The following is a 57,671-nucleotide window of genomic DNA, read 5'->3' as shown; positions in this document are numbered from 1 at the left end:
GGTTCGGCAGGACCAGGCCGCCGAGCTCGAAGGGATCGAACAGGCTCGGGCTCATCGTGCGTTCTCCTTGATCGTGGCCGCAACGTCGATGGCAGCGGCCATCGCGCGGTAGCCGGCGTCGCCGGGATGCAGGTGGTCGCCCGAATCGACATCGGCGCGCAGGCGCTGCGGCCTGGCCGGATCGCGCAGGACTTCGTCGAAGTCGGCAACGGCGTCGAACAGGCCGGCCGTGCGTATCCACTGGTTCAGCTGCCTGCGCATGCGGTCCTTCTCGAGGCTGTAGTGGCCGGCGTAGGGCGTGCCTTCGAGCGCCCCTTCAAAGGGCGGCAGCGTGCCGACCGTGATGCGGATGCCGCGTGCGTGCGCGGCGGCGGCCAGCTGGCGGTATCCGGCGGTGAGCTCGTCGAAGGCGGCCGGGCGCTCGGCGGGGGCGAAGGGACTGCCGGGCCAGCCGATATCGTTGGTGCCAAGCAGGACGATGACATCCGAGACATTCGGTTGGCTCAGCACATCCTGCTCGAAACGTGCGAGCGCCGATTGCCCCATGCCGTCCTTCAGCAGGCGTGCACCGCAAATACCGGCGTTGGCGACGGCGATGCCCTCGCGGGCCAGGCGCTGCGCCAGGAAGTCTGGCCAGCGGCGATCCGCATCCGGCGTCGAGCCATTGCCATCGGTGATCGAATCCCCCAGAGCGACCACGGTGCGGGCACTCTGCGGGGCTTCGACCAGCACTGCGGACAGGAACAGGCGGCCTTCGATACGCGCGCCCTGCGCATAGCCTGCCGCCTCCACGGTATTACCGGCGACGAGCCGCGCCGTCTGCTGGGCGCCCCAGTGGAAACTCTGCACCGCGGTGCGCGAGGGCAGCCAGGTCGTCACCGCCAGTTGCGCCAGGGGTGGAAGCGCAAGCGCGACCGGGTCGCTGGTGACGACGGCGCCCGGCGCAATCGACGCCTCCTGCCTGCCCGAAAAACTCAGGGGACGCGCCGGCGCGCTGCCATCCGCGGGTCCGACCCGGACTTCACCGAGCCGGACAGGTTCCCGCCCATAGCGGTTCGAAAACACCAGGCGGATGCGCTGCCCGCCCGCGCTCAGACGCAGGGTCTCGCGCACAGACTGCTTGTCGAGGCAGGCAGGGACGTTCATCGGCAGCAGGAAGCGCTTGTCCCAGGCCGCCTGCGGCGCCGCGTACCAGGACGTGATCCAGTGTTCGCGCGAGGCCGGCGGCGCATCCGCCAGCGCCGTTCCATGGATTGCCGCTGCAAGGCCGAGCGCGGCGATCGTGCGCAGTGTCGTATTCATCGTGTACTCCTTTACTTGATGGAAGCACCACGATAGGTTATGCGAAATCCTGAGGGAAGATGGTAAGATCGAAGATCACTTATGCCATTTTGGAATGAGCAGAATATGGATACGCTGCGTGCGATGCGTGTATTTATCCGCACCCTGGAACTGGGCAGTCTGTCGTCTGCGGCGCGCGAGCTGCAGACCACCCAGCCCAGCGTGAGCAAGCTGCTGGCGCAGCTGGAACAGCACCTGGGGGCGCGCCTGCTCGAGCGCAGTACCCGGGGTTTGACGCCGACGGAACAGGGCCAGCGCTTCTACCGCGATGCCAGAGCCGTGCTCGAACAATTCGATGCCGCAGTGGGTGGCCTGCAGGGCATGACGGGGCAGGCTTCGGGCTTTTTGCGGATCAATGCGCCGGTCGCGCTCGGCCAATACCGCATCAACGCCATGGTGCAGCGCTTCCTGTCGGCGCACCCCGGCATCGAGATCGAACTGATTTTGAGCGACCGTTTCGCCGACCTGGTCGAAGAAGGCATCGATGTCGCCTTCCGCCTTGGCGGCACGCTGCCGCCGGATGCCATCGGACGGCATCTGGCGACGGTGCCGCGCTTCCTGGTCGCCTCGCCGGACTATCTGGCGCGGCGTGGCACGCCGGCGCACCCTGCGGACCTGGCCGCGCATGATGTGGTCCGCTTTGCGTGGACCCCGGGCACGACGCTCGATCTGTTCCGGCAGGACCAGCAGGCGAGGGTGGATGCCGGCGGCCGGTTCAGGGTCAATAACGCGCTGGCGATCCGCGAGGCGCTTGCGCTCGGAAGCGGCATCGGCGTCTGTCCGGAATGGCTGGTACACGACCTGCTGGACAGCGGCGAACTGGTACGCGTACTGGAAGGCTGGAGCGCGGGCCAGCAGGATCTCTACCTGCTCTGTCCTTCACGCCAGTACCAGCCTTTGCGCACGCGGCTGTTCATCGATTTCGTTGCGGGGCAGTTCAGCGGCCTGCGGGGTTTCGAGCCGCCGCGGCGGCAGGAGAGCAGGGCAGCTTGATCTGTCTCTACCTCTTCATATGACTAGGTCGACCTGGATTGGCGATTGCGGCATGCTTCTGAACAAGTCTCTTGAGTGCAGGTAGTAAAACACCCAACGAAGAGAGGTTATTCATGACGATCAGTAGATTGCTTGAAGAGCTGCCCGGTGAGCCGGCACGGTTTGGTCTTTTCGGCGATGTCCATCGCCTGAGCCACGGCCGGACAAAGCTCCTCCTGGAAGGATACAAGTTCGATCCCGAACGCAAGCTTCCGCTGTACCTGTTCAATCTTCAGGCGTCCGACGGCAGCTATGTCGGGCAATACCATTTCACGCCGGGACCCTTGGACGTCGTGGGCGATATCGGAAACTCCGGCGGCCATGTCGATCCGCCTTATCGAAACCGTGGACACAGCAAGGCGGCGATCAAGGCGCTCAGTGCGCTGGCCAGGCGGCATGGCATGGAACACTTCATCATCACTTGCGACAGGGAGAACGGCGCAGCCGCGCATGTCCTTGCCCAGCTTGGCAAGGAGTTGGCGGGGCAGCACGCCAGCCTTCGCTTCTTCGAAATTCCGGCCGAATAAGCTGCCGCGGGCTGCCTGCAAGCCTTGACCGGGCCTCGCTCAGGAGAAGAGGCTCGTTAGCCAACTGGGATGAATCGGCCATCCGCACAAACCGGCCAGCCCCATCACCACGCCAAACAAGGTCGGCACCATCGCCAGGGCATACAGCCACCGCTGCCTGGTCAGCGAGGTCACGGCCAGCAACGCCACGGAGATCGCCAGGAAGGCATCGGACAGGTCGAACTGATCGTCGCGGAAGTTGGCGGCATCGTAGTCCTTCTGGTCCTGGTCGGCCTGCGCCTTCAGTTCCAGCTTTTTCTTCTCCTGCTCGGCGACCAGATGCTCGTAATTCGCGATCGCGGCCCGATAGCGTTCGGGCGAGCGCGCGTCCGTAGCCTGGAGCTGCAGCTGCACCAGGGCGGCACGCGCGACTTCTTCGCGGATGTTACGGGCCTGATAGAAGGCCCAGTGATCCAGCTTGTTGGCCTGGGACTGCTGCATCGCCTGGACGATGTTGTCATCCTTGACCTTGCAGATGCCGATGAAAGTCGCGAGCAATGCGACCGTCACCGCAACCGTCATGTTCAGGCGCGAGGCCGCATCGTTGGCGGCCTCGTTTGCTTTCTCGATGGTGTCGATGGGATCGAGTTCCATTCAGGCGCCGGTGAAGTCACCCATCATTTCACCGAGACGCACGGATCGCTCCGGCGCCCACTCCGGGTTGAAGCTGATGGTATTCGCCTTGAACAGCATCACGATGGTCGACCCCAGCAGGAAGCGGCCCATCTCTTCGCCCTTCTTCAGCACGATGTTCTGGTCGTCATAGCGCCACTCGCTGATCTTCTGCGGCCGCTTCGGATTGACCACGCCGTGCCATACGGTGGCCATGCTGCCGACGATGGTCGCGCCGACCAGCACCATCACGAACGGGCCGTACTGCGCCGACTCGAACACGCAGACCACGCGCTCGTTGCGGGCGAACAGGTTAGGCACGCCGCGCGCCGTGGTCGGGTTCACCGAGAACAGGGCGCCCGGCACGTAGATCATGCGGGTCAGGCGGCCGTCGCAGGGCATGTGCAGGCGGTGGTAGTCCTTCGGCGACAGGTACAGGTTGGCGAAGCCGCCGTGCTGGAACTGCTTCGCCAGCTCGGCATCGCCGCCCACCAGCTCGGTGGTGGTGAAGCGGTGGCCCTTGGCCTGCAGGATGTGATGGTCGTCGATCGAACCGAACTGGCTGATCGCACCGTCGACCGGGCACACGAAAGCCGCATCCGCCAGCGGCCGGACGCCGGGTTTCAGCGGACGGGTGAAGAAGTCGTTGAAGCTGGTGTAGCTGGCGATGTCCGAATTCTCGGCTTCTTCCATGTTGACGCCGTACTTGCCGACGAACCAGCGGATCAGCCTGGTCGTCATCGAGCCGCCCTTGGCGCCGGCGACGCGGCCGGCGAAGGTCGTCAGGCGCTGCTTGGGCAGCAGATATTGCGGCAGGACTTTGATGCGATCGGACACGGCGTAACCTCAAATAAAAGATGTCTGATTATAACGGGCAGCCTGAAGGAGTGGCAGCGTTGCATTTTGACATCGTTTTTAGTATGCATGCATACAAATTTGATGCATGCATATCAAAAATATTTACGCATCGGCAACGGAAGGCATGCGATCTGTCGGACAATGGCGGTCCATTTCAACTTTGAACAGATTGACATGCCAGCCGCTTTTCCATTCCGTTTGAGCCCGCCTTTAAAGCTTAGCCTTGCTGCCGCCGTTGCGGCCGTCATGGCGCCCGTCCACGCCCAGCAAGCTCCCGTTTCGAAAGAGCAGAAGCCTGCCGAGGCCTCCGAAAAAATCCAGCAGGTCGAAGTCAAGGGCGCCACCGCTGCCTACGATCCGCGCCGCGACGACACCGCCAGCAAGATCGTCGTCAATAACGAGGAGATCGTCAAATACGGCGACACCAACGTGCTCGACGTGCTCAAGCGCGTGCCCGGCGTGACCGTCAGCAGCAGCGGCCGCGGCGGCGAGATCCGCATGCGCGGCCTCGGCAACGGCTACACCCAGGTCCTGATCAACGGCGAACGCGCGCCGCAGGGCTTCGATATCAGCTCGCTGTCGCCGGAGGTGATCGAACGCATCGAGGTGTTGCGCGCCGCCAGCGCCGAGTTCTCGACCCAGTCGATCGCCGGCACCGTCAACATCGTGCTGAAAAAGGCAGTGAAGGCCGCGCAGCGCGAGCTGAAGCTCGGCTACGGCCATGGCGCCGCCCAGAACAGCCCGACCGTCAACCTGCAGCTGTCCGACAAGCTCGGCAAGCTGTCCTACTCGTTTGCGGCGAACGGTTTCCAGAACCGCTTCACCAACGAGCCGGAGACCATCGAAACCTTCTACAACCCCGCCGGCGTCATGACCGTCCTGCGCCGGAACGAAACGCCGCAGGACGCACGCATCAGCGTGATCAACCTGACGCCGCGCCTGAATTACAACTTCGAGAACGGCGACACGCTGACCTCGCAAACTTTTGCCAACTGGGCAAACTTCATGCAGGCCGAAATGGGCAGCGTGGACACGCTGGTGGGGCCGCTGCCGGCCTACCCGCGCCTCGAGCAGCGCATGACCAACCACAATCACGTGTTCCGCGAAGAGCTGAACTGGGTGCACAAATTCGAATCCGGCGCCAAGCTTGATGCCAAGCTGAGCGGGCAGTACGTCGGCGCCGACAATGCGATGTACCGCTTCGGCAGCGGCAATGCGGCCGCCAGCCCGCTGCGTGCCTTCATCAAGTCGGACGTCGTGGTGCGCGGACTGAGCTCGACCGGCAAGTACACCAGCGGCCGCTTTGAGGGCCATGCGCTGGCTTTCGGCTGGGACGGCGGCTACCAGACCAGCGACGACTCCCGCCGCGAGCGCGACGCCGCGGCACCCGATGTGGCGCTGCCGGGCGGCGACGAATTCTACGATGCCAAGATCTCGCGTCTGGCCGTGTATGGCCAGGACGAGTGGAACGTGACGCCGGCCTGGTCGGTGTACCTGGGTGCGCGCTGGGAAGGCATCCGCACCTCGACCGCCGGCAATACCTATAGCGAGATCAAGAACAGCACCTCGGTCCTGAGCCCGGTGGCGCAGACCTTGTACAAGCTGCCGGGCACCAAGGGCGACCAGGTGCGCCTGGCCGTGACCCGCACCTACAAGGCGCCGGGCCAGCAGCAGATCATTCCGCACCGGTTTACCTCGGTGAACAACAGCCAGACCGAACCCGATCAGATCGGCAACCCGAATCTGAAGCCGGAACTGGCGCTGGGCATCGACGCCTCCTACGAGCATTACTGGGCTGAAGGCGCGCTGCTGTCGGCCAGTGTGTCGAGCCGCAGGATTACCGACTACACCCGCAACCTGGTCAGCTTCGACGGCGCGCGCTGGATTTCGGCGCCGACGAACAGCGGCGATGCCAAGACCTATGGCCTGGAACTGGAAGCCAAGTTCCCGCTGAAAGCCGTGATGGAGACCAGCACCAATCTGGACCTGCGCGCCAGCGTGTCGCGCAACTGGTCGACGGTCAGCTCGGTGCCGGGCCCGGACAACCGCCTGGACGGCCAGACCCCGCTGTCCGCCACCCTTGGCGCCGACTACAAGAACGGCCCGCTGACCCTGGGCGGCAGCTACGTCTTCAAGAACGGCGGCTTCGTGCGCGTCTCGGGCAACCAGATCAGCTACCAGTCGGTGCGCCGCGATCTCGACCTGTACGCGGTGTGGAAGTTCAACCCGAAACTGCAGCTGCGCGTGGCGACGGCGAACCTGCTGGCCCAGGATACGATCAGCCAGAGCAGCTACACGAGCGCCGCGGGTACGCAGACCAGCCGTACGCTGAACCCGGTGCATCGCAGCGTGCGGGCGACGATGGAGATGAAGTTTTAATTAAGTCAGCTCGAGAATGAGCTTGTCTTGAATTTGCTTTAGGCTTAAAGTATCTGCCGGTACTCACCGACCGATCCTTTCTCCGGAGCGCTTCAATGACAAGCTCAGCGATCAGCACGTCCGCAGCAGAAACAAGCTATTCCGCCCACGTCGACACCTTCGCGCGGGACCATCTTCCGCCACGCGAGCAGTGGCCGGACCTCGTCTTCGACCTTCCCGAGCTCCAGTACCCGGCGCGCCTGAATTGCGTGGCCGAGCTGCTGGACGCGCACGTGGCCGCGGGCCGCGGCGAACGCATCGCCGTGCTGGGCGAGCACCGGGGCGGGCAACTGAGCTGGACCTACGCCGAGCTGCAGCGCCAGGTGGACCGTATCGCCCACGTGCTGCGCACCGACATGGGCCTGGTGCCCGGCAATCGCGTGCTTCTGCGCGGCGCCAACTGCCCGACGATGGCGGCGGCGATTCTTGCGGTGTTCAAGGCCGGCCTGGTGGCGGTGCCGACCATGCCGCTGCTGCGCACGCGCGAGCTGGGCGTCATCATCGACAAGGCGCAGGTCAATGCGGTGCTGTGCGCACGTTCGCTGGCTGGCGAGCTGGAAGGGGTAGCGGGGCATCCGCCGGTGGTCTACTTCGACGATCCCGGTCACGCGGACGGACTCGAGGTGCTAATGGCCCGGCATGCGGATCCTTTTGCACCTGGCGACACCGCGGCCGACGACGTCTGCCTGATCAGCTTCACCTCCGGCACCACCGGCGTCCCGAAGGGCACGATGCACTTCCACCGCGATGTGCTGGCGATCTGCGACTGCTTCCCGCGCTACACGCTCAAGGCGCAGGAGGACGACATCTTCATCGGCACGCCGCCGCTGGCCTTCACCTTCGGCCTGGGCGGGCTGCTGCTGTTCCCGCTGCGCATCGGCGCCGCCGGGGTGCTGCTCGAAAAGCTGACGCCCGAGAGCCTGCTGGCGGCGATCGAGCGCTACAAGGCCACCGTCTGCTTCACGGCGCCCACCTTTTACCGCCAGATGACGCCCCAGGTCCCTCGCTTCGATCTGAGCTCCCTGAAGAAGTGCGTCTCGGCCGGCGAGGCCTTGCCGCTGCCGACCCGCGATGCCTGGAAGGCCGCCACCGGCATCGCCATGATCGACGGCATCGGCGCCACCGAGATCCTGCACATTTTCATTTCCGCCAGCGGCGACGAGATCCGCCCCGGCGCGACCGGTAAGCCGGTGCCGGGCTACCGCGCCTGCATCCTCGACAAGGACGGCCAGCCGGTGGGGCCGGGCGTGATCGGCCGCCTGGCCGTGAAAGGGCCGACCGGCTGCCGCTACCTGGCGGACGAACGCCAGCGCAACTATGTGCTGAACGGCTGGAACCTGACCGGCGACGCCTACGAGATGGACGGCGACGGCTATTTCTACTACCGCTCGCGCACCGACGACATGATCATCTCGGCCGGCTACAACATCGCCGGCGCCGAGGTCGAGGACGTGCTGCTGCGCCATCCGGCGGTGGCGGAATGCGGTGTGGTCGGCCGCGCGGACGAGGAGCGCGGGCAGATCGTCGAAGCCCATGTCGTGCTCAAGCCTGGGTTTGACGGCACGCCGGAGATGGTGCGCGCACTGCAGGACTACGCGAAGGAGCACATCGCGCCCTACAAATACCCGCGCGCCGTGCGCTTCACCGACAAGCTGCCGCGCACGGAAACGGGCAAGCTGCAGCGCTTCAAATTGCGAGCTCAGTGAAAATCTTATGAATATCGTTTGCATAGGCGGCGGACCGGCCGGCCTGTATTTCGCGCTGCTGATGAAGAAGCAGCAGCCTTCGCACCGCATTGTGGTCGTCGAGCGCAACCGGCCCTACGACACCTTCGGCTGGGGCGTGGTGTTCTCCGACCAGACCCTGGGCAACCTGGTCGCCAGCGACGAGACTACCGCGCGTTCCATCCTGCAAGCCTTCAACCACTGGGACGACATCGACGTCTTCTACAAGGGCGCGCGGGTGACCTCGGGCGGGCATGGCTTCTGCGGCATCGGCCGCAAGCGCCTGCTGAACATCCTGCAGCAGCGCTGCGAGGAACTGGGCGTGGAGCTGGTGTTCGAAACCGACGTGCAGGACGACCAGGCGATCGCCGCTCGCTACGATGCGGACCTCGTCATTGCCGCGGATGGCCTGAACAGCCGCATCCGCACGCGCTACGCGGACGATTACCGGCCCTTCGTCGAAACCCGGCGCTGCCGCTTCGTGTGGCTGGGGACGAAGAAGAAATTCGACGCCTTCACCTTCGTGTTCAAGGAGACGGAATTCGGCTGGTTCCAGGCCCACATCTACCAGTTCGACGGCGACACCTCGACCTTCATCGTCGAGACCCCGGAAGACGTGTGGCGCAAGGCCGGCCTCGCCGACATGGCGCAGGAAGAGGGGATCGCCTTCTGCGAGCGCCTGTTCGCCGAGCACCTGGACGGACACGCGCTGATGTCGAACGCAGGCCACCAGCGCGGCTCGGCGATCTGGATCGCCTTCCCGCGCATCGTCTGCGAGCAGTGGGTGCACTGGAACGGCGACGTTCCTGTCGTGCTGATGGGCGATGCGGCGCATACGGCCCACTTTTCGATCGGCTCCGGCACCAAGCTGGCGCTGGAGGATGCGATCGAACTGGCGCGCTGCTTCGCTTCGCATGAGGGTGACCTGCAGGGAGCGCTGGGCGCCTACCAGGCCAGCCGCTCGGTGGAGGTGCTGAAGATCCAGTCGGCGGCGCGCAATTCGATGGAGTGGTTCGAGAACGTCGAACGCTACAGCGCGCTGGAAGCCGAGCAGTTCGCCTATTCGATGCTCACCCGCAGCCAGCGCATCTCGCACGAGAACCTGCGCCTGCGCGACCCAGGCTACGTGGCGCGCTTCGAAGACTGGTTCGCGCGGCGCGCCTGCGCGCAGGCGGGTGTGCCTCTGCCCGAGGGCGCGCAGGTGCCGCCGATGCTCACGCCCTACCGGGTGCGCGACGTGGTGCTGAAGAACCGCATCGTGGTCTCGCCGATGGCCCAGTATTCGGCCGTCGACGGCGTGCCAGGGGATTATCACCTGGTGCACCTGGGCGCGCGTGCCATGGGCGGCGCGGCCATGGTGTTCGCCGAGATGACCTGCGTATCGGCCGATGCGCGCATCACCCCGGATTGCCCGGGCATGTACGCGCCGGCGCACACTGCGGCCTGGAAGCGCATCGTCGGCTTCGTGCATGGGCATACCGATGCGAAGATCGCCATCCAGCTCGGCCACGCCGGCGCGAAAGGCTCGACGCGGGCGATGTGGGACGGGATCGACCAGCCGCTCCCTGCGGAGAACTGGCCGCTGATCTCGGCATCCGAGCAACAGTACCTGCCCGGGATTTCGCAAATCTCCCGCGCGGCGACCGAGGAAGACCTGGACCGCGTGGAAGCCGACTTCGTGCGCGCTACGCTGGCATCCGACGAGGCGGGCTTCGACTGGCTGGAACTGCACTGCGCGCATGGCTATCTGCTGTCCTCCTTCATTTCGCCGCTGACCAACCGCCGCACCGACGAGTACGGCGGCAGTCTGGAAAACCGCTGCCGCTATCCGCTGCGCGTGTTCCGCGCGATGCGTGCCGTGTGGCCGGCGCACAAACCGATGAGCGTGCGCATTTCGGCCCACGACTGGGTCGAAGGCGGCATCACGCCGGAAGACGCGGTCGAGATCGCGCGCCTATTCAAGGACGCCGGCGCCGACATGATCGACTGCTCGTCCGGTCAGGTGAGCAAGCAGGAAAAGCCGGTGTTCGGCCGCATGTACCAGACCCCGTTCGCGGACCGCATCCGCAACGAGGCCGGCATCCCGGCCATCGCCGTCGGCGCCATCTTCGAGGCCGATCACGCCAACAGCATCATCGCCGCCGGGCGCGCCGACCTGTGCGCAGTGGGACGGCCGCACCTGGCCGATCCGGCCTGGACCCTGCACGAAGCCGCGAAGATCGGCTTCACGGCCATCGCCTGGCCGAAGCAGTACCTGGCCGGCAAGGCGCAACTGGAGCGCAACCTGGAGCGCGAACGCCAGCTGGCTGCGGCGAACACGGGCCTGTCGCCGCAGCAGGTCGCGGCAAAGCTGCTGGAGGGCTGATGGAGACGCTGAACGGAAAACATGCGGTGGTGACGGGCGCCAGCCGTGGGATCGGGTTGGCCATCGCGCGCAGCCTGCTGGATCGGGGCGCGCGCGTGACGCTGATGGCCCGCTCCGGTGAAGCATTGGATGCCGCGGCGCGCGGCCTTGGCGGCGGCGTGGCGTGGCAGGCGGTGGACGTGACCGATCCTGCCAGCGTGGACCAGGCCTTCGCTCGCGCGGGCCCGGTCGACATCCTGGTCAACAATGCCGGCCAGGCGGCCTCCAGCCCCTTCCTGCGGACCGACGCGGAAACCTGGCAGCGCATGCTGGACGTGAACCTGACCGGCGCCTACCACTGTATCCAGGCGGCGCTGCCGTCCATGCTGGACGCGGGCTGGGGACGCGTCGTCAACGTCGCCTCGACGGCGGGGCTGACCGGCTACCGCTACGTCGCCGCCTATTGCGCGGCCAAGCATGGCCTGGTCGGCCTGACGCGCGCGCTGGCGCTGGAGCTGGCGACCAAGGGCATCACCGTGAACGCGGTCTGCCCCGGCTATACCGACACCGACATCGTGCAGGATGCCGTTGCCAACATCGTGCGCAAGACCGGCCGCTCCGAAGAACAGGCGCGCGCCGAGCTGGCGGCCGCCAATCCGCAGGGACGGCTGGTGCAGCCCGACGAGGTGGCGCACGCGGTGGCGATGCTGTGCATGCCGGCGGCGTCCGCCATGAACGGCCAGTCCATCGCGGTGGCCGGCGGGGAGCTCATGTGAAACCACAGGACGACGGCTCGCTGGACATGACCACGCGCCTCACCGGCGAGCACCACCAGGCGCTCAAGCTGTGGCTGCGCATGCTGTCCTGCACGGTGCGGGTCGAGGATGCCATCCGCAGCCGCCTGCGCACCAGCTTCGGCATCACGCTGCCGCGTTTCGACCTGATGGCGCAGCTGGAGCGCGAGCCGGACGGCCTGCGCATGGGCGAGCTCTCGAAGCGGATGATGGTCACCGGCGGCAACGTCACCGGCATCGTCGACCAGCTCGAACGCGAACAGCTGGTGGCGCGCGTGCCGGACCCGATCGACAAGCGCGCGTCCATGGTCAGGCTCACGCCGGCCGGCCGCAGCGCCTTTGCCGAGATGGCCGCCGTGCACGAAGGCTGGGTCGCCGAGCTGTTCGCCGACATTCCCGCCGCCGACAAGACCAAGATGATTACGCTGCTCGACACCATGAAGCAGCACCTGAACGACAACAAGGAGTAGACCATGCGACACCTAGCCGGCGAAGCGCATTCGCTGCCGCGCAACCGCGACATGCTGGCCAGCTACCGCGCCGAGCATTTCCTGTACGAGGCCGTCGACGGAGTCGCCACCATCACCCTCGACCGCCCGGAGCGCAAGAACCCGCTGACCTTCGAGTCCTATGCGGAACTGCGCGACTTGTTCCGCGCGCTGGCCTACGCGGACGATGTGAAAGCGGTCGTCATCGCCGGCGCCGGCGGCAATTTCTGCTCGGGCGGCGACGTCCACGAGATCATCGGCCCGCTGACCAAGCTGGACATGCCCGGCCTGCTGGCCTTCACCCGCATGACCGGCGACACCGTCAAGGCGATGCGCGCCTGCCCGCAGCCCATCGTGGCTGCGGTCGACGGCGTCTGCGCCGGCGCCGGCGCCATCCTGGCCATGGCCTCCGACCTGCGCCTGGGCAGCACGCGCGCCAGGACCGCCTTCCTGTTCGCCCGCGTCGGCCTGGCAGGCTGCGACATGGGCGCCTGCTCGATCCTGCCGCGCCTGATCGGCCAGGGACGGGCGGCGGAGCTGCTGTACACGGGCCGCTCGATGTCGGCCGAGGAGGGCGAGCGCTGGGGCTTCTTCAACCGCCTGTGCGCGCCGGAAGCGGTGCTGGCGGAAGCCCAGGCGCTGGCACGCAGCCTGGCCGAGGGCCCGACCTTCGCCCACGGCATGACCAAGAAGATGCTGCAGCAGGAGTGGAACATGAGTGTCGACGAAGCCATCGAAGCCGAGGCCCAGGCCCAGGCGATCTGCATGGCGACCAACGATTTTCATCGCGCCTACCACGCCTTCGTGGCGAAACAGACGCCGCAATTCGAAGGAGATTGAGATGCCGGATAAACGCTACCTGGAGTGGCCCTTCTTCGACGGCCGCCACGCCGACCTCGAAGCGACGCTCGACACCTGGGCCGCCGAACACGTGCGCGGCCTGCACGGGCATGACGTCGATGCCGATTGCCGCCAGCTGGTGCGCCTGCTGGGTGAGGGCGGCTGGCTGCGCCATGCGATCGCCGGCAAGGACGAGGCGATCGATACGCGCGCCATCTGCCTGATCCGCGAGACCCTGGCGCGGCATAACGGGCTGGCGGATTTCGCGTTCGCCATGCAGGGCCTGGGCTCGGGCGCGATCAGCCTGTTCGGCACTCCCGGGCAGCGTGAACATTATTTGCCGCGTGTGGCGCGCGGCGAGGCCATCGCGGCCTTCGCGCTGTCCGAGCCTGGCGCCGGGTCCGACGTCGCGGCCATGCAGTGCGCAGCGCGGCTGGACGGCGATGCCTACGTGCTCGACGGCGAGAAGACCTGGATCTCGAACGGCGGCATCGCCGACTTTTATGTGCTGTTCGCCCGCACCGGTGAGGCGCCGGGCGCGCGCGGCATCAGCGCCTTCATCGTCGATGCCGGCGCGCCTGGCTTCGAGATCGCCGAGCGCATCGAGGTCATCGCGCCGCATCCGCTGGCGCGTCTTCGCTTCGACGGCTGCCGCATTCCGGCCTCGCAGCGCATCGGCGAAGCCGGTCAGGGCTTCAAGGTGGCGATGGCGACCCTGGACGTGTTCCGCACATCGGTGGCCGCCGCCGCGCTGGGTTTCGCCCGGCGTGCATTGGACGAGGCTTTGGCGCATGCGAGCTCGCGCCAGATGTTCGGCGGGGTGCTGTCGGACTTCCAGCTGACGCAGGCGAAGCTGGCGCAGATGGCCACGCAGATCGACGCCAGCGCGCTGCTGACCTACCGCGCCGCCTGGCAGCGCGACCGCGGCGGCAAGGTGACCAAGGAAGCGGCCATGGCCAAGATGACGGCCACGGAGTCGGCCCAGCAGGTCATCGACGCCGCGGTGCAGATGTTCGGCGGCCTGGGCGTCACCAGCGGGCACCCGGCCGAGCAGCTCTACCGCGAAATCCGGGCGCTGCGCATCTACGAGGGTGCGACCGAAGTGCAGCAACTGATCATTGCGCGCGAACTGCTGCGCGAAGCGAAGGAGTCGACCTGATGGATATTCTTCAACCTCCGGGCTGGCCGCGGCCGCGCGGTTACTCCAATGGGGTCGCCGCAAGCGGCCGCCAGGTGTTCGTGAGCGGGATGATAGGCTGGAATGCCGACGGCCGCTTCGAGAGCGACGATTTTGCCCTGCAGGCGCGCCAGGCCTTGTTGAACGTGGTTGCGGTGCTGGGCGAGGCGGGGGCAGGGCCGGAGCATATCGTGCGCATGACCTGGTATGTGGTGGACAAGCGCGAGTACCTCGCAGCGTCGGCGGAGCTGGGCGCGGCGTATCGGGAGATCATCGGCAAGCATTATCCGGCGATGACGGCGGTGGAAGTCCGGGCCCTGATCGAGGATAGGGCCCGCGTGGAGATCGAGGTGACGGCGGTGCTGCCGGAGGGATGAGGGAGAACGCGTGTCGACTCGCTGGCGAGCTGTCAATGTGATTCAAGTATATTTACACTGACCTATTGCTGAGTATCAAACGTCGTGCCAAAATGCCTTTTAGTCATCATTTCGATGAAACTAGGAGGCGTGGATGAAAAGAATTGCTGTAGCAATCTTTACTTGCCTGATGTCTGCCGCAGCCCTTGCGGCTCCCCATCGCCAGCTCGACCTTCGCAACCAGACCGATGCCAATGGCGAATACACGATTTCGCTGTGCGCGCGGCCTTCACCCGGGCCGGCTTCGCTCCCCGGCCACGCCTTCGTCGCTTACAGCGTGAAGCCGACCGGCGGCGAGCGGAAGTTTCTGGCGCTGGGTTTTACGACCGGTGATCCGGCGATCAAAGGCGTTCTTTCCTTCAGTTCGATATTGGCAACGCCTGCCGGTTATCTCGGCGAAGAAAAATTCACCTCGGTGAATGAACAATGCCTCGTCTTGCTCGTCAATGAGGGCGACTTTAACAAAGCATATGCGCAGGCTATGCCATTTTATAAAGTCCCGGCCCTGAGCGCGCTCAGGTATACCGGCGTCTACTCCCTGACGAACAACGATTGCATGACCTTCATGATCAATACCGCGAATCAGTTCGCGCCACGCGTGAAGGTCCCGCCACGTCAAGCGACAGATCTGCCGCTTCCTTATCTGCGCAAGCTGATCGACGCAAACTAAGCCCGGAAGGAAGAATCATGTCGACGCAAGCCTTGCGCCAGTGTTTCGTCATGCTTTTTGTGGCCTCCTTGTCGCTGCTCGGCGGCTGTGTTTCGGTGCTTACCGATCCCTTGCCGTTCAACGCCCAACTGGCGCCCCGGCCAGCAGGCGCCGAGCCGCGGCTGTCATGCCTGTCGGAAGAAGATTTGTCGACTTGCGTGCTGCCTGGGATGAAACTCGTCGTGTTCGAGAGCGATGCCAGGGACCATACGCTGCAGGATCGCACCCTGGTCGAATCCCGGACCGAATGGCTGATACCGCGTCCGGAAAAATTCGGACAACAGGATCTGTTCCAGCTCGCCCGCCTGCTGGCGATTGCGATGCCGACCAATGCGGCGGCCGGAAGCCCGGTCGATGCCTCCAGATGCTACGAATCCTGGATCGACAAGCATTATCCGGAAGACTTCCGCACCCGGTTCATTCCCCGTTTTCTTGAAAGCCTGACGCTCCGGTACAAGATGCGTGCGGGGGAGTCGGCCGGCACTGCGGAAAGCGTACAACAATGGATGCAGGCGATGCCCGCGCCGGGGAAATACGCCGGGCCGCAGCTCTATTTTTCCATTCCACGCGGCGGCCCGGACACCATGGCGGCTTGCGGCGGCGACGACGCCGGTCCCGATCTCAACTTGAGCGCGTTCGGCGGCGGCAGCCCGTTCCAGCGGCAGACGAACGACGATCCGTTCACATTGGTCAAGGACGCGCTCAAGCCAGGCTGGTACAGGCCGGACGCGCCGCTCCTGAAGTCGAGGTCCTTCCTGGCGCTCATGGTGCCGGTCACGGTAGCGGGGGCGCCGGGCCTGCATTATGTGCCGATCCATGCGTCTCTCGACGAGCTTCCGGACTACCTCGGCATCCCGCGCGAGCGCTTCAAAGGGGTAAGGCGCGACATCCGCCTGATCCCGCCGCCGCAATTGCAACAGCAGCCCTACGCGAAGCGGATCATGATTCGCGCAGCCGAGGGCAGGCATGCGCTCGCGGATCCGACCACCTTGCCCGTCAAGGCGGATCTCATGCGATTGCTGCTGGTTGCGCCCGGCGATGAAGTCGTGATGTCGTCCTACTAGTCTGCTACGGGCGGGGGTTCCATGCGGAGAAGGAAGTTCCTCAAGGTTGCTGGAGCAGGGGTCGCGCCGGCTGCCGGACTTGCGCAGGCGGCGCCGGCGCCACGGCTGCAGTTTCTGGGGCTCGACCTGCAGGTCGACGATCCCGATGCAGGCGGCAAGATGACAGTGCGGCCGCCTGCGCCGGCCATGTTGCCGTCGCGGTGCAAGCTGCTTGCCTGGAATGTCGAGCTGGTGCGCGACACGCTGTATGTGCGAAAGGCAGGCCTTCGTTATGGGGGCGCATCCGTCTTCCTGAAGATGCAGATCCCGGTGGTGCGCAGCGGCGGCGTATTCCGCCTGAGTCCAGGAAAGTACACCGGTGTCGGCAACGATGGCGGCACAGGCATGTGTTTCATCCTCCCGCCCACCGACAGCTATCCGTCAGGCAGCGGATTGCGCTTGAACGTCGGCGCCCTGCCCGTGGAAGGCGAGTTCGAAGCCGGGACCGTGGTGGTCGATGCGCAGGGCGGCGTGTCCCTGCGCATGGCCAGCTTCACAGGGCACACGATGGGCCGCATTGCCCCGATCGAGCTGATTGCCGGTAATGGCATGCTCATGCTCGACCTGGCGCGCGGCCTTGCGGCTTACGCCGACGGATCGGTCAAGCTGAAGACCAGCACCCTGATGGCGCCGCGGCCGGGACAGGAATGGACGCCGTGTAGCCAGGATAATGCGCTGCGGGCTTACCAGTTCAGCCTCGACGCCGTACCCAATCCGATGCCGCTGCGGTTTGCCGGGACATCCGAGCCGCTGCCCTTGAACGTCGAACGCCTGGGGCGGACGGTGCCGCTGGACGACGCCGGCCTGTATGTCGGGATCCACGCCAGCGCCTACGATCTGGTGCTGAGCATGACGGTGGGGCCGAAGGACGCCGTCATGGCAAGCGCGCTGGCGCTGGCCGCGCGCAGCGGCAAAGGCGGGCCGCTGCGCCTGACGACCTTCGCCATCGCGGATGCGCATAACGTCCCGGTGGACTGGCGCATGCCGCCGGACACCGCGATTCCCTTGCGCGTGCGCTGGGCCAACGCCACCCGTCCCGGCACGCTCCTGCTGGATCCGCCCGCGCGGGCCGGCGATCGGCAGGAAGCCGGCATCCGGGCCGAGCCTGACTCCCTTGCCGACCGGCGTGTCCATGGCGATATCGCCGACGCCATCGTCCATGTCGGGGCAGCCGTGTTTCTGAAGGCGGCAGTGCCGTGCCTCGAGCAGCAAGGGTTCACCCCGGCGAACACGCCGGCCAACCTGGGCGAACAGTTCGCGCCGGCGCTGCTGGCCGAGGCCACGGCGCCCATGTTCGAATGGACCACGGAGGGTACCGCCTTCGAACGCGCCCGGCCGGGGAATGCCTACCGGGGCATCAATTCGACGCCGACCGTACGCAATTACGAGTTCTCCGGCGCGCCGGTCGCACTTCCCATGGTGGCGCTGGCGCACCTGGACCAGGCTTCGATGCGCGATTTCTCCGCGCGCTTCAGAGCGGCGCTCGACAGCGTGGTGATCCCGCGGATGAGCGCGCCGGCGCAAGCGCTGGTGCACGAGAGCGCGCGCCAGGAAGCGCCTGTCGACGCTGCGCAGTTGCTGCGCTTGAGCCATCTGTTCCAGCACAGCGCCCCCGCGCGGTCCGTGGCGCTGCCCGCGCCCTCGAGCCGGTCCGCGCCTCCCGACGATCCGCTGGAATTGGCAGGGTTCACGGTCCAGCACCTGTTCAACATTCCGAACGGGCCGCTGGGAGAGCCGGGTACGTTGCCGCTGAACATCGTGGTGAAGCGACTGAGCGGGGCCGAGCCCGACTACATCATCGTCGAGACCGACGGGTCGCTGGATCAGGCCTCGATCCCGAAGCTCGATTTCACGATTGCGATCAACAATACCCTGATCGTGCTCGATCCCTTGCGTGAGGTAGCGGGCATCGCCGCGCCTGGCGGCGGCAAGGGTCTGCCCAGGGCGGTACTGAAGCTGTCGCGGAATCAGACCCTGGCGCAGATCCTGAAGGACCGGCCCGGCTACGACGACGTCGCCCGGCGCCTCCCGGGCAGCTTGCAGGCGCGGGAATGGGTGGGGCTGATCCTGTTCGGCGTGCCCGCGATGCTCGGTCAGGCCGAGATCCTGGCCAGCCTGTTGCCGGTCAAGGAGCTGGCCGACCTGCGCTTCCAGTATGTGGCCGTCACACCGCGCAAGCAGGATGAAGCGGACGCGCTCGGCTACAGCGTCGCCGCCTATCTGAGAAAAGACTTTGCGCCCTTCGTCGGCACGAAGCCGGCCGAGACGCCGGAGGGCGAACTCGAAGCGGCGTTCGGCGTCAAGTCCATCGAAGGCAGCTGGGACGGGTCCATGCTGCAGAGCCTGCGCGTCGACTGCATGCTGCGCTTTTACGGTTTTCTCGGGCTGCAGAACAAGACACCGCGCGACGTCGCCATCCTCGGCCTGTTCGACCGCGCTGCGAACGCCTTGAAGTTCTCGGCCCAGCTCGATGTGCCCGTGGGCTTGCTGCCCGACTCCAACGCGTCGGACGGCGAGGGGCCAATCAAGCAAGTGTGGTTCAAGGGCGCGACCGTGACGATGAACGGCAAGACGCCGCATATCGCGATCGATGGATCGATCGAACTGCGCCCGTTCAAGGTCGGGAGCCTCCCGCAATTCGCGATCGACGCCAATTTCAACTGGGTCGACTTCGATGGCTTGGGCATCGACCTGCCGGATCCCTCGTCGGGTTGGCGGCTATGCTCGATCAGTTATCCGAGCATCAGGGTGAATTTCGATGGGCCGCGTTTCACGATCGGTCCTCTGGTCCTGAAGCTGTTTTCCCTCGGTCTCGACGTCGACCAGAAGTTCGATTGGGGCCGCCTGGTCATGCTGAAGGATCTTCCTTCGCTTCCAGCCATAAAGCCGCCTTGCCTGTTGTTCGGGGTACGTATCGAGCTGATGAAGCTTCCGTCGATCCTGTCGGCCTCGGTCGAGGCACTGACCTTCGACCTGCAGATCGGCGCCTGGCCCGACCTGGGGCGCAGCCATTGGCCGGCGGTGAACCTGGCGGCGGGACTGTCCGCGCTGGGCTTCGAGAAGCTGAACCTGAACCTGTTCCGCTTTCTGGAGGTGTCGGCGGAAAAGGCCGCGATTACCGAGCAGCCGGAACTGCATACCACGTGGATCAAGCTCGAAGAGGTGCGCGTCAAGGTCTGCGGCACGAGTATCTTCGACAAGCTGCATGCCGCTTTCTTCGTGTCCGGAGGGCAGAGCGGTTTCGTCCTGATGGTTTACTGGAAGAAGGACGTCGGCGCCGCGTTCGCGGTCGAATGGCTGCTGCTTGGGCACAATGTGGTCTTGCCGCCCAACTTCATCATCGAACAGATGGCCTTGACGCCGCCCGGCCGCGATGTGGATTTCGGGTCGGCGCAGGGGGCGCTGCAACGCTGGTCCGACGTCCAGTGCCTGCCGGCCAACGCCGAGGCGTCGAGCCGCGACTGGCTGATCGGTGCGGGGATCAGCGCCCTGGAAGGCTTCTTCCAGGGCCGCTTCGTCTACCAGGAGGGCCAGGTCTGCGCGCTGTCCCTGCAAGGCGAATTCCTGCGCTGGATAGGACTGGAGACGGGAATCGCCGGCGTCTATTTCAAGGGGCGGCGGCCGGAGGACGACCATTTCTACTTGTCCCTGACGGTTCCGGCCATCGCAGTCGGCCCGATCAGCTTTACCGGCGGCGTCGTCGCGGTGGACTTCGGGGTGAACGGCAACGTGCAGCTGGACCTCGGCTATCCCTGGCAGAATCCCGACGGCTCGCGGCAGTGGCATCGTGCGCTGGGGGCCATCGTCACCCCCTTCCAGGGCAGCGGCGGGTTCTACATCGAACATCGCCGCCAGCTCGTCGGCAATACCGGCAACACGACCGCGGTCAAACTGGCGGCCGGCTATGCGATCCAGGCCGGCCTTGGCGCCGTGTTCGGTGGCGGCATCTTCACGGCCTGGGTCACCATCGGCATCTATGCCACCGTCGAAGGCGATCTGTATATCGCCGAGCGCGAGATGGTTGGACTGCGCCTGGCGGGCGCGATCGGCGTACTGTTCCGAGGACACGCAGGGCTCAACTGGTGGGTGATTTCGATCGATATCGATATCGTGATCGGCGCGGAGGCGGGGGTGGCCATCACCTGGGCCAAGGATGAGGACTGGCGCCGGAAACTGCTCCCGGGCCCGGGGAGCGACAGCGGCAGCAAGATCGTCCTTCACTTCAATTTTACGGTGTATGCCTCGGCCAGCGCGTCCGCATGCATCCGGCTCGGCTTCGTCAAGATCTGCAAGCGGATTTCCGTTTCCATCCCGATGCGGGTCCAGTACGCGTTGACAATGTAGGGATTCCGCCCCATGGCCATCGATTGCTATCTCCTCGTATCGCATTTCTGCCGCACGCAGACGAATCTTCCGGTGCCCGCGGCGCCGGGAGAGGAGCCCGCACTGTGGATGATCGTGCAGCCTTACGTGGCGGTGAAGGACCTGTCTGCCTGGATCGCGCAGGTGGCAAACAAGGCCGGGGACACGTCCGGCGTGCTGAACTACAGCGTGCTGAATGAAGGGAACGCGCATAAACTGCAGGACACCGAGCTCGTGCCGGTCATTCTTCCACCGGATGTCTCGCTGGTCCTGGAGCGCCTCGACGCCGCCCGGACGCGCCTGGGCGAGCTGCTGGTCAACGACCGCAGCGGCGTCTCGGTGGCCGACGCCGACGGCTTCCAGCGCGACAACGTCACGCCCGAAAAAGTCGACAGGCTCACGAAGCCGCTTCGGGGACCGTACAGCGCGGGCTTTGTCGCGCAGCTGGCCGAGGCGCTGGCCGCCGAGAAGGATGCGGACGGACTGGTCGACTGGCTGAAGATCTCCTTCCAGATCAGCAGCACGCGGCGCCTGCGGCCATCGACCGTGCTGCGGCAGGAAGCGGTGCACCTGTTCGACGCGGCGCCCAGGCTCCAGCCCGAGGTGTTGAAGCGGGCCAGCGGCGAAGCGATTCGTACGGTGAGCATGTTGTCCTTGTGCGGCCACATGCTGAGGCTGGACACCGGCATCGGCTTCGAAGGCATGCGCGCGATCGACAGCCTTGCCCTCAGCCTGCGCCGCAGGCCCGGCGCCGGACGCGAAACCGAGGACCTGCCGCTCGGTGACGAAGCCGCTTACCTGCAGGCGCTGTTCCTCAGCATGGGGGCGGGCGAGCCCCTGCCGGATCCGCCGCAGCGTTGGACCGTCAGCGTCGATCCCCAGGTCGCGCAGCGTGTTTATGTGCTGCCGCATCGCACCGGCCTGGTACAACGAAAACTGCGGTTCGACCCGGCAAGCGATGGGGAGCGCAGCCTGTTCTTCCGTAGCGACGGCAAGCAAGGCAGCGGCATGAAGTCCATGCCGCTCTCCGATGTCGAGGACCTCGGCGTCTTCCTGAGCGATAAGGACATGCAGAAGGACCCGCCCGGCAGCATCGACGCCTGGTTTTACGAAACACTGCGCGGCCGCTTGATGCCCTACAGGGCCGCCACCACGGCGGGCGCCGAGCGCCCGCGCGGTTTGTGGCAGCTCACGCCGGAACCGGCGGACCGTGAACGCTTCGTGACGGTATTTACCGATCGCGCCAAGGCGGGGCCCGCGACCTGGCCGGCCGACTGGACGCTGCACGGCCCCGATGGCGGACGGATCGCGCGCGGCAACCAGACGCTCGAGTCGCAGTTCGTCGGCGCGCACCTGTTGCCGTGGGATGAAGTCGGGGCTATGGATCCGGCCACCATGCAGCCCCGGCCCTACGTCTCCTTGCCGACGGTGCTGTTCTGGTTCGAGGATCCGAGCCCGGGCCAGGTACCGGTTGCACCGGGACAGTCGACCGCACTCGAGGTCACGCTGGTGATGCCTTTGAAGTTCAGCATTCCCCTGGTCTACCAGCCTTTTGGCGTACCCGGCGGCACGACCGGCGGCGCGCCATGGCGCTGGACGCCTTCTCCCTTGCCGAACTCGATGTGGAACGCGATCGAGCTGAAAGCGGATGCGGCGCTGCTTCGTGTCCTCGTTCCGGCCGTGAGCCGCCGGGGCGATTACATCGTCCAGCCGGCCCAGAGCGGCCAGCTCCTGGAAGGCGTGGTGAAAGTGACTTACCCGGACTTGCCGGAGAAGCCGATTGCGAGCCTGGCCTACCTGGTGGATCACGAACTGAGCGCCTACCGGAAGCTCAACGAATATTATCGGGACCGTACGCCCGGCGGGAAGCTGGGTGCGCTGACGCCGCTGAATCCCTGGAGCAACCGGCCTCCGGTGTTCACGCCGGATTCCGAGAGCCACTTCAACACCTTCCAGTACCGGCACCAGTTGTTCTTGTACGCCCCGCCCGCCGGGGCGGAGGCGAGCAATTTCTATCGCAACAGCTACGCCTATTTCGGAGGAACGCGCGAGACCATCCTCGACCTCGAGCATACGACGGGCCATGCCTTCGAACTGGCGCGTTCTTCGAGCCGCATCACGCACGACCGTCCTCCCTTGCTGCCGAACGGGCTGCGTCCCCAGACGGATGCGAAGACGCCGGGGATGACGGCATTCTTCACGGTTCAGTTCCTTCCGGCGGACCACGACAAGGGAACACCCGACCGTGTCAGCCTGAGTGTCGATAAGCGCTACCTGTCCGGCGGCGTCAATGCCCGAGCTCTCGACGACAAGGAGGGCGATCTCGGGACCAACGCCTGGCGCGCCGTCGCGGAGATCGCCTATGCGGACCAAGTGCGCTTGCGGGGAAGCTTCCGCCGCTTCGATTTTGCCGGCGCGATCCGCCAGGCCCAGGCCGGGTCCGGGCAAGTCGACCTGAGCGCGGCGCTGCTGCCGGTACCCGAATGGGACACGGACAAAACGTTTTGGGACATACCGGGCCTGCGCGAAGCGGCGCGCGGCTGGCTTGCCGCCGGTGCCGTGACGCCCGAGCCGGCGCGCTTCGAGATCGCGCTTGTGCGCCCGGGGGCGGCGCCGATCGCGACGAGCTGCCATGTGGTCGAATTCTGGATCGAGGTGAGCCGCGACGGCGCGACGCTACCGGCACTGGCGGCGCCGATCTTCGTCCGCCCGGCCACCGGCAGCATCGACGTCGGCGAGGCCTATGACGAGCATGGCGAAAAACTCGAGCAGATCGCGGATGCCGACACGCTGACCCAGGTGCAGAATCTCTATCGCGAATATGTCCGCCAGCTCTCCGGCGTCTTCGACCCCGGGGCGCCGGGTGGAAACAGCTGGCGCTCGCTATGTCCCGTTACCGACCCTGCCAGCCCGGTCGAGGAATTGCGCGCACTGATCGGGAGCGGTCTCAGGCCGGAGCAGGCGAATCCGGACGCCAGGAAAGCCGATGGCAGCGATTGGATCGTTCCCGGCAAGTTAGGAGATGCCGGCAATCCCATTCTTCCCGCTTTCGCGCCCTTGAGCTTCAGGCCTCTCGGTGCGCAGTATAAAGGCGTGGCGAGCTATCGGACGCTGACGCGTTACGCGAAGGTCCTGAAGATGCTGATGGACGCCGAACCCGGCGCATGGAATAAAGACTTCCAGCTCAGCGCCTGGCGCGACTGGTATCTCAAGCTGGCGGCGCAAACAGGCAAGATCGCTGCCTTCGTGCAGAAAGTTCAGGGCCTGATCGTTCCCGCGTACGTGTTCGAGGAAAAGGAGGGTTTGCTCGACACGGAAGTGAATGCCTTGCTGGGACATTGGAAGAATCGAAGCGGCGGCTTCAAAGGAAGCCAGCGCGCCCTCGGGCAGCTGCTGCTCGGGAACCCGGCCTTGTTCGCGGATGCCAGGGCGCTGCTTCTCACCAGATTGTCCGCGAGCGGGCGGCTGCCGCGAAATCTCGTGCGCGTGCAGGCCGATCGCGATATTGGCGTCGTTCAGAACACGAGTAGGATGGAGCGCGCGGTGCTGCAGCTATCCGACGCCATTCTCGGCGACGCCGGCGAACAGGCGCTTGGATTCCTTGAGGTGCTCGGCAGCGAAAAGTACGACGCAGATTTCACGATCAAGAACCTGCGGGCCGACGGCATCGAAGGCCTGCTGCAGGGCGAGAAAGGCGCGGCGCCTGCAAAGCCGCTAGCCATGACAGCCCCGCACACGCCCGTGCCGAATGCCGACGTGGTCCAGCTGCCCTCGCGCGAGCCCCTGGTCGAGGCCGTGCATGTGTTCACGGCCCAGGTCGGCGGCACCGAGCGGGCGGAGTGGTGGGCGCCGTTTTCCTCCCGCGCGGGGACGGGACTCGACGTCGCCTATCTTCTCGAGATGCGCAAGGTCCGTCCGGCCTCGGGCGGCACCGGGTATTACCTCAGCTACGCAAGCAGGCGTGATTTTGCCCGCGCGCCCCAACGCGACCGGGTCGTGGTGTCGACGCTGTTTTACGTCAGCAGCGACGAGGCCAACGATTTCAAGAACGACGCGTTCCGGTTTTCGCCCAAGCCCTTGTCGCGCGCGGCGATTCGCACGCAAGCGGTGGCCGACGACCCTGCGCTGAAGTTCTTCAAGATGCTGGCGGGAGACGCCGACCTCTCCAGGATCGCTGACCTGCCTGACGCATTGGACACGTCGACCGCGAGCCTCGCGGTCGACGCCATGGCGCCGGCCACCCCGCCGATTGCAGTCGAAGGGGAGCAGGAAATCGGTGTCGCCGATCTGGACAAGAAGGAACTGTATGCGCCGGCAGGCACCGCGGCCTTCCTGTTCGCGCCGCAGGCAGCGCTCGATCAGGCGAGGCCCACCCCGGCGCGGCACCTGCTGCTCGTCACACAGGAGCTACCCTTGTGGGAGGGCGTCGCCTACAGTCTCTACCAGACCAGGAATGTCGCTATCCCCGGCGCCAAACCGGGCCAGCGCATCCCGTTCAATCGCGAAGTGTGGCAATTCGGGGTGCCGGCCGGCGATACGGAAGCGCTCAGTCTGCGCACTGATGTCGTCACCGGACTTGGACCGTACGAACTCAAGTCACGCACCTGGGACCCGTATGCCCTGGTCGAGGAGCTGCTGGTATCGAAGAAGATCCTGAGTTCGGCCGCCAACGGGGAGGGATGGAAGTCTTGCGACCTGAGTATCGTCGTCTACGGCTTGCACCTCACTACCTTCCCTGTATTCATCCCAGGCGAGAACGTCGTGCAGACCAGGCGGATATCGCATGGACGGATTCCTTTATGGAACGTGATCGTCAGGCAGGACGGTACGGACGCCGCGTCCGAGGTCATCTTCGACCAGACGCGGCTCGAATTCTCGGTGGACTTCACCTGGACCAACGCGAACAACGTCGAGGTGCTGCGGATCCAGGAGGTCGTGGTGAACTTCAAGGCGCGGAAGTGACAGCGCCGCCGCCGCAGGCTTGAGCTGCGGCGGGAACAGGCAGATCCCCTGCAGATCCATGCGGCGATACGCTGCAGCCGGCGGTATGGCGTCCGGCCGGCGCGCCATGCCGACTCAGCGCACTCCGTTCCCGACCACTGCGCCGGCCGCCGCGCCGTAGTAATACGGACCGTTCAGCGACGACCCGTCCGCATAAGTCTGCACCACCTGCGACGTCCAGTTCGACGTATTGAACGAGGCACTCACCTTGAAGCTGTACTGCGGCGCCGCCGGATAAGGCGAAGGCTTGCTCGGCTGCCCGCTCAGGCGATACACCTGGACACCGCTATTCGAAACCAGCGGCTTCCCGGCCACGCATTGCGAAGGCGCGGCGGTGTATTTGACGAAGTAGGCGGAATTCTGCGCCGTGTACAGCGAGCTCGTGTTCTCGGCGTTGTACGGATTCACGGCCAGCTCCGCCTTGGCCGCCCCCGGCGCCCCGGAAATGAGCACCGCGGTCTCTTCGTCGATGCCGATGCCGGCCACGTTGCCATAATTCGTCACACCCCCGGTACAGCCATTGCCGATACGCGCCATGAAGGAAAACAGCCGCCCCAGCCGGTCGCGCGTATTGAAATGCGAGTCGGTGATCATGTTGCCCAGCGTCGGCACGCTCACGAAAGGTCCGGTCTGGACGAACTTCTTGGACGAGGTATTCAGCGGGTCGATCGTGACGGCCCGGTCGAAGGGATTGCCCAGGGCGCCCGGGGTTTCGATCGAACCGTTCAGCGCGGCGAAGGCATACTGACCCAGCATGGCCGTGCCGGCGCTGGTGCCGCCGACCGGAATCCCCGCGTTCACGGCTTTCTGGATCAGGTTGGCGAGCGAGGTGCTCTGCCAGTAATTGTAGTAATCCGCCTGGTCGCCACCCGCAATGAAGATGGCATTCGCCCGGCCGACCACTTTCAGTACTTGCGGATCTTCGGCCATGGCGCGGCTGGAGATGATCAGGGTTTCGACGGAAGTGAGGCCGAGATCGATGCCGCCCACCATTTCGTAGCCCTTCGGCGAGGTCGTGTCGACTTGTCCGAGACGGCTGTAGATGTATGGGTTGTAGGCATCGGTGCCGGTGGCGCGGATGATCACGAAACGCCCGCCGGTGGCTTTGGTGATGCCGGCGCGCGCGATCATCCAGCGGAAGGCTTCGCCGACGTCGTAGCCGCCGCCCACCAGCGCGATCGACGGACTGCAGGCGCCCTGGGCGCAGGAGACCGGGGTGGCGCTCACGTTGGTGGCTTCCGGGTTACCGAGATAGGAATAAGTGACGGCCTTGGCGGCCGTCGCGGCGTTGGACGCCAGCAGGAACATCGCGACACACAGGGATGGCTTACGGAACTTCATGGAACCTCCGTCAAAGGGATTTCGTACCGGGGAACATGCGTGAGCTGGCTATACCGAGCAGGCTACATGAGCGTGGCAATTTCGGCATCAAAAAAATGCGCACCTGTCCGTTGGCGGACGAATTTCATGCCAGGCGCATGGCAACCGCACCACAGGCAATGAGCAGCACCGCCAGCAGGCGGCTGCGGCTAACGTGCTCGCGCAGCAGCAGCGCCGCGATCGCGGTGGCGAACAGGATCGAGGTTTCGCGGAGCGCGGCGATGGCCGCCACCGGCGCCAGCGTCATCGCCCACAGCGCGATGCCGTAGGAAGCGACGGTACTGATGCCGCCCACGGGAACCAGCAGCGGCCGTGCACGCGCGGCGGCAAGCAGTTCGCGGGACCGCTCGCGCGCGCTCCACGCGGTGACCGCGAAGCCAGTCAGCAGGAAGATCCACATGGTGTAGGCGGCGGGCGCATTCGAGCGGCGCACGCCGGCGCCGTCGATGAGCGTATACAGCGCAATCACGCAGGCGGTCAGCAGGGCGAATATGGTCGAACGGCGCTGTGCGGGGCCGCCATGCGGTGTGCGCGCCAGTCCCATGGCCAGCACACCGCCGCAGATCAGGAACATCGCGAGCCACTGGCCAGGCCGCAGGCTTTCGCCCGGCAGCGGGCCGTTGACCAGGGCCACCAGCAGGGGCGCGCTGCCGCGCATCAGCGGATAGGCGTGGCTCATGTCGCCGCTGCGGTAAGCTTCGATCAGCAGCAGGTAGTAGGCGCACTGCGTGAGGCTGGAGGCTGCGATGAAGGGCCAGCTGGCCGGCGCCGGCGCGGACATGAAAGGCAGCAGGACGGCGCTGGCCAGCGCCCCTCCCAGCACCACCAGCACGGTGGCCGGCAGCGGGTCCTCCGCTGCGCCGCCGCTGCCGCGCGCTTTCACCAGTGCATTCCAGGTCGCGTGCAACAGCGCGGCGCCCAGCACCGCGGCGATGACGTCGGCCGGTATGCTCCCGTTCACGCCTGAGCGTGCGCACGGAAGTAGCGCGTTGCTACGAAAATCGCCACCGCCTGCATGGCCGCGCACAGGAAGAAGGGCCCGCCGAGGCGCCAGTCCTGCGGCGGCAGGTGGCTGGCCGCGCCCAGCAGCCAGGTGCCGAGCAGCGGCATCAGGATCACGCCCAGGCTGCCGACCGATTGCAGGGAGCCCATCAGCTCACCCTGTTCGCCGGTGCCGCTGGTCTTCGAGATGATGCCCTGCAGTGCCGGCCCGGCGGCGAAGGCGAGGAGGTTACACAGGATGAAGACGTACATCATCCAGCCTTCGGTGGCGAGCGCGTACAGCATGTAGGTGATGGCGCCCGAGGCAAGGCCGAGCAGCGAGAGCCGCACTTCGCCGAAGCGCCGGATCAGGATGGACAGCAGGCCGGCCTGCACCACGATGCTGGCAATACCGACGCAGAACATGGCGATGCCGTTGTCGCGCGGCGTCCAGCCAAAGCGGAAGGTGGTGTACAGCACCCAGATCGACTGCAGCATCATCTGGGCGAAGGTGACCAGCGTGTAGACCACCACCAGGCCGCGGATCTCGCGCCGCTGCAGCAGCCGCGTGAGTCCGCCGAAAGGGTGAATGTCCGCAAAGCGGAACGGCTTGCGCTGGCCGGGCGCCAGCGATTCCGGTACCGCGATCCAGCCGTAGACGAAGTTGGCGGCCGACAGCCCGGCCGCCACGTAGAAGGGCAGGTGCAGCGAGACGTTGCCGAGCAGGCCGCCCAGCACCGGGCCGCACACGAAGCCCATGCCGAAGGCGGCGCCGATCTTGCCGAAGCTTTTCGCGCGGTCTTCGGGGCGGGTGACGTCGGAGGCATAGGCCGAGGCCACCGACATGCTGGCCGATGAGGCGCCGCCGATCACGCGGCCGATGAAGAGGCAGGCCAGGTTCGGGGCCCAGGCCGTGCTCAGGAAGTTGATGCACATGCCGCCCATCGAATACAGCAGGATGGGACGGCGCCCGAGGCGGTCGCTGGCCGCGCCGACCATGGGCATGAAGAGGAACTGCATCAGGCCGAACACCGCCGCCATCAGCCCGTACCACAGCGACTGCTGCTCGGGGCCGTGGACGAATTCACCGACCAGCGCCGGCAGCACCGGCACGATCAGGCCGATGCCCAGCATGTCGATGAACACGCAGATCAGGACGAAATTCAGGTTGCCGGCCGAGGGCCTGGCGAGGGTCGCGGTGCTGGTCATTCGCTAATGGTAGCACCCTTGACTGTCAGTTAATGTCAGCAATGAGGACAGGAGTCAGCCGCCACTCCATTCTGTTGCGAAGTCGCTGCGGAAGTCCATCAGCGCGGCCAGGCGCCGTTCGCCCAGGCGGCGTCCGGCCTCGGTCTGCATCATGCCGGGCAGGCGCGCCAGCTTGACCGCGATGTGGTCGAGCGAATACGCCTGGTCGTCGAGCGCGCGGCCGCGGGCCAGCGGGTCGCTGCCGTGGGCGAGGCTGCTGCCCATCTTGCCGGCGATGTAGAACATGCGCGCCAGCCCGACCAGGCCCAGGCCGTCGAGGCGGTCGGCGTCCTGCACGATTTGCGCTTCCAGCGTACGCGGTACGATCGCGGCCGAAAAACTGTGGGCTTCGATCGCGTGCGCAAGGGCGTCCAGCTTCTCGAGCGGGAAGCCGAGCGCCGGCATGCGTTCGCGCGCCAGCTCGGCCGAGCGGCGCGAAGCGGTGGCGCGGGCCGGGTCGTTCTTCGGCAGGTTGACCAGGTCGTGCAGATAGCAGGCGGCCAGCACCACCAGCACGTCGGCCTCGGGGTGATCGTTCAACAGGGATTGCGCATTGCGCCAGACCCGGTCCAGGTGGCTGGCATCGTGGGCGCCGTCCGTTTCGCCGGCGGCACATTCGAGGGCGAGGGCGGCGAAGCGGGTGCGCCAGGCTTCGAGTTCAGGGGTGTTCAGCTGCATCGGTATCCGAAGTGGTGACATTGTCGAAGGCGCGCTGCGAGAGCGCGTCCGCTTGCGTGTTCTTGTGGCGCGGCACCCAGCGCAGCGCCAGCCCGTCGATGCGGGCCATCAGGGCGCGCGCCGCGGCGCGGTAGGCCTGCAGGGCAGGGGCGGCGTCGCAGTCCGTGCCGCTGACGTCGCCGATCACGACCTGGCTGTCGCCATACACGGTAAGGCTCGAGACGCCGCGCGCGACCGCCGCTTCCAGCAGGGCGATCAGGGCGCAGTACTCGGCTTCGCTGCTGTTGCCGTAACCGGCCGGCTGGGAGATCTCGACGGCGCCGTCCGGCCCTTCGAGGCGGGCGCCGATGCCGCAGCGGCCGGGGTTCGGGCGCGCCGAGCCGTCGAACCAGCCGCGCCAGGTGCTGGCCGCGCCGACGTGCCGGTTGGCCTGGCGCAGGCGGGCCTGCTCGCGCAGGGCGTCGCGGGCGGCGCTGCGGCTGGCCTGCGCCTGCTGGTCCGCGGCGCGGGCGGCGACCAGGGCGGCGAGTCCGGCCTGGCCGGCCTTGAGTTCAAGCGTGCGGCGCAGCGCCTGCTCGTCGCTGAGGCCCTGGGCGGCGGCGAGGCGCCGGCTGGCCGCGCGTTCGCCCTTGTAGGCGATTTGTTGAAGATGGTGAAGCTCAATCATGCCGGCAGGATACCTTAGAAGCTATCCCGGTAGGAATGAAAAAAGCGCCGGCGAAGGCGCTTTTTAAAGGAGGGGCTGGCTAAAACCGCATCAGCGGCGCCAGCCGTTATCCGGGCGGCGGTCGTAGCGGTTGGGCACGCCGTCACCGTCGCGGTCGCGGTCGTAGCGGTTCGGGATGCCATCGCGGTCCTCGTCGCCGCGTCCGCCGCGGCGGCCGTGCTCGTAGCGGTCGGGGATGCCGTCGCGGTCGCGGTCCCAGCCGCGGCGCGCTTCGTAGCGGTCCGGCACGCCGTCGCGGTCACGGTCGCGGTAGCCGCGGTCGTAGCCGCCGCCGTAGGCGCTCCAGGCCGCCGGCCGCATCACCCAGCCGCCGCCGTCCTGGTACCAGGTCGGCGCGTTGTAGACATAGCCCGGGCGTTCGGCGATCCAGTAGCCCGGCGCCCACACATGGCGGTGGCCGTTCCAGTTCCAGTAACCCGGTGCCCACACATAACCGTGGCGCGGCGCCGGGATGCGTTCGTACAAGGGTGCGGGCGGTGCGCTGCCGATGTAGAGGCTGACGTTGCTCGCGGCAAGCGAGGGCAACGGAGCGGCGGCTGCGCCGGCAAGAATCAGTGCTGCAAGGGTAAGGGTGCGTTTCATGTTCGGTCTCCAGTCCAGTGCGGATCAAGATGCGTTTGCGACGATTCCACTATAGCTCGCTGCACGGCGGCTGTGCGTGCTTGAAAGAATCGCTTACATCTGATACAGGATCCGGCCGTTCTGTGCTGCCTGGCAGCCACATTGCGCGTAGGAATGGACAGGAGGAGGAAGAGCGAGGGGTGCTGCGGGGAAGGTGACGCGGGGATTCAAACGGCCGCGGGCGAGGTCCGGCAGGGGTGCCGGTGCCGCCCGCGGACGCCGGCGTTCAAATGCGGCTCCCGGCGCGTTCAGCTTGCAGCGAAGCGCGTTTTTCGGCTTCGGTCATGCGCTTGGCGGACACGTGCACGATCGGCATGTTCGGCTGGACGGCGACTTCGACGCGGGCCGGTACGCTGGCCTGGGCGGGCGGGATCGCATCGACAGCCACGCTGGCCACGCCGGCCACGCTGAGCGAAAACAGGAATGCGGCTTCCATGTGTTTGAGGACGTTCATGATGTTTCTCCTTTCGGTTGGGGTGGTAAATCGTGTTTCGATGTGAGCACTGTATCCATGCGGACCTGTGGTCACCAGCGGCTTGCGACAGGCCGTAAAAAACGCGGGATGAAATGCGAAATTCCGCAGCCGAAGCTGCGCGCTTTCAGACGCCCTCAGCTAGGTCCGCTCGACAATGACGAGGGGGAGAGCAGGCATGATGGGGACGGTGTTCGACGCCCTGGCGGCGGGGCAGGCACGCTGGCGCCGCGCGCGCAACCTGCGGGCGGGACAGGCACGGCCGCGCGCGCAGGCGCAAGCGCAGGCTCAAGCGCGCGCGACGCCGGTTCGTCCGGCTGCGCTGCGCTGGCTGAGCGCCGCCTGCTGCCTGCTGGCCCTGCTTGGGGCCGCCGCGATCGCCGTGCATGCGCGCTGGATCGCGGCCTCGGGCGAAGCGGCGAAGCCTGGCCCGGCCGGGCTGGCGTCGCTGCAGCCGGTGCTGGCGGGCGCCGCGTTCACGGTGCCGGCCGGCCCGGCGGCCGTGCTCGAACCGCACGGCGATGCGGCCCTGCTGATCCTGTCGGGCCTGCGTCCCGAGCCGGCCCAGCGCATCGACCTGTGCAGCCAGATGCTCGATCCGGCCCGCGGACGTTTGCTGCCGCTGCGGATCGGCTACCGCTTCAACGAGGTCGCCGCGCTGGCAGCCCGCAACGCCGGCGCCGCCAGCCCGGTCGCGCTGCGCAACGTGATGCTCGCGGATGAGGCCATGCCGCGCGTGCAGGTCAGCGGCAGCGCGGCCGCGCCAACACTGCGCTGGGAAGGCTATCCGGCGCGCTGGGCCGGCGATGCAGGCGCCGCTTCGTTTGCGGCTGCGGCCTCCGGCCAGGCCCGGTTTGAGCGCCAGGGCTGGCTGCTGTGGGACCGCAAGGCGCTGCGCATCCTGCGCCGCTCGAGCAGCGCCTGCACGGCGGGCGAACTGGTGCTGCAGCTGTTCCGTCCCGCTTCCGAGTCAATGCCACGTGCGCTGGCACTGGCCTTCCCGGCCCAGGGCGCGCCGGCGGAAGCCTGGCTGGCGCCCGGCGACTACCGCGTGCCTGTGCAAGCCGCGCCGGCCATGGAAGACCAGCGCCTGTTCGACGCCCTGCTCGAGCACGGCATGGTGCGCGTGAACGCGGACGGCCTGGCCGAGCTGGCGCCGCCCGACCTGGCCCCCTGGCGCGCGCAGGGCCGCACCGGCTGGGACCGGGTGAGCATCGACGCCGATGCCCGGCGCCTGCTCGAGCGCCTGTACCGCCACGCCGACGGCGATTTCGTGCGCGAGCAGGTCCGCATCTTCAACAGCGAGCGCCGCCTGCTGGCCTGGCGCCTGCGTCCGTCGGCGCAGGTCGATGCGGCGCGCTGGCGGATCGAGGCCGGCAATGCACCGGCGCCGCTGGCCCGCGACCTGCCGGCTGCCGCGACCCGCCTGTTCGCACGCCTGCCGCAGGGCTGGGGCGGCTGGCAGCGGGTGGGCGCCTGGCCGCTCGGCGGCGAGCGGGCCCGCCTGCGCCTGTCCCTGCCTGCCCCGGCGCGCGGCGGCGAGACCCTGCAGCTGATGCTGGTCGGGCGCCTGACCGGCGTGACCGGTGCGCGCCTGCGCTCTGCCACCCCGGCCTGCGGCGGGCGCGCCTGCACCGGCGCGGATGAGGTGCAAGTGCTCGACCTGGCGCTGGATGTCGGTGCGCGTGAGCTGGTCCTGGACGCGGCGCCGCTGGCCATGGATGCGCTGGCGGCGGCCGGCGATGCGCGTTACCGTCACCTGGCGCTGAAGGATGGCGCGCTCGTGTGGCAACAGCTTCCCGCAGGGCAGGGAAGGCAAAGTGGGGTGCAGGCCGCGGTAGCGCTGGCGGACCGCCGCGGCCGCAATCTCTGGATCGATGGCGCGCCCACGGAAGCTGCGCGCCTGGCGGGACTGGCGCCGCTGCTGGGCGTGCGGGCCGGGCACGCCAATAGCGTCGCCGGGATGCTGGCGCGCCTGCCGGGTGCAGGCAGCCACCAGGCCGCGCTCACGCTCGACATCGATCTGCAGGCGCAGGCGCAGGGGGCGCTCGACTGCATCGCCATGCGCCGCGGCGCCTGGGATGGCCGGCGCTGCAGCGGCGGCAGTGCCGTGCCGGAGGGCCGTCAGGCCGGCATGGTGGTGCTGGACGCGTCCAGCGGCGAGATCCTGGCCGCGGCCGGCGCCGGAGCGGGGCAGGTCGACGCCGCCGACTGGGCGGAAGCGCGCGACTTCGACCGCATCGACCCGGCCGCCAGCCCGCTGCGCCTGCCCGCCTTCCAGCACGACGGCGGCGCCGAACGCAGCCCCGGCTCGACCTTCAAGATCGTCAGCGCCCTCGGGCTGGAACTGGCGGCGCGCCAGGATCCACGGCTTGAAAGCCTGCTGGCGGGCGAGCCGCTGGCCGCCATCAACGCCGCCGCGGCCGCGCGCGGCTACGACTTCCGCACCGATGCGCCCACCTATCCGGTCGACGGCCGCGCGCGCATCACGAACTTCCGCGACCAGGGCCTGGACCGGCGCGCCCAGGACGGCCGCCTCGGCCTGCAGCAGGCCCTGACCTACAGTCTGAATACCTGGTTCGCCTGGACCGGGGAGCTGTCGGACCGCAGCCTGCTGGGCCGGCCCGACGGCGGCGCGCCTGACCTGCAGCCCCTGAGCCCGGGGGCGCTGGACGATGTGCGGCCGATCGTCGCGATGGCCCGCCGCCTGGGCTTCGGCCAGGCGCTGCGGCTGGACGGCGGCCTGCTGCCGGCCGACTACGCGTGGTCGGCCTGGGACGCGCTGCAGGCCAGCCCCAGCGGCATCGACCCGGTCCACACCCGCCACGAGCTGCGCCAGATGGCGATCGGGCTACGCATGCAGGCCACGCCGCTGCAGATGGCGCTGGTGGCGGCTTCCGTCGGAGAAGGGAGGGTGGTCACGCCGCGCCTGCTGGCCAGCCTCGATGGGCGCGCGGCGCAGGCCGCGAGCGGGCCGGCGCTCGGTGTGCGCCTGGACCGCATCCGCGCCGGCATGAAGGGCGTGATCGATAGCGGTACCGCTGCCGGCGCCTTCCGCAGCGGCGAATTCGCGGCGCTGCGCCCTGGCCTGTACGGCAAGACCGGCACCGCCCCGGTCGGCGATGGCGAGCTGGCGACGGTCTGGTTCAGCGGCTGGCTGGAACCCGGCAGCCTGCCTGGCCAGACCCGGCGCCTGGCCTTCGCCGTGTTCGTCAGCAGGTCGGGTGAGACGGGCGGCGCCCATGCGGCGCCGGTGGCGGCGGCGGTGCTGCGCGCCATGCGGGAAAGACAATGGACGCCGTAGCAGGAATAGAAGGGTAAATCCGGTCCATCAGCGCGCCTCGCTTATGTGTTTGTATGGCATCATTTGCTGAACACACGAAAGAGGAAGGTATGCGTCTGCCGGGAACCCGGTACCAGGAGCCAGGTTGGGAAGAAGTGCGCAAGCTGTTGGGGCAATGCTCGCTGGCAGCCTTGCGCACCTGCGATCCCGTGCGCCTGCTCGATCCGGACGCGTGGGAAGACAGCCTGGCCGCTTACGTCGAGCTGACCGGACAGCGTCTGCGCCAGGCGCGCCACAGCGGCCGCGCCCAGGCCTCCGGCAACAGCTATGGCGACACCGTACTGGAACTGGCGCTCGGCCTGCTCTACGAACTGCAGGCGCGCCCCGCCGACTGGCAGGCTTTCTGTAGCGCCGTCGCGGCCGAACATGCGCGCATCGACAGCTTCTGGCGTGACGCCGGCGGCGAAGCCCTGCTGCGCAAGAAGCTGAACGACATGTACGCGGTCCTGCGCGACAAGGTCGACGCCGACAACTACCAGGCTGCCTGCGGCCGCCCCTGCAGCCCGAACCGCATGTACGCTTACCGCATGCTGGACACGGCCTACGGCGAGATTTCGCGCCTGTTCGCGGACTGGGAGCAGCACCAGGCCCGGGTCGGCGCCATCCTCGGGCGCGAGCTGCACGGCACGCCCATCGAAGTGCGCCAGCTGCGCTCGATCGGCGACTGCCGCGCCGAATGGGTGATGCGCTGGAGCGAGACGCTCGAAGCCTTTACGGGCAGCGCCGGTCCGCTGCACACCCGTTCGAAGCGCTTCGCCAGCCTGAAGACCTCGCCCGAGAAGATCGCGGAGATGCTGCGAGAGATCGGCGACTACGAAGCACTGTCGGCCAACCGGGACCGCGACTGGCTGCAGGACCGCGACGATGCCGCGTTGTGGATGGACGACTACTGGCGCGTGCTGCAGGAATCCGAGGAGGCATCCACGCCCGGCCCGGACCGGATACTGGAGGCGCGCGAGGAGGCGCTGGACGCCGAGCTGGCCGAGCCTGAGCCGGAAGCGGACCTGCCGCTGGTCCACGACCCGCAACTGGAAGCCCTGGCGTCGGCAGTTTCACTCCCCCCCGGCTACATGCAGGCAGCGGGCGAGGCCGAGCAGCGCGCCGGCTGGGTGGCGCGCGAACTGGCCGGGGATGGCCTGGCCGTGCGCCTGGCCGTGTATGCGAAGCTGCTGGGCCCGGGCGACGAAACCTATCCGGAGGCCTGGCGCGACCCGGCCACCGGCGAACTGCCGACCATGCAGCAGCTGGCCGGCCTGGCCCAGGTATCGCTGCCGACCTTGCGCAAGCGGCGCGACGCGGCAATCGCCCGCCTGGAAGCGGCAACCACGAGGAGAACGGGATGAACACGAAAAGCGCAGCGCAATCCGAGCTCGAACGGCGCCTGCAGGAGCGCCTGCTGCTGCACCGGCGCGTCGCCGGCGACCGTCTGGTGCTGCTTGATGCAACCCTGCTTGCGGCGCTGGACGGCAGCCGGCCGCTGACGGCCGGCGAGCGTGCGGCCTTGCAGGCTTCGCCGCTGACCGCGCGGCGCCTGCGCCAGCTGGCGATAGAGCGCCGCGCGGCGCAGGCCGGCGAACTCGCAGCGCCGGCCTGGCGCGCCAGCCAGGGCCGCCTGCGCGCGGCCAGCAGCGGCGAGATCGACCTGCTTCGCACCGACGACGGCTGGTTCACCCTGCACCTGCTCGCGGAAGGCAACGGCTGGCGCACCATCCTGCAGCTGGCGGCGGAGGCGCCGTTCGCCCCGGCGCTGCTGGCCGCGCGGGCGCTGCTGCGCGTGCGCGACGGCGCCGGCCGCACCATCATGGAAGGCAGGCTGGATGCGGATGGCGAATGCGAGGCCGCCTGGCCCTTTGCACAGTCGCCGGCCGCCCACCTGCAGGCGGCGGATGCGGCCTTCACCGTCGAAGCGCTGCCGGAATGAGGACATGATGCTGGGTTTCTTCAAGCGCGCCGCACCTGCTGGCCATGCCTGTGAACTGGGCAGGACCGTGGTCGCGCTGGCGCTGCAGGCGGGGAGCGCGCCGCCGGCCGGCTGCCAGGCCGTGGTCGTCGGCGTCGATGGGCGCACCCGGCGCCTGCAGGCCGCGCGCCGCATCGAGGCGCGTGAGGGCGAGACGGCCTACGCCTTCCATCCCGGCCCGTACACGGCCGACCTGCTGCCTTTCGTATCCGCGCCGGAAATCGGCCTGCGCACCAGCTTCGCCGTCGACGCGCCCGATCCCCAGGCGTCCCAGCAGCGCTTCGATCTCTACCTGGCGTCCGAGGTGTCGGGGCGCCTGGAACTGGCGGCGCTAGTGGCGGCGATCGAGGCCGCGCTGCGCCATGAACTGGCTACCGGCGGCCTGGAACTGCCGCCCTGCACGACCCTGGATGAGTGGAATGCCTTCCGCCAGGGGCTGAACCAGCTGCTCTACATGCGCTTCGGCGTCACCGTCGACGATTGCGTGCCGGTCGACTTGAGCGACACGCGCGACTATGCGCGCGAGCTGGCGGCGCGTGCGCAGGCCGTGGCCGAGCCGGCGCCCGCGCCTGCGGAAAAGGCCGAACCGGCGGCCGAGCGTTTCGATCCGGCGGCCGAAGATGCGAAAGCGCTGCGCCGCCTGTTCCTGGAGCTGCCTTGCCTGATGTGTGGGCTGCGCCTGGCGGCGATGCCGGCCGCCGCCGAGCAGTTCCAGCGCCAGCAGGCCTTGCTGCAGCGCCTGGACCTGGTGTCGGTGGGCGTGAATGCCATGCCGGCGCTGACCCTGGCGGTGCCTGGACAAGCTTTGGCCGCGGAGGAGCAGCTGCGCCGTGCACGCCACAGCCGCCGCGCCTGCGTGTCGCTGGACGAAGCCTGGGCCCTGCTGGCGCGCCTGCGCCAGGCCGGCGAGGCGGCGCTGCCGCAGCTCTACGACGAGGCCGAGCGCATCGTCGCCAATCTGGAGGCGGATTGCGCCGGACGTCGCAGCGTTTCCGCCGATGAGGAGGCGCCATGAGCACGATGCCGGATACCGTGCAATGCCGCTGCCCGCTTGCCGACGGTTCCAGCCTGGTGCTGACAGCCACCCGCCGTCCGCGCATGAACCGCGCCGAGGTCAAATGCAGCGTGCCCGGCGACACGCGCCTGGCCGAGCGCATGCAGGAAGTGCTGCGGCTGGCGCGCCTGACCGAAGCCAGCTTCGACAGCCGCGACCAGGTCGTGCTCAGCCTGGACCGCCGTCCGCCGGAGGGCGACCGCGGCTGGGAACTGGCGGCAGTGCTGGCCGACCGCACGGTGCGCGGCCTGCTGCGCCCGGACGCGGCGCCGGCGGCCAACGGCTGGTCGGATGCCTGGGAACGCGGCCGCGTGGACGGGCATACGCTGGGCGCTGCGCCAGCGGGTGAGATCCTGCGCGGCGGCCCGGGCGGCGTGCCGCATCTGGGCCTGCTGAGCGGCCATGCCGATCCGTCGGCAGCCGTGTCGGCGGCGCGCGCCTGGTTCCCGCTGCACAGCGGCGCGGAAGGCGGCTTGGGCTGGGTCGAGGTCAGCGTGCATCCGCTGATGCGCGCAGTTGGCCAGGAGGCCGTCGAGGAAGAACAGTCCATCGCAGCGCCGGACCAGGACGCGGCGCGCCAGCTGGCCGTGCGCCAGGTCCTGTGCGGCGCCCGCCACTTCGACGGCCGCGCGCTGGGCCGCTGGCGCACTGTGGTCCGTTTCGGCGCCGGGGAATTCGCCGGCCGCTCGTGGGAGCTGGCGCTGGTGATGGCGGACCGGCTGGCGCGCGGGCGCGAGTTCGTGCCGCGCGGGCGCCTGATCGCCAGCGGCGCATCGAACGCCTGGCATGCGGGACGGGTCGACGAGGTCGAGGGCATCGCGCCCAAGTGCGCGCTGCTGCTGCGCGAGGCTGGGCCAGGGGACCGGATCCTGCTGCCGCGCGCCTCGCAGGAACAGCTGCCGGACGGTTTTGCGGAACAGCTGCGCATGCAGGGGGCGAGCGTCGCCTGCGTGGAGCGGATCGGGATCATTTGAAGAACGCGCACGATAGGCGTGCGCAAAACGGGCTCGCCTGACGGCTGCTAGAATCGTCAGGCTGCTGAGGTATGTAGAGGAGTAGGTCATGTTCAAGATGTTCGGAATCGGCGGAAGCGCCTGCCCCCGTTGCGAGCGCGGGAATCAGGGCGAGGCGGCTTACTGCGCCGGCTGCGGCCTGCTGCTGGGCGCGCCGCGCCATAAGCCTGTGCTGGTGGATAACCGCTGGGCGCCCGGTCCGGACGAACTGGCCGTGTTCTTCGGCGTCCGTGAACTGTCCGGCATCTTCGCCAAGACCCTGCACGTGCCGGCCACCGCCCGCGCCTACATCCTGCAGGGCGAGCAGGCTACCGAGGTGCCGCAGGGCGAGTACGAGATCGAAGGCTTCTTCACGCGCCTGAACAACCTGCTGCGCGACCAGCATGCCGAGATCCTCGTTACCCGCAGCGGCGCGCTGCCGGTCGAGTTCTCGCTGGAAGGCCTGGCCACCTGCGAACACCTGCAGGTGGATGCCACGCTCACCCTGTCGCTGAAGATCGAGAACGTGCCGGCCTTCGCGCGCCACTTCATGACCATGCCCGGCACGATCAAGGACGTGCAGCTGCGCGAGCTGATCGCGCCGCAGGTCACCCAATTGGCCCGCGAATTCATCGCCGCGCGCTCGCTGCGCGACATGGCCGGGCGGCGCGAACTGCGCCTGGAGCTCGACCAGCATCTGCAGGGCGGGCTGGCGCTGCTGCTGTCCCAGTACGGGCTGGCGGTGACGCGGGTCGACACCATCGCGCTGCGCCACGATAAGTTCGACGCCAACCGCGCCCGCATTGGCACCTTATGGCTGGCCGCCGACGAGCAGCGCGTACGTATCGAACACGCGAAGCAGCTGGACGAGCTGTACAACGAACAGGAATGGAACCGCGTCCGCCGCGAAGAGCAGGAGAGCCGCCTGCGCCACCGCCGCGCCGAGCTGGCGCAGGACGCCAGCCTGGAACGCGCCGGGCTGTCGCTGAAGAACGCCGAGCGCGCCCAGGCCATCCGCGGCCGCCAGATCGAGCTGTATGGCCGCATCGTCGAGTCGCGCACGCGCAAGCAGGCGATCGAGCGCGGCGCCGTCGATGCGGTGAAGGCCCTGGAACACGAACTGGCCGGAAAACGCAATGCGCGCCTGGACGAGGCCGCGCAATGGCAGCAGCTGCGCGAACTGGCCGGCATCCGCATGCGCACCGAGCTCGAAGTGGCGCAGCAGGACGCGGCGCAGTCTCGCGCCATCGCCCAGCAGCGCTTCGCCCACCAGCTGCTGCAACAGCAGATCCGCAACAAGATCGAGCAGGCACGCGGCATCGAGGATGCCAGCCGCCAGCGCGCCGAGCTGGCCCGCCTGCACGAAGCCGAGCAGGCCGCGGCGCGGCGCACGAAAGAGATCGAGGACGAGGAACACGCGGCGCGCCTGAAGCTGCTGCAAGTGGAAAACGAGGCGCAGCGCCGCGAAGCCGAGCGCGTGCTCGAATGGGAGGAAGCCCAAGCCGCGGGACGGCTGTCGGTGGATGCCGAGGAGGTGCGCCAGCAGATCGACGGCCTGCGCCGCGAAGGTGCTTCGCAGGACGCCCTGGCCCAGCACGAAAAACTGCTGCGCACCATCGAGGCCGATGCCGTCGCCGCGCGCAACGAACGCGAAGGCCTGCGCGAGCAGCGCGCCCATGAGCTGGACCTGGCACGCGCCGAGATTGAACGCGCGCAGGCGCTGGGCGCCCTCGACGACGGCGCCAAGGTGGCGCTGGTGGCGCCCGCCAATGCGGCCCTGCTGGCGGACCTCATGAAGACCCGCGTACATGCCGGCATGAGCGCCGAGCAGCTGGCGGCACTGGCCGGGGTGGTCGGCGCGGCGAACACGGATGCCTGGCGCCTGGCACAGGAGCAGGTCGAACAGGAGCGCGTCCGCCGCGATGCCGAGGCGGAGCGCGAGCGCCGCCACCAGCTCGAACTGCTGGCGCTGCAGAACGACGTCAACAAGACCGCGCTGGCGTCGCAGGCGCAGCTGGGCGCCGGGGTTGCGGGTGCCTTGGCCGGCGCAGTGAAAGCTTGCCAGCACGCGTCCGCCCACCAGGGCGACCGTTACTGCGCGGCCTGCGGCGCCGCGCTGCCGGCACGGGGATGATGCAGACCGCGATCGACAAACTGCGCGAATTGCGCGCGCTGCACGAAGACGGCCTGCTGAGCCGCCAGGAGTTCGACAGCCGCAAGAACGCCATCCTCGACGCAGCCTATGCGCCGCCGCTGGCGGACGGTCCCGCATTGCCTGCTGCGCCGACACCGACGCCGCTACGCGCCGCCGGCACCGATCGCGGCACCGAGATCGGCCTGATGGCCGGCCAGGAAGTCGGTCCCTTCGAGCGCCGCTACCGGCTCGACCGCCTGATCGCCCACGGCGGCATGGGCCAGGTGTGGCAGGCCACCGACCTCGCCACCCAGGCGGAACTGGGCCACAGCGCCCAGGTCGCGCTGAAGATCCTGCCGCCCCAGCTGACCCAGCACACGGCCCACGCGCGACTGCTGATCGAGGAAGCGGCACGCGCCCGCCAGCTCGCGCACGAGCACATCGTGCGGGTCTATGACTGGGCCCAGGACCCGGCCACGTCCAGCTACTTCATCATCATGGAATGCCTGGAGGGCGAGGATCTCGATAGCCTGCTGGCGCGCGAGGGCAAGCTGGGCCTGGAGCGCACGCTCGGGCTGCTGCGGCCGGTGGCGGCGGCCCTCGACCATGCCTGGGAGCGCCATCACCTGGTGCACCGGGACATCAAGCCGGCCAATGTCTTCCTGACCCGCCGCGGTGAGGTAAAACTGCTCGACTTCGGGATCGCCGCGCGCGCCCGCGGCAGCGGCGCAGGTGGAAACGGCGCGCTGGAAGCGCCGGCCAGTTCCGGCACCGCCGGCTACCGCGCACCCGAGGCGGGCCAGGGCCAGGAGCCGCCGGCGCGTGGACTGGACGTGCACGCGGTGGCGTCCATGCTCTACCAGATGCTGAGCGGGCGCCTGCCTTTCGGCGACGGCATGGCCGCGCGCGGCGTCCCGGCGCGGCCGGATGGCTTGAACGACGCCCAGTGGACCGCACTGCAGGCCGGCTTCGCGGCGAGCGCGGCGGAACGTCCTGGCAGCGTCAGCGAGCTGCTCGACGGGCTGGAAAACGCGAGCGGTCCGAGCGAAGCCGAGCTGCGGGCCCAGCGTGAAGCCGAGCAGGCCGCGCGCGAGGAAGCGGAGCAGGCCGCCCGCGCCGAACGTGTAGCCACCGAGGCCGACACCCAGCGCCGCGCCCAGGAAGCTGCGGCCCGCAAACGCATCGAGGCCGAGGCGAAAGCTGCCGCCCAGGCCGCAGTGGACCGCCAGCGGCGCGAACAGGAAAAGCTGGCGCGCCTGGCGGCCGAGGAAGCCCGCCGCGTGCGCAAGGAAGCGCTGCGGCGGCAACTGGCCGAGCGCCGCGCCGAAGAAGCCGAAAAAGCGCGCCAGGAAGCCGAGCAGGCCGCCCGCAAGATGGCCCAGACCAGGGCCGCGGCGGCCTATCTGGCCCAGCAGCAGCGCGCCCGCGCCGAGCAGGCGGCCCGCAACCAGGCCGAGCTCGAAGTCATGCTGCCGACCCCGGCCAGCCCTGTGGCCGACCTCGAGGGCATCCTGCGCGACCGCTTCCTGATCGGTGAAGTCAAGGGCCCGGAACTGGTGCTGCTGCCGACCGGCCGCTTCCAGATGGGCTCACCGGAGCACGAGCGCAAGATCGCGATGGAGGCCGGCTCGCAAAAGGGCTGGCTGGCGCGCGAGCTGCCGCAGCACTGGGTCGGCATCGCCAAGCCGATCGCGATAGGCCGCTATCCGGTGACGGTGGGCGAATGGCGGGCCTTCGTGCGCGCAACGGGTTGGAGCCAGAGCGGCGAAGTGAACTGGGAGGCGCCGGGCTTCCCGCAGACCGACGCCCACCCGGTGGTCGGCGTCAACTGGTACGACGCCATCGAATACCTGAGCTGGTTGTCCGAGGCCACCGGCCGCAGTTACCGTCTGCCTAGCGAGGCCGAGTGGGAATACGCCTGCCGCGCCGGCACCAGGACGGCCTTCAGCTTCGGCGACACCATCTCGACCGAACAGGCCAACTACGACGGCAACTTCACCTACAACGGCGGCGTGCGCGGCGAATACCGGCGCGGGACGACCCCGGCCGGCATGTTCCCGCCCAACCCTTGGGGCCTGTTCGACATGCACGGCAATGTGTGGGAATGGGTGCAGGACGTGGTGCATGACAACTACGAGGGCGCGCCGCCGGACGGCAGCGCCTGGGAAGAGGGCGGCGACCAGGCCCGCCGCATTCTGCGCGGCGGTTCCTGGCTGTACAACCCGCGCTACCTGCGCTCGGCCCTGCGCAACGGTTTTTCGAGCGCCTTGTCGAACGATATCGTCGGATTCCGGGTCGTGCGCGAGCTGATGGTGGGATAATCGGTCACGTACTATCATTGACTGGAGGTTGCCATGCGCATCCCCGACGATATCCGTATTCCGATCATTGTCTTTTCGCTGCAGGCAGTGCTGCTGACGGGCGCGGCCCTGATTTTCCTGGTGCTGCGTCCGGGCTGATTCAGGCGCCGGACAGCTGGAGCGCCGCGCGGCGGTCGGCGCCGCGCGCGGCCCGGTAGTCGGGATAGGGGCTTGCCGTAAAACGTACCCGGCCGTGGAAACCGGCCAGGCGCTCGAGTGCGGCCGTCGGGCCGAGCGGCGTGTCCGCGCCGGTGGACGGATCGCGGTGGCAGAAGCCGCCGTCGCGGTGGAAGAGTTGCGGCAGCGCGGCCGCACGCGGCAGCGCCGCGCCGGCTACCGGCGCAGGGGCGGTGTCGGCCGCGACCAGCATGATGCACTCGGCCGCGCCGCCGGCATCGATACGGTGCAGCACCACCGCATGCGGCAGGAGCGCCGTCACCACCAGCGTCGCCACGCCCTTGATGCTGGCGGTCAGTTCGATGCGCATGCCGAGCCGCAGTGGTGTCGGGCTGTGTTTACCCGGCCAGACGCCGTCCAGCAGCAGGCCGTAGCGCGATACGTCCTCGATCTCGAAACCTTGCCGGCCCTGGCGGATTACGGCGTGGCGGCCGGAAATGCGCCGCGTCAGGCCCTCGTGCTCCGGGCCGTGCTCGCCGTAATGGCACAGCAGCACGTCGGCGTCGGCCTCGAGCAGGCTGCCATGGGGACCGGTTTCCATGCGCCCCAGCACGCATCCATCCTGCGGGTCCAGCGCGAACAGGCGCAGGTGGCGTTGCATGCCCGCATCCGGCTCGGCATAGACCAGGCAGGCGCTCGACGCCGGGCAGGGGTGGGCCTGGCGCGTGGTCGGCAGGTCGATCTCGATCAGGTCTTCGTCCCAGGCGATGGTCGGCAGGGCCAGGTCGATCTTGCCCTGCTGGGCGCCGAACTGCAGCTGGGCGATGGAGGCGTTGCGGGCGTCGATCGCGATGTCGAGCGGGCCGGCAGCGTCCAGGCCCTGCAGGCGGGCGATCGAGGCGTCGTCGGCATGGATGCGCACGTTCTTGCGCGCCGCGAGGTAGGTCTGGTGGATCTCGGCCAGGGAAGCGTCCGCGCGCGGCACCAGCAGCACCACGGTGGCGACCCAGGTGCGGACCGGGCCGCTGTGCTGCGGGTCGCGGGCGTGCAGTTCGACGTCGACGCGGTACTGGCCGTGCTCGCGGCCGCGCGAGGAAAACTCGACCACCAGCGGACGCCAGCCGCCGCGGAGGCTGCGCGTGAAGGTCTGCCGGCCGCCGCCGTGGGGCAGCAGGGCCGATTCCAGCAGCAGGGTCAGTTCGGCGGGAGTGTCCTCCGGCATGCCGCGCAGTTCCAGCTTGATGGCCTGGCGGCCGCCGGCGGCGCGCGGGTCGAAGCCGCTGATGTGCAGCTGCGGCCGGGTTTCCGCACGCGGTGCAGGCGGCGCGTGTGGCCGGATGGCGTCGGCGGCGTCGCGCCGGGCGCGAACGGTCTGCAGCATGTCGAAGCTCGAGCCGAGGGAATCCGCCGCCGTGGCAGGCTGACCATGACCGTGCGCGCACGCCTGCTCGCCGGGCATGACCCAGGCGGTGCAGTGCGGATGGTCGGTGCTGCTGCAGCGTTTCATGGTTGGCGGGGTGGACAGTCTACGGTCGGGTCGAGCTTACGTGATTTTAAGCCGAGGCGGCGCGCCGTATTCATCATTCGGCAAGATTTTTTGCTAAAAAGCATTTTTTTGCCACATTCGTCCGGCGCGCTTCAGGCGCCCGGCAGCGCGGTTTCCTCGCGTGCGCCGCCACCCGGGGTGCGCAGCAGGATGGCGCTCACGTTATCCGGGTAGAAGAAGGCCGGCGGGTGCGATTCGTAGGCGCGCAGCAGGGTCGCCAGCATGCCGGCCGCATCCAGCCGCCCGCCCAGCAGCTGCGGCCACTGGCCCACCCAGCCATAGGGATCGGAACAGGACCACAGGCCGTCGGTGGCCAGCAGATAGCTGGCGTCCGGGCGCAGCCGGATGGCGCGGCGGTCGGGCAGGGCGCACAGCCAGGAAGGCAGGTTCAAGGGCGTCAGCTCGAACAGCGGATCGTTCAGCTGGGCCGGATTGGCGAAGGCATTGCCGAGGATGAAGGCCTGCGAGACCTGCGGCCGGTGTTCGCCGTGCACCTGCTGCCACCATTCCTGCTCGCCCAGCAGGCCGCCCATCGCGAAGGCGGTGGCCGGCACGTGGTCGACGGTGAGCGGGGCGACGCGCTCGCGCGTGATCTCGTACAGGCGCGAGTCGCCCACGTGGTACAGGATAGGGTCGGCGCCTTCCGGTAGCTCCAGCATGGTGAGCGTGGTGCCGGGACGCGGCCCCGGCCCGGCCAGCTGGGAAAAGTGGCGCTGCAGCTCGGCGTGCAGGGCGTCCAGGCGGCGTGTCAGCTCGGCGGCCGAATCGCAGGGCGGGATCGCCAGCAGGCCGGCCACCACGGCTTCCGCCGCTTCGCGCCCGTGGCCGTGGCCGCCCATCCCGTCCAGCACCGCGATGCGCGCATGGCCCTGGCGCCAGCGCGCCAGCTGGCGGCGCTGCGGCTGCTGGTTCTGCAGCCAGACGGCCTGGCCGCCGCTGTCGATCAGCAGCAGGTTGTCCTGGTTTTCTTCGCGCAAGCGCGGCCCGGCGCCCAGCCGCGAAGCGGCAGCCACGTCGAGCGCGCCGAAGCGCAGGGAGGAAGCGATCGAAACTTCGGGAGTCTGCATCCTCGTACTCTAACCGCAAATAGCAAAACGCCAAGCGACGATTAGCGGGGGTTTTCCCTTACACTTGTTAAACCATGAACATCCGATCCCTCACGCCAGACGACATTCCGGCCGCCGCCGCGCTGCTGCGCCGCGCCGCCGAAGACTTCATCCTGCACGAATCCACGCCGGAAGACGGCGCCGTTTTTCTGGCCCAGCAGGGTGAGGAAGCCATGCGCGGCTTCCTGGCGCAAGGCTTTGTCTATCACGTGGCCGAAGTCCACGGCGAGCTGGCCGGCTTCGTCGCCATCCGCGAGCGCAGCCATCTGTACAGCCTCTACGTCGACCGCCGTTTTCATCGCCGCGGCATCGCGCGCAGGCTGTGGGAGACCGCACGCGAGGCGGCCCTCGGCCCCGGCCACCCGGGCGCCTTCACCGTCAATTCCTCGAACCACGCCCTGCCTTTCTACGCCTCGCTGGGCTTCGTGCCGACCGCGCCGACGCAGACCGGCATCGTGCGCTACAACCCGATGCGTCTAGTCATCGGCCAGCCGCCGCTCGTCGACCCGGCGTAGCCACAGGCTGCTGGCCCAGCCTTCCACCGGCCGTCCCTTGACGCGGGCGCGGACCTGCAGCCAGTCGCCATCAAGGGCGCCGGTCGGCGTGACCAGGGTCCCGGCCGGCAGCACCGCCAGGCGCCGGGCGCCGGTGGCCCTGGCCGCGCGCAGGTTCAGATCGTCGATGACGCGGTAGCGCGGCGCAGTATCGATGTGCACCGGCGCCGGCGGCAGCGTCGCCGCGAAGGGAGGCGTATCTGCCATGCCCGTGGACCGCGCCGGCATCAGCGCGGCAAACAGGAAGCAGAACAGGATGCCGAAGGCCAGCGTGCCGCCGCCGGCCAGCGCCAGGTTGCCGGCAGTCGGGCGGCGCCACCATCGCTGTGGCGTCAGGCTGCCGGCCAGCACCAGGGTCAGCGCCAATCCCAGCGCGTAGGCCACCGCCGTCGCGGCCCCGGTCGGTGCGCTCAAGGGTGCGTGCATGAGCATGGCGCCTCAGGCGTCGAAGCGCAGCACATAGTGGCCGGCGACCAGGTGGTGGCCGGGCGGCAGCAGGTAGGGCTGCTCCGGCGTGGCATCGCCGATGGCCGCGACGAAGCGCAGCTGCTCGTCGAGGTGGTAGAGGGCCTGGGTGGCGCTGGCGCGGGCGATGCGGTAGCCGTCGGCCGCCGCCTCGAAGCTGAAGGCATTGCGCGACAGGCCGAGGCGGTCGGCGCTGGACGGCGCGACACCGCTAGCCGCGCGCAGGAAGCGCGGCGAATCCAGCACGCGCAGGGCTGCCAGCATGGGTGCGCTGCGGCCGAACAGGAAGCGCGCACCCGGCGCCACCGGCAGCGCCGGCGCCTGCGGCAGGCGCAGCAGGCCGAGGTAGCGCTCGGCCATCTCCGGCGCGATGGCCAGCAGGTCGACGCGGGCGCCGTCGAGAGGGCTGAAGGAGGCGGGCACGGACACCGGTTCGCGGCCGGCGCTGGTGACGGCGTGCACCGTGTCGCCGTCGTCGATGGCGAAGCCGAGTACTGTTTCGCTGCCTGGCGCGGAGGGAACGAGGGCGCAATTTAGGCCGATCTCCAGCGCCTGGGCGCCGGTCTCGCGGTAGCGCGACAGGCGCGGCAGGGCCAGCGCGGCCAGCGCGACCCGCTGGCGCGCCACCGGGGCATAGGTGGCGTCGGCTTCCGTTGCCGCCAACGCCGGCGCCGGCTGCGCGGCCAGCGGCACCGCGGTCATGTCGGGCGACAGGGCCTGGCGTGGCTTCCAGACGGCGGGGCGGGCGGATGGTGAGGCCGGTGTGCGCAGCGGCGCCGGAATCGGTGCGGCGGCGCGGGGCGCAACGGACGGCGTCGGAATGCTGCGGGCGCCGGGCGCTGGCGTCACACGCAGCAGCAGGCGCAGCGGCGCCCCGGTGGCGTCGACGCCGCCGCGGCGCGAACGGATCGCGTAGTAGCCGCCGGCCTGGTCCCAGCTGCACTCGAAGGCATCCTTGGGGCGCACCTGGATTTCGAGCGGCGACTCGGGGCCGTCGTTGATCAGGAGGATGGCGCCTTCCGCGCCGAAGGGCCAGCCGGGCGCGACGTGGGTCGCCTCGTGTTCGTCGTGGCCGATCAGGGTCAGGCGCTGGTTCGGGTAGATCGGGCAAACCGTCTTCCACACGGCGCTGTCGCGCGAGACGCTGACCGTGTACTGGACCTTTTCGCCCGGCGCCGGCAGGTAGACGGCGTGGCCGAAGCGGACCTCGACTTCGCCGGGCCCCAGGTCTTCGTCGCCGACCACGTGGTAGCGCACTTCGTCGCCTTTCAAGAGGTCGCCGAAGTCCTTCTGGTGCAGGGCCGCCAGGCCTTCGGCCAGGTCGCGCACGCGGGCGCCGCGCGTGAGGTGGCGGTCGTCGTCGACTTCTTCCTGCGGCAGCGCCAGGGTCACGTGCGAGAAACAGCGTGTGGCGGCGCGTCCGCGATGCTCGCGCGGGGCGCGTTCGAGCAGGTCGCGCAGCAGCGGGCGGCGCGAGAACAGGGCCAGCCCGGGCGCCTGCCAGATCGCCTCGGGGCTGAACACATCGTTGATCCGGGCTAGGGTTTCGTGCTGCACGTAGACTGGCATGATTCGTTCTCCTTCAAAGATGTTCGGGTTCGCTGGCGACACCGGCAACTAGCAGGGGGAAGATGAAAAACAGCAGGTGCGAGCCGCCCGCCGACAGGAAACTCATCGGCTGGCCCATCACCGGGAAGATCGCGAGGTTGGTGCCCCACGAGAGCAGGAAGTGGCCGGCGACGAAGGCCGCGCCGCCGCACAGCAGGAAGCAGCGGAAGCGGGCCGACCAGGCCAGGCGGAAGTCGCGCGCGGAACCGGCCGACAACCAGCAGCGCACGGCCGTGTGCAGCAGTCCCGCCAGGAACAGCGCCTGCAGCATCCACAGCAGCAGGCCTGCGGCCAGGCCGTGGCGGTGCAGGAAGAAGGAGGGCGCGAAGTCATCCTGGACCGCCGGGATGCGCAGCGCGGCGCCGGCGTCCTGGCCCAGCGCCAGCAGGCCGAAGGCGTGATCGGCGCCCGACCAGCCGCCGCCCGCGATCGCCTGCGCTCCCAGCAGCAGCTGCTGGCCGGTGTGCGGATGGGAGCCCGGATCGAGCCAGACCATGAAGCGGTCGGCATAGAAGTTCCAGCGCGCGAACTCGCCCGGCCCGGCCGCGCGCAGCAGGACCACGCCGGCGATGGCCGCAAGCGCGGCGGCGAGAACTGCGCCGACCAGCAGGTATTTGCGGCTGGCCAGCGCATAGGCCAGGGCCATCGCGCCGCCCCATACCGTCAGCAGTATCAACGGCGAATAATCGTCGACCTGCACCAGCGCCACCGCCAGCAGCACCAGAAACAGCAGCGCCGGCGCGCCCAGACGCAGCACACGCAGCAGGGCTCCGCCCGGCGCCGGCTGGCCGCCCGTCGCCAGCGCCAGGCAGTGGGCGCTGAGGGCGGCCAGGGCCAGCTTGGCGAATTCCACCGGCTGCAGATCGAAGACGCCGGTCTCGTCGCCGAACGCGACCTGCAGCAGCAGGAACAACAGGGCGACGCCGCTTGTCGCCAGCAAGGCCAGCTCCACGCGGGCTTGCGGCAGCGGACGCGAATCGCCCAGCGGACGCAGGGCGCGCAGCAGGCCGAAAGCGCCGGCGCCGATCGCCAGCAGCGCCCCAGTTTTGCCGGCGTGGCGCAGCCAGGACGATTCCGGCGCGCCGAGCCCCATCTCGAGCTGGGCCAGCAGGCCGACCGCCAGCAGCAGCACGGCAGCGCCGGCGGCCAGCGAGCGCCCGCCCGCCAGCCACAGGCACCAGAGTGCGGCCCAGGCCACCAGCAGGCCGATGCCGGCGCCGGCCGGCGCGCCGCTCTTCTGCAAATACAGCAGCGTCACGCCGGCGCCGGCCAGCAGCAAAGCGCCCAACGCGCCGACGGCATGTGCACGGCCCAGGCGGCGGGCGGCGCCGCTCAGCAGCAGAGCCGCAGCGGCGACCGCGCCCATGCCGAGGGAAAGGCCGAGCGGCAGGAAAGCCTGCTCCGGCAGGCGCCAGTGCGCGCGCTGGGTCCAGGTCCAGCTGACGCCCTCGGGCAGGCGCAGCTGGGCTTCGTGGTAGAGCGCGACGTGCGATACCGGCTGCAGGTGCAGCAGGTCGCCATTGCGTTCCAGGAGCAGGCGGGTACGGCCCAGCTGCAGTGCGCCGGCCTGGTTCAGGCTTTCCTCGCGCTCCGCCAGCAGCACGGCGTCGTGCATGTTGCCTGCGGCTTGCAGCAGCAGGGGCGTCTGCTGGGCGCCGCCGGCCAGCAGCATGCCCTCGGCCGTCGACCGGATGGTGGCTGCGGGCGCCGCGACGCCGGCGATGGCGATGCGGTTGCCGCAATCGAGGTTGCCGCCGAAGACCAGCGGACGCTCCATGCCCAGCACCGACGGCAGCCAGCGGTTCCAGGCGCTCACCAGGCGGGCGGCCAGCCGCGCTTCCGGGCAGTCGGCTTGCGGCAGGCCGCCGCGCAGCAAGGTGGCGCCGTCGAACTGCCAGTGCGTGTCGCCGCGCGTGAAGGCGACGCTGCCGGCGTCGACGGCTTCCACGCTGAAGGTCGAGGCGCCCAGCTGGAAGCGCTGGCCCTGCGCCATCGGCACGCTGCCGGCGCGGCGCCTGGCCTCGCCGCGCTGGACCTGCAGCGGCGCCTGGCCGGCGGCTGCGGCCCACCAGCCGCCGGCGGCATCGCGGTGCAGCCGCAGACGCGCCCCCTCCGAAGGCGGCAAACCGAGGACGGCGCCGTCCAGCACCGTCTCCTTGCCGGCATCCAGCGCCACCGCGATCCGGGCCGGCATCCACGCAGCCGGCGCGCGCAGCAGGCATAGCAGCTGCAGGCCGCACAGCAGCAGGAGCATTGCGGCGACGATCATCCGGCCGCTGCCGACACGGATGCCCGGCCTTGCAGCGGCTTGCGTAGTGGGCGCCGCTGAACGGAAAACGGCGGCGCCGCTCATGCTGCGCTCCGCATCGTCTCGTTGGCGCAGGAGGCGCGTGCAGCCTCGATCAGGCGGCTGATCTCGAGGGCGTGGCGGGGCCGCTGCTCGGGACGCGGCGCCAGCAGGGCGCGCAGCAGGCCGAGGGCGGCGTCGGCGGCAGCGGCCGTGGCGAGGCCCGCATGGCGCAGGTAGAGCGCCGCCTCGTCGGGCGCGAGAATCGGGGGCAGGCCGCCGCCGTGGCGGGCGCGCAGGGAGGCCGCGCCATCCATGCCGTGCTCGCGCCAGGCGCCGCCGCAGGCGCTGCAGAAGCGCAGCATGGCGCCGGTCACCACGTGGAAGAGCAGGGCGCCGAGGGCGAAGTAGTCGCTGCGGGCGTCGGTGATGTAGCGACCGTCGGCGCCGGGGAAGAATTGTTCGGGCGCCTGCCAGTTCGCGGTGCCCGCATACGAATGGGCATTGCGGTCGAGCAGCGGGCGGTTGGTGCCGAAGTCGGCCAGCTTGAGGGCGCCGTGGCGGTCCACCAGCAGGTTGGCCGGTTTCAGGTCGAGGTGACGCCAGCCGTACTGGTGCACCTTGGCCAGCGCCTGGTTGGCCTGAGCGGTCCAGTCCAGCGCCTGGAGGAAGGAAGGGGCGTTGCCGCGGGCTCGCAGCGCGTCCAGGTGGCGCGCCAGATCGGTGTCCAGCAGTTCCAGCGCCATCGCCGGCTGGCCCTGGTGCTCGCCGTTGTCGAGCAGGCGCACGATGTGGCGCTGATCCCAGGGGCGCAAGGCGCGCAGGAAGGCGATCTCCGCTTCAAGGCAGGCAGTCCAGCGGATTCGCTGCGGCGGCAGGGCCAGCGCCATCTGCCCGGTGTTGACCAGTTTCAGGACGGCAGGCGCGCCGCCGCCGGCAGGCTCGGCGTGCCACAGCAGGCCGTAGCTGGAAATGGCCAGCGGTTCGCGCAGGCGCCAGGCGCCGGCCGTCAAGGTGATGATGTCGCCCGCTTCGAGCATGTGTCCTCCCGTCAGCAACGGCACAGGCGCCGCCGTGAGCGCCTAGCGGAGGGAGATGGAAAGCACGGGCAATAAAAAACCGCGCCGTAGCGCGGTTTTTGTCAGTCGGAGCCGATCAGCGGTGATGGTCCCAGCCGCCACGGTCGTGGTCGCGGTAGCCGCGGTCACCGCGGTCGTAGTAGCGGCCCCGGTCATAGTAATGGCCACGGTCGTAGTACGGACGTGCTTCCACGTACACCGGACGCGGTTCGTAGTAGTAGCGCGGACGCGATTCCACGTAGACGGCGGCCGGCGCCGGCGCCGGCTGGTAGTAGCCGCCGGAGTAGTAGTTGTTCGAATAACCGTAGGCGTTGCCGCGGCTGCGGTAGTAATAGTCGTCGTCCGTGCGTACCGAATTACCGACCGCCGCACCGATTGCCGCGCCGACCAGGGCGCCATCGCGTCCTGCTGCGCTGCCGCCGATGGCTGCGCCTGCCAGCGCGCCGATCACAGTGTTCGCTCCCCGATCTTGAGCCATTGCCGTGGAGGACACGGCGGCCGCGGCCAGGAGTACCGCACCAAAGCATTTTTTGTTCAACATGGCTTTTTCCTTAGCCTCAACGGGGATCAGAATGATCTCAACGACGCCAGGCATGAACGTACTATATGCCCGACCGGCGGGGCTGCCACGCGTTAATACAGATTCTTACACCTGCATCAGAGGACGTAACATTTCGAACGTGCGGCACTTGCACTCGCGCGCGCTTGCCCCATCTAACAGGCGTCATTATTTACAATCCTTGTCCATGGCGCGCCGACGTTCTTCCATTTCCGTTCTCGCAATCCTGGTGCTGGTGCACCTGTACATCGGTCTCCGCTTGCTGCCTGGCATGGATGCGGGCATGTTCGGCATGCTGGTGGGCATCGTCCTGCTGGCGGCGTCGGCGGTGCTGGTGCGGATCGGCCTGGTCGCGCCCAGCCTGCGCCGCAGCCGCTGGTCCGGTCCGCTGACCTGGGCCGGACTATTGGCGATGGGCTTCTTTTCCTCGCTGCTGGTGCTGACCTTCTTGCGCGACGTCCTCCTGCTGGTGCTGACGCTCGCGGGCGCGGGCAGCCCGGCCATCACCCATGACAGCGCCATCGCCGTGCCCCTGCTGGCGCTGCTGGTTACCGGCATCGGCTTCGTCAATGCGCGCCGCCTCGCGCGCGTGGTCAAGGTCGACGTCCCGATCGTCAACTTGCCGGAGGAGCTGGCCGGCTATGCGATCGCCCAGATTTCCGATATCCACGTCGGTCCGACCATCAAGCGCGCCTACCTGAACGCCATCGTCACCAAGGTCAATGCGCTCAAGCCCGACGCCATTGCCGTGACCGGCGACCTGGTCGACGGCAGCGTGCAGCGCCTGGCGCTGCACACGGCGCCGCTGGCGCGCCTGGCCGCGCCGGACGGCGTGTTCTTCGTCACCGGCAACCACGAATACTATTCCGGCGCCGAACAGTGGATCGCCGAGGTGCGCCGCCTGGGCCTGCGCGTGCTGTTGAACGAGCACGTGATTCGCCGCCGCGGCGAGGCCACGCTGATGATCGCCGGCGTGACCGACTACACCGCCCAGCATTTCAATCCCGCCCACAGGAGCGACCCGCAGCAGGCAGCCGCAGGGGCGCCCGACGACGTCGCCGTCAAGGTGCTGCTGGCCCACCAGCCGCGCAGCGCTGCGGCGGCGGCCGACGCCGGCTTCGACCTGCAGCTCTCCGGCCACACCCACGGCGGCCAGTTCTTCCCCTGGAACCTCTTTGTGCCGCTACAGCAGCCCTTCGTTGCCGGCCTGAACCGGGTCCGTTCGCTGTGGGTGTACACCAGCCGCGGCACCGGCTATTGGGGCCCGCCCAAACGCTTCGGCGCCCCCTCGGAGATCACACTGGTGCGTCTGGTGCCGGCTTGAGCTTCCGGCAACAGTGTATTTACTGCAATAAATTTCCTAAAACGGCGGCGATTGCGTTATTGTTTCGGTCATTTCGACCCGAAACAAAGGACATTCGCATGAACCGCCGCATCTGCCTTCCCGCCTTGGCCATCCTTGCCGCCAGCCTGCTGGCCAGCAACGTCAACGCTGCCACGCCGGGCAATGACCCGGCCGCGCTCGCCAAGGTGCGCGATACGGCGATGCAGAGCGACTATGCCTACCAGCGCCTCGAAGACCTGACCGACCTGGTCGGTCCGCGCCTGTCCGGTTCGCCCGGCGCCGCCGCCGCCGTGACCCAGGTGGCCGACGAACTGCGCAAGCTGGGCGCCAAGGTCACCCTGCAGCCGATCAAGGTGCCGCACTGGGTGCGCGGTGCCGAGACCGGTGAAGTGGTCGACTACAAAGGCCGTCCTGCCGGCGTGACCCAGAAGCTGGTGCTGACCGCACTCGGCGGCTCGGGCGCGACCCCGGCAGCCGGCATCACCGCCGAGGTGATCGTCGTTCGCACCTTCGAGGAACTGAAAGCGCGCGCGGCCGAGGTCAAGGGCCGCATCGTGCTGTTCGACGTGCCCTTCGACCAGAACATGGCCGACCGCGGCCTGGCCGGCAACGCCTACGGGCAAGCCGTCGCCTTCCGCGGCGCCGGTCCGCGCATGGCGGCCGAGATGGGCGCGCAAGCAGCCCTGGTGCGTGCCGTCGGCGGCGCCGCCTACCGTATCGTCCACACCGGCGCCACCAATTTCCCTGAAGGTAAGCGCATCCCGGCGGCCGCGGTCACCATCGAGGACTCGATGCTGATCGCCCGCCTGTCCAAGCGCGGCCCGGTGCGTGTGCACCTGACCCTGACTCCGCAGGTCCTGCCGGACGCCGACAGCTACAACGTGATCGCCGACTGGCCCGGCACCGACAAGGCGGACGAGATCGTGCTGGTGTCCGGCCACCTCGATTCCTGGGACCTGGCCACCGGCGCCAACGACGACGCTTCGGGCGTGGTCAGCGCCATGGGCGTGATCGACACCCTGCGCAAGCTCGACTACCGTCCGCGCCGCACCATCCGCGTGGTGGCGTGGATGAACGAAGAAAACGGCGGCCGCGGCGGCAGGGGCTATAACGAGGCCTACAAGTCGGCGGCCGAAAAGCACTTCGCCGCCTACGAGGATGACAGCGGCTCGGGTCGCCCCTTCGGCCTGCGCGCCGGTGTCGGCCTGCAATCGGCCAAGCTGATGGCGCCGTTGCAGGCAGCGCTCTATCCGATCGGGGCGGGCGCCTTCCGTCGCGAGGACGTGATTGCGTCGGGCGACCTGCACGAGCTGGAAACGTCGGGCGTGCCGAGTTTCGAGCCGTGGATCGACTCGTCCGACTACTTCAATTACCACCACACCCCGGCCGACACCTTCGACAAGGTCGACCCTGACAACCTGCGCCGCCACACCGCCGTCATGGCGACGACGGCCTGGTTCTTGGCGAACATGGACCAGGCGATCGGCCGTTCGAACGTGGCCGTACCTGTGGCGGCAGCACCGGCCGCCGCCGCCAAGTAAGCGCAGATACTTCGCCCGGCGTGCGGACAGGCAGCAGGCTCAACTGCCGCCGATCCGCCGCACCGCTCGCGCATGCCCGCGGAAGGGCCTGCCGTAGACGGTCTGGATGCCGCTGGCGAAATTCTGCCCCCATACCAGCTGCGGCCGCGTATCGTGCTGCTCGCTCGACCAGTACCATTCCCGGTCGAAGCGCTCGCGCAGGTTGGCGAACAGGAGGGCAAGTTCCCGCCGCGTGGGCAGGTCGCCTTCCTGCGAGCCCGCCCACTCGCGGGCGGTGGGCCAGCTGACGTCCGATACGTCGTCCGGGAGCAGCACCAGGTGGTAGTCCGCTTCTCCGTCCTTGCCCAGAATCAGGCCGGCATAATCCTCGCCTTCCTTGAGCATTTCTTGAATTCTCAGGTATTCGCCCATCGCGTCATCCTCGCATGTGGTCTTAGGTCTCTGTATTAAGACCATATTCACTGCGAGTCAGTTGCTGCGCGCAATACGATGTAGCTCATAAGCTTGTCGCCACAAGCTGATCCATGTAGCGCTGGAAGCCTATAAATTGTTAAACGGGAGTGGCGCGTGGGAATTCTATTTCCCTTGCGTCCGGCGCCGCGCACCTTGGCAAGCGTTTGATTCTTAGGAAAAACTTCTGTAAATATATAATTGCAACAGGAAAATTTTCTTTAAAAAAGATTGAACTAAGGAAGTTTCCTAGCCTCAAAGGGGTACATTCTCTTTTTGCTGCTAGGAACTTTCTCATGAAAAAACTCGTTACTTTTGCTTCGGACATCCGCACCAATTCCCTGCTGTGCGCTAGCGCCGCCGTCCTCCTGACGGCTTGCGGTGGTGGCATGACCGACAACGGCCAGCAATCGCAGACCGCCGCCGTGGTCACCAGCAGCGCGGACCAGGCCGCAGCAAACAGTGCCGCCACGACGCCGAACGCTGCCGATGCAGCAGGCGCACAAGCGACCGAAGCCGCCGCGAGCAGCTTCGAACTGAGCGGTTACGATGGCCAGCCTGCCTCGGCCGGCGCAGCACCGGCTGACGGCGCCCCGCGCCTGCTGGCGTCGATCTCGTCCTCGAGCCCGACCGTGAGCGCGGCCACCACCACTCTGGCCACCACCTATAACTACTACGTGTCGCCGACCGGTTCGGACACCGCCGCCGGCACCAAGGCAGCACCGTTCAAGACCCTGGCCCGCGCCGTGAAAGCCGCGACCAAGGCCGGCACCACCGTGTGGGTCGCTCCGGGCACCTACGCCGGCGGCATCAAGACCACGGCCAACGGCACCGCGGCAGCACGCATCTACTGGGTCTCGACCACCAAGTGGGGCGCCAAGATCGTGCCGCCGTCGAGCTCCTCGAACAACAATGCCTGGGACAACCGCGGCAACTACGTCAGCATCATCGGCTTCGACGTCGACGGCACCAATTCGGGCTCGGGCACCAAGTGGACCCACGGCATCTATACCGGCGGTTCCTACGGCATGATCCAGGATAACCACATCCACCATATCGCCCGCAGCGTCGCCTGCACCAGCGCCGGCGGCTCGGCCATCGGCGTGGACAGCTACTACCACGGCGTGAAGTCGGACATCGTCAGCAACGTCGTCAACGACATCGGCCCGGCCGGTTGCACCTATGTCCAGGGTATCTACGTTTCCACCTCGGGCACGATCAAGAACAACCTGGTCTACCGTGTCGGCGCAGTCGGCATCCACCTGTGGCACGACGCCAC

44 protein-coding genes (1 of these 44 running past the window's edge) are annotated in these 57,671 nt (G+C 68.1%); 25 read left to right on the top strand and 19 right to left on the bottom strand.

The annotated features are described in order from the left end of the window. A protein-coding gene (locus AC07PE_RS25000) for an alkene reductase (RefSeq protein WP_498769641.1) crosses the window boundary here: on the bottom strand, nt 1-55 show its 5' end (the start). Its footprint begins 1,058 nt before the window's first position; only the first 55 of its 1,113 coding nucleotides appear in the window; the start codon lies at nt 53-55; its stop codon lies off the left edge, out of view. Beyond that, entirely contained in the window at nt 52-1,302 is a 1,251-nt protein-coding gene (locus AC07PE_RS24995) for an SGNH/GDSL hydrolase family protein (protein ID WP_498769639.1), read from the bottom strand. The genes AC07PE_RS25000 and AC07PE_RS24995 overlap by 4 nt, the downstream gene beginning before the upstream one ends. A 105-nt stretch (nt 1,303-1,407) precedes the next feature. Here AC07PE_RS24995 and AC07PE_RS24990 point away from each other — a divergent pair, with 105 nt between their 5' ends. Next, nucleotides 1,408-2,334 (top strand): LysR family transcriptional regulator, encoded by a 927-nt coding sequence (locus AC07PE_RS24990; protein WP_498769637.1) that lies wholly within the window; start codon nt 1,408-1,410, stop codon nt 2,332-2,334. Nucleotides 2,335-2,447: 113 nt separating this feature from the next. Next, entirely contained in the window at nt 2,448-2,900 is a 453-nt protein-coding gene (locus tag AC07PE_RS24985) for a GNAT family N-acetyltransferase (RefSeq protein ID WP_498769635.1), read from the top strand. A gap of 39 nt (nt 2,901-2,939) precedes the next feature. Here the strand turns inward: AC07PE_RS24985 and AC07PE_RS24980 are convergent, their stop codons facing one another. Together AC07PE_RS24980 and asd are read right to left on the bottom strand one after the other, a co-directional pair. Next, entirely contained in the window at nt 2,940-3,533 is a 594-nt protein-coding gene (locus AC07PE_RS24980; RefSeq protein WP_498769633.1) for a DUF4337 domain-containing protein, read from the bottom strand. After that, entirely contained in the window at nt 3,534-4,388 is an 855-nt protein-coding gene (gene asd, locus AC07PE_RS24975; RefSeq protein ID WP_498769631.1) for an archaetidylserine decarboxylase, read from the bottom strand. A 267-nt stretch (nt 4,389-4,655) separates the two neighbouring features. On the opposite strand from asd, the gene AC07PE_RS24970 reads away from it, so the two are divergent. The 12 genes from AC07PE_RS24970 to AC07PE_RS24915 all read left to right on the top strand — a co-directional run bounded on the left by AC07PE_RS24970 (nt 4,656) and on the right by AC07PE_RS24915 (nt 25,746). Beyond that, nucleotides 4,656-6,788 carry a TonB-dependent receptor plug domain-containing protein gene (locus AC07PE_RS24970; RefSeq protein ID WP_498769629.1) on the top strand — a complete coding sequence of 711 codons (2,133 nt, stop codon included), beginning with the start codon at nt 4,656-4,658 and terminating at the stop codon, nt 6,786-6,788. A gap of 95 nt (nt 6,789-6,883) precedes the next feature. Next, nucleotides 6,884-8,533 carry an AMP-binding protein gene (locus AC07PE_RS24965; protein ID WP_498769627.1) on the top strand — a complete coding sequence of 550 codons (1,650 nt, stop codon included), beginning with the start codon at nt 6,884-6,886 and terminating at the stop codon, nt 8,531-8,533. Between the two features lie 7 nt (nt 8,534-8,540). Next, the gene (locus AC07PE_RS24960) at nt 8,541-10,916 is read left to right on the top strand and encodes a bifunctional salicylyl-CoA 5-hydroxylase/oxidoreductase (protein ID WP_498769625.1); all 2,376 of its coding nucleotides are present in this window, start codon (nt 8,541-8,543) and stop codon (nt 10,914-10,916) included. Next, nucleotides 10,916-11,671, top strand: a complete 756-nt coding sequence (locus AC07PE_RS24955) for an SDR family NAD(P)-dependent oxidoreductase (protein ID WP_498769623.1) — start codon at nt 10,916-10,918, stop codon at nt 11,669-11,671. The genes AC07PE_RS24960 and AC07PE_RS24955 overlap by 1 nt, the downstream gene beginning before the upstream one ends. 26 nt (nt 11,672-11,697) lie before the next feature. After that, nucleotides 11,698-12,159, top strand: coding sequence for a MarR family winged helix-turn-helix transcriptional regulator (locus tag AC07PE_RS24950; RefSeq protein WP_498769848.1), 462 nt, complete (start codon nt 11,698-11,700; stop codon nt 12,157-12,159). A gap of 3 nt (nt 12,160-12,162) precedes the next feature. After that, complete coding sequence (locus AC07PE_RS24945) at nt 12,163-13,017, top strand: enoyl-CoA hydratase family protein (protein WP_498769621.1); 855 nt, start codon at nt 12,163-12,165, stop codon at nt 13,015-13,017. A gap of 1 nt (nt 13,018) precedes the next feature. Then, entirely contained in the window at nt 13,019-14,176 is a 1,158-nt protein-coding gene (locus AC07PE_RS24940) for an acyl-CoA dehydrogenase family protein (RefSeq protein ID WP_498769619.1), read from the top strand. Continuing rightward, nucleotides 14,176-14,571, top strand: a complete 396-nt coding sequence (locus tag AC07PE_RS24935; protein ID WP_498769617.1) for a RidA family protein — start codon at nt 14,176-14,178, stop codon at nt 14,569-14,571. The genes AC07PE_RS24940 and AC07PE_RS24935 overlap by 1 nt, the downstream gene beginning before the upstream one ends. Nucleotides 14,572-14,704: 133 nt before the next feature. Further along, the gene (locus tag AC07PE_RS24930) at nt 14,705-15,280 is read left to right on the top strand and encodes a hypothetical protein (protein ID WP_498769615.1); all 576 of its coding nucleotides are present in this window, start codon (nt 14,705-14,707) and stop codon (nt 15,278-15,280) included. A 17-nt stretch (nt 15,281-15,297) separates the two neighbouring features. Continuing rightward, nucleotides 15,298-16,383, top strand: a complete 1,086-nt coding sequence (locus tag AC07PE_RS24925) for a hypothetical protein (RefSeq protein WP_498769613.1) — start codon at nt 15,298-15,300, stop codon at nt 16,381-16,383. Between the two features lie 21 nt (nt 16,384-16,404). Beyond that, nucleotides 16,405-20,766 (top strand): hypothetical protein, encoded by a 4,362-nt coding sequence (locus tag AC07PE_RS24920; RefSeq protein ID WP_498769611.1) that lies wholly within the window; start codon nt 16,405-16,407, stop codon nt 20,764-20,766. A 12-nt stretch (nt 20,767-20,778) separates the two neighbouring features. After that, complete coding sequence (locus AC07PE_RS24915; RefSeq protein ID WP_498769609.1) at nt 20,779-25,746, top strand: hypothetical protein; 4,968 nt, start codon at nt 20,779-20,781, stop codon at nt 25,744-25,746. 114 nt (nt 25,747-25,860) lie between these two features. Here AC07PE_RS24915 and AC07PE_RS24910 read toward each other — a convergent pair whose 3' ends face one another. The 7 genes from AC07PE_RS24910 to AC07PE_RS24880 all read right to left on the bottom strand — a co-directional run bounded on the left by AC07PE_RS24910 (nt 25,861) and on the right by AC07PE_RS24880 (nt 31,874). After that, a complete protein-coding gene (locus tag AC07PE_RS24910; RefSeq protein WP_498769606.1) occupies nt 25,861-27,126 on the bottom strand; it encodes a cyanophycinase in 1,266 nt (421 codons plus the stop codon). A 124-nt stretch (nt 27,127-27,250) separates the two neighbouring features. Further along, nucleotides 27,251-28,126, bottom strand: a complete 876-nt coding sequence (locus AC07PE_RS24905) for an EamA family transporter (RefSeq protein ID WP_498769604.1) — start codon at nt 28,124-28,126, stop codon at nt 27,251-27,253. Next, entirely contained in the window at nt 28,123-29,355 is a 1,233-nt protein-coding gene (locus AC07PE_RS24900; protein ID WP_498769602.1) for an MFS transporter, read from the bottom strand. The genes AC07PE_RS24905 and AC07PE_RS24900 overlap by 4 nt, the downstream gene beginning before the upstream one ends. Nucleotides 29,356-29,409: 54 nt before the next feature. Next, the gene (locus AC07PE_RS24895) at nt 29,410-30,072 is read right to left on the bottom strand and encodes an HD domain-containing protein (RefSeq protein WP_498769600.1); all 663 of its coding nucleotides are present in this window, start codon (nt 30,070-30,072) and stop codon (nt 29,410-29,412) included. Next, nucleotides 30,053-30,739 carry a ribonuclease HI family protein gene (locus AC07PE_RS24890; protein WP_498769598.1) on the bottom strand — a complete coding sequence of 229 codons (687 nt, stop codon included), beginning with the start codon at nt 30,737-30,739 and terminating at the stop codon, nt 30,053-30,055. Before AC07PE_RS24890 ends, AC07PE_RS24895 begins: the two co-directional genes overlap by 20 nt. 90 nt (nt 30,740-30,829) lie before the next feature. Further along, entirely contained in the window at nt 30,830-31,381 is a 552-nt protein-coding gene (locus tag AC07PE_RS24885; RefSeq protein ID WP_498769596.1) for a YXWGXW repeat-containing protein, read from the bottom strand. 265 nt (nt 31,382-31,646) lie between these two features. Then, nucleotides 31,647-31,874, bottom strand: coding sequence for a hypothetical protein (locus AC07PE_RS24880; RefSeq protein WP_498769594.1), 228 nt, complete (start codon nt 31,872-31,874; stop codon nt 31,647-31,649). 196 nt (nt 31,875-32,070) lie between these two features. On the opposite strand from AC07PE_RS24880, the gene AC07PE_RS24875 reads away from it, so the two are divergent. The 7 genes from AC07PE_RS24875 to AC07PE_RS24845 all read left to right on the top strand — a co-directional run bounded on the left by AC07PE_RS24875 (nt 32,071) and on the right by AC07PE_RS24845 (nt 43,696). Next, nucleotides 32,071-35,196, top strand: a complete 3,126-nt coding sequence (locus AC07PE_RS24875; protein WP_498769592.1) for a penicillin-binding transpeptidase domain-containing protein — start codon at nt 32,071-32,073, stop codon at nt 35,194-35,196. An 89-nt stretch (nt 35,197-35,285) separates the two neighbouring features. Then, nucleotides 35,286-36,578: a hypothetical protein gene (locus tag AC07PE_RS24870; RefSeq protein WP_498769590.1), complete on the top strand. Its 1,293-nt coding sequence runs from the start codon at nt 35,286-35,288 to the stop codon at nt 36,576-36,578. After that, on the top strand, nt 36,575-37,156 hold the full coding sequence (locus AC07PE_RS24865) for a hypothetical protein (RefSeq protein ID WP_498769588.1): 582 nt from the start codon (nt 36,575-36,577) through the stop codon (nt 37,154-37,156). The genes AC07PE_RS24870 and AC07PE_RS24865 overlap by 4 nt, the downstream gene beginning before the upstream one ends. A gap of 4 nt (nt 37,157-37,160) precedes the next feature. Further along, nucleotides 37,161-38,210: a hypothetical protein gene (locus AC07PE_RS24860; protein ID WP_498769586.1), complete on the top strand. Its 1,050-nt coding sequence runs from the start codon at nt 37,161-37,163 to the stop codon at nt 38,208-38,210. Beyond that, nucleotides 38,207-39,223, top strand: a complete 1,017-nt coding sequence (locus AC07PE_RS24855; protein ID WP_498769584.1) for a hypothetical protein — start codon at nt 38,207-38,209, stop codon at nt 39,221-39,223. The genes AC07PE_RS24860 and AC07PE_RS24855 overlap by 4 nt, the downstream gene beginning before the upstream one ends. Nucleotides 39,224-39,311: 88 nt before the next feature. Beyond that, nucleotides 39,312-41,375, top strand: a complete 2,064-nt coding sequence (locus AC07PE_RS24850) for a coiled-coil domain-containing protein (protein WP_498769582.1) — start codon at nt 39,312-39,314, stop codon at nt 41,373-41,375. Then, nucleotides 41,372-43,696 (top strand): SUMF1/EgtB/PvdO family nonheme iron enzyme, encoded by a 2,325-nt coding sequence (locus AC07PE_RS24845; protein WP_498769580.1) that lies wholly within the window; start codon nt 41,372-41,374, stop codon nt 43,694-43,696. Before AC07PE_RS24850 ends, AC07PE_RS24845 begins: the two co-directional genes overlap by 4 nt. A 139-nt stretch (nt 43,697-43,835) precedes the next feature. On the opposite strand, the gene AC07PE_RS24840 is transcribed toward AC07PE_RS24845, so the two are convergent. Both AC07PE_RS24840 and AC07PE_RS24835 read right to left on the bottom strand, forming a co-directional pair. Next, nucleotides 43,836-45,359, bottom strand: coding sequence for an FHA domain-containing protein (locus AC07PE_RS24840; RefSeq protein ID WP_498769578.1), 1,524 nt, complete (start codon nt 45,357-45,359; stop codon nt 43,836-43,838). A 131-nt stretch (nt 45,360-45,490) separates the two neighbouring features. Then, on the bottom strand, nt 45,491-46,465 hold the full coding sequence (locus AC07PE_RS24835) for a PP2C family protein-serine/threonine phosphatase (RefSeq protein ID WP_498769576.1): 975 nt from the start codon (nt 46,463-46,465) through the stop codon (nt 45,491-45,493). Between the two features lie 74 nt (nt 46,466-46,539). Here AC07PE_RS24835 and AC07PE_RS24830 point away from each other — a divergent pair, with 74 nt between their 5' ends. After that, the gene (locus tag AC07PE_RS24830) at nt 46,540-47,019 is read left to right on the top strand and encodes a GNAT family N-acetyltransferase (protein WP_498769574.1); all 480 of its coding nucleotides are present in this window, start codon (nt 46,540-46,542) and stop codon (nt 47,017-47,019) included. Here the strand turns inward: AC07PE_RS24830 and AC07PE_RS24825 are convergent. The 5 genes from AC07PE_RS24825 to AC07PE_RS24805 form a co-directional block, all read right to left on the bottom strand. After that, nucleotides 46,981-47,484, bottom strand: coding sequence for an SH3 domain-containing protein (locus AC07PE_RS24825; protein WP_498769571.1), 504 nt, complete (start codon nt 47,482-47,484; stop codon nt 46,981-46,983). The two genes, AC07PE_RS24830 and AC07PE_RS24825, sit on opposite strands and share 39 nt — an antisense overlap. Before the next feature lie 12 nt (nt 47,485-47,496). Next, nucleotides 47,497-49,092: a hypothetical protein gene (locus AC07PE_RS24820; protein ID WP_498769568.1), complete on the bottom strand. Its 1,596-nt coding sequence runs from the start codon at nt 49,090-49,092 to the stop codon at nt 47,497-47,499. Between the two features lie 13 nt (nt 49,093-49,105). Beyond that, the gene (locus AC07PE_RS24815) at nt 49,106-51,484 is read right to left on the bottom strand and encodes an FtsW/RodA/SpoVE family cell cycle protein (RefSeq protein WP_498769566.1); all 2,379 of its coding nucleotides are present in this window, start codon (nt 51,482-51,484) and stop codon (nt 49,106-49,108) included. After that, entirely contained in the window at nt 51,481-52,458 is a 978-nt protein-coding gene (locus AC07PE_RS24810) for a protein kinase domain-containing protein (RefSeq protein WP_498769564.1), read from the bottom strand. The genes AC07PE_RS24815 and AC07PE_RS24810 overlap by 4 nt, the downstream gene beginning before the upstream one ends. A gap of 115 nt (nt 52,459-52,573) precedes the next feature. After that, nucleotides 52,574-53,038, bottom strand: coding sequence for a YMGG-like glycine zipper-containing protein (locus AC07PE_RS24805; protein ID WP_498769562.1), 465 nt, complete (start codon nt 53,036-53,038; stop codon nt 52,574-52,576). A 205-nt stretch (nt 53,039-53,243) separates the two neighbouring features. Here AC07PE_RS24805 and AC07PE_RS24800 point away from each other — a divergent pair, with 205 nt between their 5' ends. Further along, a complete protein-coding gene (locus tag AC07PE_RS24800; protein ID WP_498769559.1) occupies nt 53,244-54,380 on the top strand; it encodes a metallophosphoesterase in 1,137 nt (378 codons plus the stop codon). A 98-nt stretch (nt 54,381-54,478) separates the two neighbouring features. After that, entirely contained in the window at nt 54,479-55,942 is a 1,464-nt protein-coding gene (locus tag AC07PE_RS24795) for a M20/M25/M40 family metallo-hydrolase (protein WP_498769557.1), read from the top strand. Between the two features lie 39 nt (nt 55,943-55,981). On the opposite strand, the gene AC07PE_RS24790 is transcribed toward AC07PE_RS24795, so the two are convergent. Continuing rightward, nucleotides 55,982-56,353 (bottom strand): Lcl C-terminal domain-containing protein, encoded by a 372-nt coding sequence (locus AC07PE_RS24790; protein WP_498769555.1) that lies wholly within the window; start codon nt 56,351-56,353, stop codon nt 55,982-55,984. Nucleotides 56,354-56,688: 335 nt separating this feature from the next. Between AC07PE_RS24790 and AC07PE_RS24785 the strand changes: the two genes are divergently transcribed. Then, the coding region (locus AC07PE_RS24785) for a right-handed parallel beta-helix repeat-containing protein (RefSeq protein ID WP_498769553.1) at nt 56,689-57,671 on the top strand (983 nt) is incomplete at its 3' end.

The sequence above is a fragment of the Telluria sp. GW821-FHT07G12 genome, assembly GCF_059418525.1.
The sequence above is the reverse complement of the archived record's forward strand: the minus strand, read 5'-3'. Positions and strand labels throughout refer to the sequence as shown.

Coding starts and splice junctions, on each gene's coding strand:
- AC07PE_RS24995 (WP_498769639.1), bottom strand. CDS start 1,302: ATGAATACGACACTGCGCACGATCGCCGCGCTCGGCCTTGCAGCGGCA.
- AC07PE_RS24990 (WP_498769637.1), top strand. CDS start 1,408: ATGGATACGCTGCGTGCGATGCGTGTATTTATCCGCACCCTGGAACTG.
- AC07PE_RS24985 (WP_498769635.1), top strand. CDS start 2,448: ATGACGATCAGTAGATTGCTTGAAGAGCTGCCCGGTGAGCCGGCACGG.
- AC07PE_RS24980 (WP_498769633.1), bottom strand. CDS start 3,533: ATGGAACTCGATCCCATCGACACCATCGAGAAAGCAAACGAGGCCGCC.
- AC07PE_RS24970 (WP_498769629.1), top strand. CDS start 4,656: ATGGCGCCCGTCCACGCCCAGCAAGCTCCCGTTTCGAAAGAGCAGAAG.
- AC07PE_RS24965 (WP_498769627.1), top strand. CDS start 6,884: ATGACAAGCTCAGCGATCAGCACGTCCGCAGCAGAAACAAGCTATTCC.
- AC07PE_RS24960 (WP_498769625.1), top strand. CDS start 8,541: ATGAATATCGTTTGCATAGGCGGCGGACCGGCCGGCCTGTATTTCGCG.
- AC07PE_RS24955 (WP_498769623.1), top strand. CDS start 10,916: ATGGAGACGCTGAACGGAAAACATGCGGTGGTGACGGGCGCCAGCCGT.
- AC07PE_RS24950 (WP_498769848.1), top strand. CDS start 11,698: ATGACCACGCGCCTCACCGGCGAGCACCACCAGGCGCTCAAGCTGTGG.
- AC07PE_RS24945 (WP_498769621.1), top strand. CDS start 12,163: ATGCGACACCTAGCCGGCGAAGCGCATTCGCTGCCGCGCAACCGCGAC.
- AC07PE_RS24940 (WP_498769619.1), top strand. CDS start 13,019: ATGCCGGATAAACGCTACCTGGAGTGGCCCTTCTTCGACGGCCGCCAC.
- AC07PE_RS24935 (WP_498769617.1), top strand. CDS start 14,176: ATGGATATTCTTCAACCTCCGGGCTGGCCGCGGCCGCGCGGTTACTCC.
- AC07PE_RS24930 (WP_498769615.1), top strand. CDS start 14,705: ATGAAAAGAATTGCTGTAGCAATCTTTACTTGCCTGATGTCTGCCGCA.
- AC07PE_RS24925 (WP_498769613.1), top strand. CDS start 15,298: ATGTCGACGCAAGCCTTGCGCCAGTGTTTCGTCATGCTTTTTGTGGCC.
- AC07PE_RS24920 (WP_498769611.1), top strand. CDS start 16,405: ATGCGGAGAAGGAAGTTCCTCAAGGTTGCTGGAGCAGGGGTCGCGCCG.
- AC07PE_RS24915 (WP_498769609.1), top strand. CDS start 20,779: ATGGCCATCGATTGCTATCTCCTCGTATCGCATTTCTGCCGCACGCAG.
- AC07PE_RS24910 (WP_498769606.1), bottom strand. CDS start 27,126: ATGAAGTTCCGTAAGCCATCCCTGTGTGTCGCGATGTTCCTGCTGGCG.
- AC07PE_RS24900 (WP_498769602.1), bottom strand. CDS start 29,355: ATGACCAGCACCGCGACCCTCGCCAGGCCCTCGGCCGGCAACCTGAAT.
- AC07PE_RS24895 (WP_498769600.1), bottom strand. CDS start 30,072: ATGCAGCTGAACACCCCTGAACTCGAAGCCTGGCGCACCCGCTTCGCC.
- AC07PE_RS24890 (WP_498769598.1), bottom strand. CDS start 30,739: ATGATTGAGCTTCACCATCTTCAACAAATCGCCTACAAGGGCGAACGC.
- AC07PE_RS24885 (WP_498769596.1), bottom strand. CDS start 31,381: ATGAAACGCACCCTTACCCTTGCAGCACTGATTCTTGCCGGCGCAGCC.
- AC07PE_RS24880 (WP_498769594.1), bottom strand. CDS start 31,874: ATGAACGTCCTCAAACACATGGAAGCCGCATTCCTGTTTTCGCTCAGC.
- AC07PE_RS24875 (WP_498769592.1), top strand. CDS start 32,071: ATGATGGGGACGGTGTTCGACGCCCTGGCGGCGGGGCAGGCACGCTGG.
- AC07PE_RS24870 (WP_498769590.1), top strand. CDS start 35,286: ATGCGTCTGCCGGGAACCCGGTACCAGGAGCCAGGTTGGGAAGAAGTG.
- AC07PE_RS24865 (WP_498769588.1), top strand. CDS start 36,575: ATGAACACGAAAAGCGCAGCGCAATCCGAGCTCGAACGGCGCCTGCAG.
- AC07PE_RS24860 (WP_498769586.1), top strand. CDS start 37,161: ATGATGCTGGGTTTCTTCAAGCGCGCCGCACCTGCTGGCCATGCCTGT.
- AC07PE_RS24855 (WP_498769584.1), top strand. CDS start 38,207: ATGAGCACGATGCCGGATACCGTGCAATGCCGCTGCCCGCTTGCCGAC.
- AC07PE_RS24850 (WP_498769582.1), top strand. CDS start 39,312: ATGTTCAAGATGTTCGGAATCGGCGGAAGCGCCTGCCCCCGTTGCGAG.
- AC07PE_RS24845 (WP_498769580.1), top strand. CDS start 41,372: ATGATGCAGACCGCGATCGACAAACTGCGCGAATTGCGCGCGCTGCAC.
- AC07PE_RS24840 (WP_498769578.1), bottom strand. CDS start 45,359: ATGAAACGCTGCAGCAGCACCGACCATCCGCACTGCACCGCCTGGGTC.
- AC07PE_RS24835 (WP_498769576.1), bottom strand. CDS start 46,465: ATGCAGACTCCCGAAGTTTCGATCGCTTCCTCCCTGCGCTTCGGCGCG.
- AC07PE_RS24830 (WP_498769574.1), top strand. CDS start 46,540: ATGAACATCCGATCCCTCACGCCAGACGACATTCCGGCCGCCGCCGCG.
- AC07PE_RS24825 (WP_498769571.1), bottom strand. CDS start 47,484: ATGCACGCACCCTTGAGCGCACCGACCGGGGCCGCGACGGCGGTGGCC.
- AC07PE_RS24820 (WP_498769568.1), bottom strand. CDS start 49,092: ATGCCAGTCTACGTGCAGCACGAAACCCTAGCCCGGATCAACGATGTG.
- AC07PE_RS24815 (WP_498769566.1), bottom strand. CDS start 51,484: ATGAGCGGCGCCGCCGTTTTCCGTTCAGCGGCGCCCACTACGCAAGCC.
- AC07PE_RS24810 (WP_498769564.1), bottom strand. CDS start 52,458: ATGCTCGAAGCGGGCGACATCATCACCTTGACGGCCGGCGCCTGGCGC.
- AC07PE_RS24805 (WP_498769562.1), bottom strand. CDS start 53,038: ATGTTGAACAAAAAATGCTTTGGTGCGGTACTCCTGGCCGCGGCCGCC.
- AC07PE_RS24800 (WP_498769559.1), top strand. CDS start 53,244: ATGGCGCGCCGACGTTCTTCCATTTCCGTTCTCGCAATCCTGGTGCTG.
- AC07PE_RS24795 (WP_498769557.1), top strand. CDS start 54,479: ATGAACCGCCGCATCTGCCTTCCCGCCTTGGCCATCCTTGCCGCCAGC.
- AC07PE_RS24790 (WP_498769555.1), bottom strand. CDS start 56,353: ATGGGCGAATACCTGAGAATTCAAGAAATGCTCAAGGAAGGCGAGGAT.